This is a genomic window from Serratia sp. ME47 (assembly GCF_903970925.1).
GTDB lineage: Bacteria > Pseudomonadota > Gammaproteobacteria > Enterobacterales > Enterobacteriaceae > Serratia > Serratia ureilytica.
In genome coordinates this window covers 114,798-170,655 of the sequence record NZ_CAJCKE010000006.1, presented here as the reverse complement: position 1 = coordinate 170,655, position 55,858 = coordinate 114,798, and the positions used below count along the sequence as shown (strand labels likewise).

At 60.6% G+C, this 55,858-nt stretch carries 57 protein-coding genes (2 of these 57 only partly in view); 31 read left to right on the top strand and 26 right to left on the bottom strand.

The features are described 5' to 3' along the window. Window positions 1-1,128 carry the 5' portion of a low temperature requirement protein A gene (locus tag H7A77_RS09345; RefSeq protein WP_182074085.1) on the bottom strand. The gene continues 48 nt to the left of window position 1, outside the view, so 1,128 of the gene's 1,176 nt are visible here — the first part of the coding sequence; it begins with the start codon at window positions 1,126-1,128; its stop codon lies beyond the left edge, outside the window. Window positions 1,129-1,438: 310 nt separating this feature from the next. Between H7A77_RS09345 and H7A77_RS09340 the strand changes: the two genes are divergently transcribed. After that, window positions 1,439-1,723, top strand: a complete 285-nt coding sequence (locus H7A77_RS09340; RefSeq protein WP_033634035.1) for a YdgH/BhsA/McbA-like domain containing protein — start codon at window positions 1,439-1,441, stop codon at window positions 1,721-1,723. 240 nt (window positions 1,724-1,963) lie between these two features. Continuing rightward, complete coding sequence (locus H7A77_RS09335; protein ID WP_033642027.1) at window positions 1,964-2,521, top strand: class I SAM-dependent methyltransferase; 558 nt, start codon at window positions 1,964-1,966, stop codon at window positions 2,519-2,521. Here the strand turns inward: H7A77_RS09335 and H7A77_RS09330 are convergent, their stop codons facing one another. Next, entirely contained in the window at window positions 2,522-2,983 is a 462-nt protein-coding gene (locus H7A77_RS09330; protein WP_033651058.1) for a GNAT family N-acetyltransferase, read from the bottom strand. It abuts the gene before it with no gap. Window positions 2,984-3,199: 216 nt separating this feature from the next. On the opposite strand from H7A77_RS09330, the gene H7A77_RS09325 reads away from it, so the two are divergent. From H7A77_RS09325 to aroL, 4 genes are all read left to right on the top strand, one after another. Next, entirely contained in the window at window positions 3,200-4,315 is a 1,116-nt protein-coding gene (locus tag H7A77_RS09325; protein ID WP_182074084.1) for an ABC transporter substrate-binding protein, read from the top strand. Beyond that, window positions 4,308-6,431, top strand: a complete 2,124-nt coding sequence (locus tag H7A77_RS09320) for a TonB-dependent siderophore receptor (protein WP_182074083.1) — start codon at window positions 4,308-4,310, stop codon at window positions 6,429-6,431. Before H7A77_RS09325 ends, H7A77_RS09320 begins: the two co-directional genes overlap by 8 nt. A 53-nt stretch (window positions 6,432-6,484) precedes the next feature. Then, a complete protein-coding gene (locus H7A77_RS09315) occupies window positions 6,485-7,003 on the top strand; it encodes a GNAT family N-acetyltransferase (protein WP_072628300.1) in 519 nt (172 codons plus the stop codon). Between the two features lie 109 nt (window positions 7,004-7,112). Beyond that, a complete protein-coding gene (gene aroL, locus H7A77_RS09310; RefSeq protein ID WP_033642032.1) occupies window positions 7,113-7,637 on the top strand; it encodes a shikimate kinase AroL in 525 nt (174 codons plus the stop codon). Between the two features lie 36 nt (window positions 7,638-7,673). On the opposite strand, the gene H7A77_RS09305 is transcribed toward aroL, so the two are convergent. Next, window positions 7,674-8,417 (bottom strand): AraC family transcriptional regulator, encoded by a 744-nt coding sequence (locus H7A77_RS09305; RefSeq protein ID WP_182074082.1) that lies wholly within the window; start codon window positions 8,415-8,417, stop codon window positions 7,674-7,676. 96 nt (window positions 8,418-8,513) lie between these two features. On the opposite strand from H7A77_RS09305, the gene H7A77_RS09300 reads away from it, so the two are divergent. The 3 genes from H7A77_RS09300 (at window position 8,514) to ppnP (ending at window position 9,730) form a co-directional block, all read left to right on the top strand. Then, the gene (locus tag H7A77_RS09300; protein ID WP_033651063.1) at window positions 8,514-8,918 is read left to right on the top strand and encodes a nuclear transport factor 2 family protein; all 405 of its coding nucleotides are present in this window, start codon (window positions 8,514-8,516) and stop codon (window positions 8,916-8,918) included. A gap of 47 nt (window positions 8,919-8,965) precedes the next feature. Beyond that, window positions 8,966-9,166 carry a YaiA family protein gene (locus H7A77_RS09295; protein ID WP_015376810.1) on the top strand — a complete coding sequence of 67 codons (201 nt, stop codon included), beginning with the start codon at window positions 8,966-8,968 and terminating at the stop codon, window positions 9,164-9,166. Between the two features lie 273 nt (window positions 9,167-9,439). Then, entirely contained in the window at window positions 9,440-9,730 is a 291-nt protein-coding gene (gene ppnP, locus H7A77_RS09290) for a pyrimidine/purine nucleoside phosphorylase (RefSeq protein WP_004940463.1), read from the top strand. A gap of 65 nt (window positions 9,731-9,795) precedes the next feature. Here ppnP and rdgC read toward each other — a convergent pair whose 3' ends face one another. Then, a complete protein-coding gene (gene rdgC, locus H7A77_RS09285) occupies window positions 9,796-10,707 on the bottom strand; it encodes a recombination-associated protein RdgC (RefSeq protein ID WP_004940461.1) in 912 nt (303 codons plus the stop codon). Window positions 10,708-10,923: 216 nt separating this feature from the next. Here rdgC and mak point away from each other — a divergent pair, with 216 nt between their 5' ends. The 3 genes from mak to H7A77_RS09270 all read left to right on the top strand — a co-directional run bounded on the left by mak (window position 10,924) and on the right by H7A77_RS09270 (window position 12,556). Next, a complete protein-coding gene (mak, locus tag H7A77_RS09280; protein ID WP_182074081.1) occupies window positions 10,924-11,838 on the top strand; it encodes a fructokinase in 915 nt (304 codons plus the stop codon). Between the two features lie 101 nt (window positions 11,839-11,939). Continuing rightward, window positions 11,940-12,173 carry a type II toxin-antitoxin system Phd/YefM family antitoxin gene (locus tag H7A77_RS09275; RefSeq protein ID WP_004940455.1) on the top strand — a complete coding sequence of 78 codons (234 nt, stop codon included), beginning with the start codon at window positions 11,940-11,942 and terminating at the stop codon, window positions 12,171-12,173. Then, window positions 12,170-12,556 (top strand): type II toxin-antitoxin system VapC family toxin, encoded by a 387-nt coding sequence (locus tag H7A77_RS09270; protein ID WP_033651066.1) that lies wholly within the window; start codon window positions 12,170-12,172, stop codon window positions 12,554-12,556. Before H7A77_RS09275 ends, H7A77_RS09270 begins: the two co-directional genes overlap by 4 nt. Here H7A77_RS09270 and licT read toward each other — a convergent pair. From licT to sbcD, 3 genes are all read right to left on the bottom strand, one after another. Next, window positions 12,553-13,401, bottom strand: a complete 849-nt coding sequence (gene licT, locus H7A77_RS09265; protein WP_042783774.1) for a BglG family transcription antiterminator LicT — start codon at window positions 13,399-13,401, stop codon at window positions 12,553-12,555. The genes H7A77_RS09270 and licT overlap by 4 nt on opposite strands. Window positions 13,402-13,632: 231 nt before the next feature. Beyond that, window positions 13,633-16,884 (bottom strand): exonuclease subunit SbcC, encoded by a 3,252-nt coding sequence (gene sbcC, locus H7A77_RS09260; protein ID WP_182074080.1) that lies wholly within the window; start codon window positions 16,882-16,884, stop codon window positions 13,633-13,635. Then, complete coding sequence (gene sbcD, locus H7A77_RS09255) at window positions 16,881-18,113, bottom strand: exonuclease subunit SbcD (RefSeq protein WP_072628295.1); 1,233 nt, start codon at window positions 18,111-18,113, stop codon at window positions 16,881-16,883. The genes sbcC and sbcD overlap by 4 nt, the downstream gene beginning before the upstream one ends. A gap of 215 nt (window positions 18,114-18,328) precedes the next feature. Here sbcD and phoB point away from each other — a divergent pair, with 215 nt between their 5' ends. The 5 genes from phoB (at window position 18,329) to proY (ending at window position 24,617) form a co-directional block, all read left to right on the top strand. Beyond that, window positions 18,329-19,018, top strand: a complete 690-nt coding sequence (gene phoB, locus H7A77_RS09250) for a phosphate response regulator transcription factor PhoB (RefSeq protein WP_004940438.1) — start codon at window positions 18,329-18,331, stop codon at window positions 19,016-19,018. Between the two features lie 24 nt (window positions 19,019-19,042). After that, window positions 19,043-20,359, top strand: coding sequence for a phosphate regulon sensor histidine kinase PhoR (phoR, locus tag H7A77_RS09245; RefSeq protein ID WP_004940434.1), 1,317 nt, complete (start codon window positions 19,043-19,045; stop codon window positions 20,357-20,359). 14 nt (window positions 20,360-20,373) lie between these two features. After that, window positions 20,374-21,336, top strand: coding sequence for a PstS family phosphate ABC transporter substrate-binding protein (locus H7A77_RS09240; RefSeq protein ID WP_047025771.1), 963 nt, complete (start codon window positions 20,374-20,376; stop codon window positions 21,334-21,336). A gap of 484 nt (window positions 21,337-21,820) precedes the next feature. After that, complete coding sequence (gene brnQ / locus H7A77_RS09235) at window positions 21,821-23,137, top strand: branched-chain amino acid transport system II carrier protein (protein WP_182074079.1); 1,317 nt, start codon at window positions 21,821-21,823, stop codon at window positions 23,135-23,137. A 73-nt stretch (window positions 23,138-23,210) separates the two neighbouring features. Further along, entirely contained in the window at window positions 23,211-24,617 is a 1,407-nt protein-coding gene (proY, locus tag H7A77_RS09230) for a proline-specific permease ProY (protein WP_033651183.1), read from the top strand. Window positions 24,618-24,662: 45 nt separating this feature from the next. Here the strand turns inward: proY and H7A77_RS09225 are convergent, their stop codons facing one another. The 4 genes from H7A77_RS09225 to H7A77_RS09210 all read right to left on the bottom strand — a co-directional run bounded on the left by H7A77_RS09225 (window position 24,663) and on the right by H7A77_RS09210 (window position 26,972). After that, window positions 24,663-24,950 (bottom strand): HigA family addiction module antitoxin, encoded by a 288-nt coding sequence (locus H7A77_RS09225; RefSeq protein ID WP_025160069.1) that lies wholly within the window; start codon window positions 24,948-24,950, stop codon window positions 24,663-24,665. Beyond that, window positions 24,950-25,228 (bottom strand): type II toxin-antitoxin system RelE/ParE family toxin, encoded by a 279-nt coding sequence (locus H7A77_RS09220; RefSeq protein ID WP_033651073.1) that lies wholly within the window; start codon window positions 25,226-25,228, stop codon window positions 24,950-24,952. Before H7A77_RS09220 ends, H7A77_RS09225 begins: the two co-directional genes overlap by 1 nt. A gap of 85 nt (window positions 25,229-25,313) precedes the next feature. Further along, window positions 25,314-25,583 carry a hypothetical protein gene (locus H7A77_RS09215; protein WP_033651074.1) on the bottom strand — a complete coding sequence of 90 codons (270 nt, stop codon included), beginning with the start codon at window positions 25,581-25,583 and terminating at the stop codon, window positions 25,314-25,316. Window positions 25,584-25,715: 132 nt separating this feature from the next. Continuing rightward, window positions 25,716-26,972: a mechanosensitive ion channel family protein gene (locus tag H7A77_RS09210; protein ID WP_033651075.1), complete on the bottom strand. Its 1,257-nt coding sequence runs from the start codon at window positions 26,970-26,972 to the stop codon at window positions 25,716-25,718. Window positions 26,973-27,218: 246 nt separating this feature from the next. Between H7A77_RS09210 and malZ the strand changes: the two genes are divergently transcribed. Further along, window positions 27,219-29,042, top strand: coding sequence for a maltodextrin glucosidase (gene malZ, locus H7A77_RS09205; RefSeq protein WP_046688351.1), 1,824 nt, complete (start codon window positions 27,219-27,221; stop codon window positions 29,040-29,042). Window positions 29,043-29,095: 53 nt separating this feature from the next. On the opposite strand, the gene ggt is transcribed toward malZ, so the two are convergent. From ggt to H7A77_RS09190, 3 genes are all read right to left on the bottom strand, one after another. Then, on the bottom strand, window positions 29,096-30,859 hold the full coding sequence (ggt, locus tag H7A77_RS09200; RefSeq protein WP_072628292.1) for a gamma-glutamyltransferase: 1,764 nt from the start codon (window positions 30,857-30,859) through the stop codon (window positions 29,096-29,098). 235 nt (window positions 30,860-31,094) lie between these two features. Then, entirely contained in the window at window positions 31,095-31,697 is a 603-nt protein-coding gene (locus H7A77_RS09195; protein ID WP_004940403.1) for a peroxiredoxin C, read from the bottom strand. Between the two features lie 229 nt (window positions 31,698-31,926). Continuing rightward, window positions 31,927-32,508, bottom strand: a complete 582-nt coding sequence (locus H7A77_RS09190) for an ACP phosphodiesterase (protein ID WP_033651078.1) — start codon at window positions 32,506-32,508, stop codon at window positions 31,927-31,929. A 120-nt stretch (window positions 32,509-32,628) separates the two neighbouring features. Here H7A77_RS09190 and queA point away from each other — a divergent pair, with 120 nt between their 5' ends. The 5 genes from queA (at window position 32,629) to secF (ending at window position 38,113) form a co-directional block, all read left to right on the top strand. Further along, the gene (gene queA / locus H7A77_RS09185) at window positions 32,629-33,699 is read left to right on the top strand and encodes a tRNA preQ1(34) S-adenosylmethionine ribosyltransferase-isomerase QueA (protein ID WP_033651079.1); all 1,071 of its coding nucleotides are present in this window, start codon (window positions 32,629-32,631) and stop codon (window positions 33,697-33,699) included. A gap of 72 nt (window positions 33,700-33,771) precedes the next feature. Continuing rightward, a complete protein-coding gene (gene tgt / locus H7A77_RS09180; RefSeq protein WP_016928877.1) occupies window positions 33,772-34,896 on the top strand; it encodes a tRNA guanosine(34) transglycosylase Tgt in 1,125 nt (374 codons plus the stop codon). Between the two features lie 33 nt (window positions 34,897-34,929). Further along, a complete protein-coding gene (gene yajC, locus H7A77_RS09175; RefSeq protein ID WP_004940391.1) occupies window positions 34,930-35,262 on the top strand; it encodes a preprotein translocase subunit YajC in 333 nt (110 codons plus the stop codon). Window positions 35,263-35,286: 24 nt separating this feature from the next. Beyond that, window positions 35,287-37,134 carry a protein translocase subunit SecD gene (gene secD / locus H7A77_RS09170; protein WP_071845087.1) on the top strand — a complete coding sequence of 616 codons (1,848 nt, stop codon included), beginning with the start codon at window positions 35,287-35,289 and terminating at the stop codon, window positions 37,132-37,134. A gap of 10 nt (window positions 37,135-37,144) precedes the next feature. Then, on the top strand, window positions 37,145-38,113 hold the full coding sequence (gene secF / locus H7A77_RS09165) for a protein translocase subunit SecF (protein WP_019454209.1): 969 nt from the start codon (window positions 37,145-37,147) through the stop codon (window positions 38,111-38,113). 65 nt (window positions 38,114-38,178) lie between these two features. Here the strand turns inward: secF and H7A77_RS09160 are convergent, their stop codons facing one another. Then, on the bottom strand, window positions 38,179-38,739 hold the full coding sequence (locus tag H7A77_RS09160; RefSeq protein WP_182074078.1) for a DUF3251 domain-containing protein: 561 nt from the start codon (window positions 38,737-38,739) through the stop codon (window positions 38,179-38,181). A gap of 176 nt (window positions 38,740-38,915) precedes the next feature. Between H7A77_RS09160 and nrdR the strand changes: the two genes are divergently transcribed. The 6 genes from nrdR (at window position 38,916) to pgpA (ending at window position 43,032) form a co-directional block, all read left to right on the top strand. Further along, on the top strand, window positions 38,916-39,365 hold the full coding sequence (gene nrdR / locus H7A77_RS09155) for a transcriptional regulator NrdR (RefSeq protein WP_004940387.1): 450 nt from the start codon (window positions 38,916-38,918) through the stop codon (window positions 39,363-39,365). A 10-nt stretch (window positions 39,366-39,375) separates the two neighbouring features. Further along, window positions 39,376-40,485, top strand: a complete 1,110-nt coding sequence (ribD, locus tag H7A77_RS09150; RefSeq protein ID WP_164057383.1) for a bifunctional diaminohydroxyphosphoribosylaminopyrimidine deaminase/5-amino-6-(5-phosphoribosylamino)uracil reductase RibD — start codon at window positions 39,376-39,378, stop codon at window positions 40,483-40,485. A gap of 107 nt (window positions 40,486-40,592) precedes the next feature. Continuing rightward, window positions 40,593-41,063 (top strand): 6,7-dimethyl-8-ribityllumazine synthase, encoded by a 471-nt coding sequence (gene ribE / locus H7A77_RS09145; RefSeq protein ID WP_004940385.1) that lies wholly within the window; start codon window positions 40,593-40,595, stop codon window positions 41,061-41,063. Between the two features lie 20 nt (window positions 41,064-41,083). After that, on the top strand, window positions 41,084-41,500 hold the full coding sequence (nusB, locus tag H7A77_RS09140; protein ID WP_004940384.1) for a transcription antitermination factor NusB: 417 nt from the start codon (window positions 41,084-41,086) through the stop codon (window positions 41,498-41,500). 52 nt (window positions 41,501-41,552) lie between these two features. Next, window positions 41,553-42,545, top strand: a complete 993-nt coding sequence (gene thiL, locus H7A77_RS09135) for a thiamine-phosphate kinase (protein ID WP_033642058.1) — start codon at window positions 41,553-41,555, stop codon at window positions 42,543-42,545. Further along, a complete protein-coding gene (gene pgpA, locus H7A77_RS09130) occupies window positions 42,538-43,032 on the top strand; it encodes a phosphatidylglycerophosphatase A (RefSeq protein ID WP_033634010.1) in 495 nt (164 codons plus the stop codon). The genes thiL and pgpA overlap by 8 nt, the downstream gene beginning before the upstream one ends. Before the next feature lie 32 nt (window positions 43,033-43,064). Here the strand turns inward: pgpA and H7A77_RS09125 are convergent, their stop codons facing one another. The 4 genes from H7A77_RS09125 to xseB form a co-directional block, all read right to left on the bottom strand. Further along, window positions 43,065-44,039, bottom strand: a complete 975-nt coding sequence (locus H7A77_RS09125) for an aldo/keto reductase (RefSeq protein WP_164057382.1) — start codon at window positions 44,037-44,039, stop codon at window positions 43,065-43,067. A 108-nt stretch (window positions 44,040-44,147) separates the two neighbouring features. Then, complete coding sequence (dxs, locus tag H7A77_RS09120) at window positions 44,148-46,013, bottom strand: 1-deoxy-D-xylulose-5-phosphate synthase (protein WP_033642060.1); 1,866 nt, start codon at window positions 46,011-46,013, stop codon at window positions 44,148-44,150. 34 nt (window positions 46,014-46,047) lie between these two features. Continuing rightward, window positions 46,048-46,968 (bottom strand): (2E,6E)-farnesyl diphosphate synthase, encoded by a 921-nt coding sequence (gene ispA / locus H7A77_RS09115; RefSeq protein ID WP_033651083.1) that lies wholly within the window; start codon window positions 46,966-46,968, stop codon window positions 46,048-46,050. A gap of 5 nt (window positions 46,969-46,973) precedes the next feature. Beyond that, window positions 46,974-47,237, bottom strand: coding sequence for an exodeoxyribonuclease VII small subunit (gene xseB, locus H7A77_RS09110; protein WP_033642062.1), 264 nt, complete (start codon window positions 47,235-47,237; stop codon window positions 46,974-46,976). A gap of 160 nt (window positions 47,238-47,397) precedes the next feature. On the opposite strand from xseB, the gene thiI reads away from it, so the two are divergent. Then, window positions 47,398-48,846: a tRNA uracil 4-sulfurtransferase ThiI gene (gene thiI, locus H7A77_RS09105; protein ID WP_033642063.1), complete on the top strand. Its 1,449-nt coding sequence runs from the start codon at window positions 47,398-47,400 to the stop codon at window positions 48,844-48,846. A 66-nt stretch (window positions 48,847-48,912) separates the two neighbouring features. Here the strand turns inward: thiI and yajL are convergent, their stop codons facing one another. Further along, entirely contained in the window at window positions 48,913-49,503 is a 591-nt protein-coding gene (gene yajL / locus H7A77_RS09100; RefSeq protein ID WP_033642064.1) for a protein deglycase YajL, read from the bottom strand. Next, the gene (panE, locus tag H7A77_RS09095; RefSeq protein WP_182074077.1) at window positions 49,466-50,377 is read right to left on the bottom strand and encodes a 2-dehydropantoate 2-reductase; all 912 of its coding nucleotides are present in this window, start codon (window positions 50,375-50,377) and stop codon (window positions 49,466-49,468) included. Before panE ends, yajL begins: the two co-directional genes overlap by 38 nt. Window positions 50,378-50,559: 182 nt before the next feature. Here panE and H7A77_RS09090 point away from each other — a divergent pair, with 182 nt between their 5' ends. After that, window positions 50,560-51,051 carry a YajQ family cyclic di-GMP-binding protein gene (locus H7A77_RS09090; protein WP_164057380.1) on the top strand — a complete coding sequence of 164 codons (492 nt, stop codon included), beginning with the start codon at window positions 50,560-50,562 and terminating at the stop codon, window positions 51,049-51,051. Window positions 51,052-51,085: 34 nt separating this feature from the next. Here the strand turns inward: H7A77_RS09090 and H7A77_RS09085 are convergent, their stop codons facing one another. The 5 genes from H7A77_RS09085 to cyoB all read right to left on the bottom strand — a co-directional run. Further along, window positions 51,086-52,450, bottom strand: a complete 1,365-nt coding sequence (locus tag H7A77_RS09085; protein WP_025301760.1) for an MFS transporter — start codon at window positions 52,448-52,450, stop codon at window positions 51,086-51,088. Window positions 52,451-52,648: 198 nt separating this feature from the next. After that, window positions 52,649-53,539: a heme o synthase gene (gene cyoE, locus H7A77_RS09080; protein WP_025301761.1), complete on the bottom strand. Its 891-nt coding sequence runs from the start codon at window positions 53,537-53,539 to the stop codon at window positions 52,649-52,651. A gap of 17 nt (window positions 53,540-53,556) precedes the next feature. Continuing rightward, window positions 53,557-53,895, bottom strand: a complete 339-nt coding sequence (locus tag H7A77_RS09075; RefSeq protein ID WP_004940369.1) for a cytochrome o ubiquinol oxidase subunit IV — start codon at window positions 53,893-53,895, stop codon at window positions 53,557-53,559. Further along, window positions 53,895-54,509, bottom strand: a complete 615-nt coding sequence (locus H7A77_RS09070; RefSeq protein ID WP_004940367.1) for a cytochrome o ubiquinol oxidase subunit III — start codon at window positions 54,507-54,509, stop codon at window positions 53,895-53,897. The genes H7A77_RS09075 and H7A77_RS09070 overlap by 1 nt, the downstream gene beginning before the upstream one ends. Next, window positions 54,499-55,858, bottom strand: partial view of a cytochrome o ubiquinol oxidase subunit I gene (gene cyoB, locus H7A77_RS09065; RefSeq protein WP_033642067.1) — the 3' portion only. The gene runs 632 nt beyond the window's last position; only the last 1,360 of its 1,992 coding nucleotides appear in the window; its start codon lies beyond the right edge, outside the window; its stop codon occupies window positions 54,499-54,501. The genes H7A77_RS09070 and cyoB overlap by 11 nt, the downstream gene beginning before the upstream one ends.

Below are 55,858 nucleotides of genomic sequence, written 5' to 3'. Positions count from 1 at the left end.
CCACGCCGCCACCACCACCATGAACAGCGTCGTCAGGCCATTGACCATCAGCAGGTCGGTTAAATAGGCGATCGGGGCCAATGCCGCCAGCGCCAGCAGCCCGACCAGATGCGACAGCGGGAAGCGGCGATACACCAGCCGTTTGTACAGCGCGTTGGCGAACAGGTAAATCGCCGGGCCGAGCAGCAGCACCGCCGCCGTGGCGTGTTGGATGCGGCCGTCGGGATGGGCGATCACCAGCTCGTTGGCCACGGCGCAGACGATGATCGCCCCCACCAGCGCGACGTGCACATAATGGAAATAAGCGCCCAGCTGGCCGGGATTTTCCGCCTGGCTGATGGCGTGGCTGCCGGCTTTGCTGCTGGTGGCGAAGTAAACCCACCACATCGCCAGGCTGCCGAGAAAGGCCACCAGCGAAGCGATGAGCACCGGCAGGCTCCAGCTTTCCATTTCGCTCAGGGTGGCGCCGGTGATCAGAATGGTTTCCCCCAGCGCCACGATCACGAACAGCTGGCAGCGCTCCGCCAGATGGTGGCCTTCGATGGTCCATTCGCTGCTGCTGTCCGAGCGCCCCAGCACCGGCAGGTGAAAACCGAACATCGGCGAGACGTACTCGCACAAGACGGCGATCGCCCACAGCGCCAGGCGAACATGGCCTTCCGCCAGCCCGCCGGCGATCCAGAAGACGGCGGAGATGCACAGCCAGCCGAGAATGCGGCGAAAGTTTTGTTTTAACGGATGATCGGGCGCCAGCAGGCGCAATACCGTGGCGGAGCGCCCGACCTGAATGGCGACGTAGAACAGGGCGAAGATCAGACCGCGTTCGCCAAACGCCTGCGGCAACGCGGCGGCGGCGAACAGCCCCAGCAGCATGATCGCGAACAGCAACAGGCGGATCTGGCGGGTATCCGGATTGAACCAGTTGGTGACCCAGGCGGTGTATTGCCAGGCCAGCCAGACGGCGAACCACAGCAGCAGGGTTTCCAGCGCGCCGGTCAGCGTCAGGTGATGCAACAGATAGTGGGAAAGTTGGGTCACGGCGAAAACGTAGATCAGATCGAACAGCAGCTCGGAAAATGAGACCGACGCGCCCTGACCGTCACGCACGCGCAGCAGGTTTTGCGACATAAGCGTTCTTCCTTAAAAGGGTAAGCCACAAAATTCAGCGTAGCTCAGCGCGCTCCGGCGGGTAAAAAATCTTAAATAGACGCGGCGCGCATTCTTTATCACGCGCCGTCTTTAATTGTTCATCAAATAGGGGTAAGGTGAAGCCTATAAAGTCATTCTCGCCTGAAAATACACACCCGCTCTCACTTCCTCCTTATTCTCCTCACAATGATTGATGTTCTTTACGTTGCATGACGTCCGTTTTCATTGGCTAGCGGATAATTAACATCACTGACAACGAGCTAATAAACAAGAACACCTGGAGTCAATCATGAAACTTATCCCAAGCATCGCAGCCGTATTGATCGCCGCCGCTTCATTTTCCACTTTCGCCGCGCCGCTGTCGTCGGTAAAACAGGTCAACAGCGAGCAGGCTGCCAATCTGCAAAGCCTCGGCGTCGTGTCGGTTTCCGGCGTTAGCGGCTCACCGCATGACGCCATCACCGCCCTGAAAGAAAAAGCCGCGGCGGACGGCGCCAGTCATTATCGCATTATCGGTCTGGACACCCCCGGGGACTCCAGCAACTGGCGCGGCAATGCGGAAATTTATCGCTAAGCGTTAGCTTTTTACCCTCTGGCCGCGGCAACGCGGCCAAAAAAATAAACGGTCGCAATAATTATCTGAACGGTCGGCGCATAAACCGCTTATTCTCAGATCATTATTTCGACCGTTTTTCTTTGCGCGCCGCTGATAAGGTTGCATTTTATTACAACTGTGTCCGCCGCTTTCGGAATCATGTTAATGATTACTTAAGAAATTCGGCTCACATTGAGGGCTTAACCCAAGGAGGCCTCAATGTTAAATGCGACCCGACTGCAACTGATGAATCACTTCGCTTACCTGCAGCAATTTATGGCTTCACCGCGCACCGTCGGTACGCTGGCGCCTTCTTCCCCGTGGCTGTGTCAGGCGATGCTGAATCAGGTTGAATGGACCCGGGCGCTGTCGATCGCGGAACTGGGCGCGGCGGACGGCGTGCTGACCAAACGCATTCTGGGGCGGATGCGCGCCGATGCGGCGCTGGAGGCCTTCGAGATCCAACCCCATTTCGTGCATCGGCTGCGCGGGATTGACGATCGGCGGCTGCAGGTGATGGGCCATTCGGCGACCCGGATGGCCACGGATTACGACGTGGTGTTTTCCTGCCTGCCGCTGCTGTCGATCCCGGTCAGGATCAGCGTGCGCATTCTTCAGCAGGCCCGGCAGCGGCTGCTGGCGCGCAACGGCACGCTGGTGCTGTTCCAATACAGCCACCTGTCGGAAAAATTGCTGTCGCGCTATTTTCACTGGAAGCGCCTGCGGGTAGTGCGCAACTTCCCGCCGGCGCTGGTGTATGTCTGTACGCCGCGTTAGCTACAGTTTTTTCTCCATCACCACCACCTCTTCGTCATGCTGCCGCCGGCGCTCCAGAGGTTGCCAACCCCAGCCGGCGTACAGCGCTTCCGATTTGTCGGTGATGAGATGCAGAACCGAGTGATGGCGCTGCCGCGCCGCCTCGACGATGGCCATTTCAAGACGGTGGGCGATGCCCTTGCGGCGGTGATCGGGATGCACGAAGACGCCGGCCAGCCACGGGGTGAGATCCTGGCGCTGATGGTCGTCGCTGGGCCACAGGCTGGCCATGCCCACCGGACGATCGCCGTCGATCATCATCAGCGTCAGGTGGTCGTCGCCCGGTCGGCTGCATTGGGCGAAACGCAGCTGGGTGCGCTCCAGCGAGCCGCCGCGCTGTGAACCCCACTGGCCGAATGCCCAGGCGGCGCACACATCGGCAAACTGCGGGCAATCCGACAGCGGAATGATGCGTTGAGTCATGGAGGTCTCCCGGTTTTTAGCTGTTTCCTCGTTCTATTTAACCGATTTCCCCGCCATTTTTTTAACTTTTTAAAGCCGTTATTTTAGCGGTTTCGCCGTGTTTGCCGCGCGCCCGGCGCCGTTTCCCGGATTTCTTTTGGCAATGGCGACGCGGGATTGCAAGCGCTAATGAGAGTGATTATCATGCGCACACTATTTCCTCCTTTCGGCTCAATCATGCGCAATTTCCTCATTTTACTGCTGCTTTCTCTGTGGTTCGGCGTGTTCTCCGCCCAGGCGAAGACGGTGACCGATATCACCGGCCGTCAGGTCGTGGTGCCGGACAATCCGCAGCGCATCGTGGTGGGGGAGAGCCGCATGTTGTATACGCTGGCGCTGCTGGAGCCGGGCAACCCGGCGCAGCGCATCGTCGGCTGGCCGGCGGATCTGGCGCGTTTCGATGCGCAAAGCTGGCAGCTTTATACGCAGCAGTTTCCGCAGATAGCCCAGATCCCCGTCATCAGCGGCAATAACTTTCGCCAGGTCAATGTCGAAAGCCTGCTGCAGCTGAAACCGGATCTGGTGATCCTGGCGCGCTATGCGCGTGAAGACGGCGACAACGATCGGTTGGTTTCTGCGTTGAACAAGGCCGGCGTGGCGGTGATCTACGTCGATCTGCGCATCGATCTGCTGAACAACACCGTGCCGAGCGTGCGGCTGCTGGGCGACGTGCTCAATCGCCGGCAGCGCGCCGAGCAGTTCATCCAGTTTTATCAGCAGCATATGGCGGTGATTCAGCAACATCTGGCGGGCTATCAGGGGCCGAAGCCCAAAGTGATGCTGCACCTGCATCTGGGGCGGCGCGACACCTGTTGCACCACCGCCGCGCACGGCAACCTTGGCGATCTGCTGACCTTCGCCGGCGGTGACAACATCGCCAACGCCAGCGTCAAAGGGGTGTATGGCGAGCTGAACCCGGAAACCATTCTGAGCGCCAATCCCGACGTGTACCTCGCCACCGGCATGGCCGGGCCGCAGGGCAAACGGCTGTCCGATCTGCGCCTCGGGCCGCAGGTCAGCCGCCAAGAGGCCGCTGACAGCTTCCGCCGGCTGATCGCCAAACAGCCGATGCTGACCAACCTGCAGGCGGTGAAAAACCACCGCGCCTGGAGCGTCTGGCACAACTTTTACCTCAGCCCGTACCACGTGGTGCTGGTCGAGGTGTTCGCCAAAGCGTTTTACCCGGATCTGTTCGCCGACATCAACCCGCAGCAGACCTTCCAACAGCTTTATCAGCAGTTTTTGCCGTTACCTTTTTCAGGGACCTATTGGAGTCAGTTAGATAATGAATAACAACAAACGCGGTTGGTGGTGCGCATTGCCGTTGGCGGCCTGCGCGACATCGCCGACGTGGGCGGCGGAAAAAACCGCGTCGCAGGAAGAAAACCTGGTGGTGATCGGCCGCAAAGACGCCGACGGCGTGCAGAGCTATCAGCCGTTGACCAGCGTCACCGGCACCCGCAGCGAAACCAACCTGCTGAACGTGCCGCAGGCGATCGACGTGGTGCCGCAGCAGGTGATTGCCGATCAGGCGGTCAGCAGCCTGGATGAAGCGCTGTACAACGTCAGCGGCATTACCCAGGCCAACACACTGGGCGGCACCCAGGACGCGGTAATGAAACGCGGTTTCGGCGACAACCGCGACGGCTCCATTCTGCGCGACGGCGTGCGCTCGGTGCAGGCGCGCAACTTTACGCCGACCACCGAGCGGGTAGAGGTGCTCAAGGGGCCGGCTTCGATGCTGTACGGCATGGGGGAACCGGGCGGCATGATCAACATGATCACCAAAAAACCCCAGCTGCAGCAGCGCACTCATGTGGAAGGCTGGGGCAGCAGCTTCAACGGCGGCGGCGGCCAGCTCGACGTCACCGGGCCGCTCGGCACGTCGGGCTTCGCCTATCGCATGATCGTCGATCACGATGAAACCGACTACTGGCGCAATTTCGGCCGCAACCGCCAGACGGTGATCGCGCCCTCGTTGATGTGGTACGGCGAGAACACCACCGTGCGGCTGGCCTACGAGCATATGGAATATCTGGTGCCGTTCGATCGCGGCACCATTATCGATTCGCGCACCGGCAAACCGGTGAATACGCCGCGCGATCGCCGTTTCGACGAAGCCTATAACGCCACCCGCGGCGATCAGGACAGCATCACTCTGCAGATCGATCAAACGCTCAACGAACGCTGGAAAAGCTCGCTGACCTACGCCTACAGCCGCAACAGCTACAGCGACAACCAGGCGCGCGCCACGGCGCTGAATCCGGTGACCGGCGTGTTGACTCGCCAGGCCGACTCGACCGCCCATGCCGTCAGCCACGCCAACGCGGTGCAGTTGACGCTCAATGGCGACGTGGACTGGGGGCGCATCAACCACCAGATGCTGTTCGGCTTCGATTTTGAAGATAACCGCACCTACCGCGGCGACATGATCCGCGGCAAAAAGAACAGCGATTTCAATATCTATCATCCGGTATATGGCCTGATGCCGCCGTCGACCGCGGTCAGCGCCAAAGACAGCGATCAGCGGGAAAATCTCACCAGCTACGGCTGGTTTATGCAGGATTCCATCCAACTGACCGATAAATGGCTGGTGATGGGCGGGCTGCGCTACGACGCTTTCGACGTCTATGCCGGCAAGGGGCGGCCGTTCCAGACCAACACCGACAGCTCGGACGGCAAGCTGGTGCCGCGCGCCGGGGTGGTGTACAAGCTGACGCCTTACGTGTCGCTGTACAGCAGCTATACCGAGTCGTTCAAGCCGAACTCTTCCATCGCCACCCAGATTGATTCGCTGCCGCCGGAGCAGGGCAAGTCGTGGGAAGTCGGCGGCAAGCTGGCGCTGCCGAACGGTGTTACCGGCACGTTGGCGCTGTTCGACATCACCAAGCGCAACGTGATGGTCAGTGAGCTGGTGGAGGGCGAAACCGTGACGCGCACCGCCGGGCGCGTGCGTTCGCAGGGCGTGGAGCTGGACGTGGCCGGTAATCTCACCGACTCGCTGAGCCTGATCGGTTCCTATGCGTATACCGACGCGCGCGTGGTGGACGATCCGGACAACAAGGGCAAAGAGATGACCAACGTGGCGCGCCATACCGCCTCGCTGTTCCTGACCCAGAACCTGGGCAGCCTGGGCCTGTACAGCGGCGATGAGGTGCGTATCGGCGCCGGCGCGCGCTACGTGGGCCGCCGCCCGGGCGATGCCGCCAACAGCTTCAATATGGATAATTACACCGTTGCCGATGCGTTCGCCGCTTACACTATGCCGATCAACGGCTATCGGGTGAAATGGCAGCTGAACGTGAAGAACCTGTTCGATAAAACCTATTACCCGTCCAGCGGCGGCAATTTGCGCGTGGCGGTGGGGGAACCGCGTGAGGTAGTGCTGCGCGGCAGTATCGATTTCTGAGCCGCGGGCGGTGAAATTTGCTTAAATAACCGCCCCAACGTTAAGGAGAACCCATGAGCCTGCAAATTCGTTTGGCGCAGCAGCGGGATATCGCGCATCTGATGGCGGTTGAACGCTCGGCGGCGCAGCTGTTTCGCCAGCAGCCGGCGTGGCGCTTTATCGCCGAAGGCGAGGTGATGAGCCCGCAACAGCACGCCGCGTTTATCGCCGAGCGCCGTGAATGGCTGGCCGAAAGCGACAACGGCGAGTGCGCCGGTTTTATCGCCGTGCAGGCTCAGGGGGAAGACTGGCATATCGCCGAATTGTCGGTCGCCGGTGACTGGCAACGGCAGGGCGTCGGCCGCCGCCTGATCGGGGCGGTGGCGGAAGAAGCCAAACGCCAGGGCGCCGCTCGCCTGACGCTCACCACCTTCATTGACGTGCCGTGGAATGCGCCTTATTACCGGCGGCTGGGGTTCCGGCCGCTCGACGACGCGCGGCTCACGGCCGCCTTGCGGCGGCATCTGGATGAGGATCTGGCGCACGGCTTTACCGCTGGCAGTCGCTGTGCCATGGAATTTACACTATCGTAAATATTGAAATACAGAGCGGGCAGGGTATGATGCTGCCACCACGCCATCGCACCCGCTCGGTATTTTGGTATGCAATGCACTCAAGTCACCGCATAAGGGACAACCCGTAATGACACAAACCCTGTTCATGATAGGCGCTCGCGGAGCCGGCAAGACCACGGTAGGCAGCGCATTGGCGCTGGCGTTGGGCTATCAGTTCGTCGATACCGATCTGTTTATGCAGCAGGCGGCGCAGATGAGCGTGGCGGAAATGGTCGAGCGCGAGGGCTGGCTGGGGTTTCGTCGCCGCGAGACCATCGCGTTGCAAACCGTGACTAAGCCGTCAACTATAGTTGCCACCGGCGGCGGGGCGATCCTGGCGGAGGAAAACCGCCAGTTTATGCGCCAGCATGGCACCGTTATCTACCTGCGCGCGCCGGCCAGCGTGTTGGCGCAGCGGTTGGAAGAGTACCCGGAAGATGCGCAGCGCCCGACGCTCACCGGCAGGCCGATCGCCGAAGAGATGCTCGAGGTGCTGGCCGCGCGTGAAGCGCTGTATCAGGATGCCGCGCATTACGTGATGGACGGCGCCGCCGATCCTCAGCGGGTGGTGGAACAAATCCTCGCGGTGCTGCCGCGCGAGACGGTGAAATAACCTTTTCTTCTCTTCGGGCGCTGGGCGCCCGTTTTCCTATTCCCTTTGCCGAGCGGCAGCAAAGTACGCGCCGGGCGTGACGCCGAAGCGGCGGCGAAAGGCGGCGATGTAGGCGCTGACGTTGTCGTAGCCGCAGGCGTCGGCCACCTCGTTGACCGCTTCGCCGCGTGATAATCCCTCCAGTGAACGCAATACCCGCGCCTGTTGGCGCCACAGCGCGAAGCTGATGCCGGTTTCCTGCAGAAAGCGGCGGCTCAGGGTGCGTGGGCTGAGCCCGGCCCAGGCGGCCCAGTCGCGCTGGCTGTGCTGGCTGGCGGGATCGTTCAGCAGCGCCCGGGCGATGTTCAGCAACCGGGCGTCCTGCGGCAGCGGCAATTGCAACGGCGCGCGGCTTGCCGTGTGCATTTCATCCAGCAGCACCTGCAGCAGCCGTCGTTGCGGCGCGCTCATCGGGCCGGCGGAGAACTGCGCGATGCGTTCCACCAGAGCCTGCAACAGCGCTGAGGCGGTGAACAGCTGCGGCTGCGGCGGCATCTCCGGCGCGCTTTCCACCGGCAGATACAGACTCCAGCCCGCCACATCGCCACAGGCCAGCGCCTGATGGGGGCACCCCGGCGGCAGCCAGCCCAGCGCACCGCCGGTGATCGCCCATTGCCGGCCAGGCAGTTCCAGCGCCAGCATGCCGCGCGTCAAGAGATAGATCTGGGCGCCGTCGTGCCGGTGCCAGGGCGTCAGGTGCTTTCTTTCATGCTGAAGGCGTTGGCTGCGGATCTGCGTCATATTGGCCGTTTAACGTTATTGAAAGTCTTGATGCGGTTATTATGCCATCGCCTGGCCGGGATAGGATCGCCATTCCCCCCATTTCGGAGAAACGTGATGACTCAACTTACCCCGCTGAACCTGGTGCTCGATACGCTGCAGCAGGTGGTCGCCAGCCCGGAGCATCGGCCGACGCAGCTCGCCGCCCGTTTCAGCGCAGGCTACCGCCAGCAGGTGGATGGCAAGGTGCTGAACTTCGAGCAGTTTGAGCAACATATGGCGCTGCTGAAACGGCAAACCCGCCGCATGACGCTGAAGGTGCTCGCGGCGGCGGCGCAGGATGAGTCGGTGCTGACCCACCATCTGGTCGAGGTGGAAAAGCGTGACGGCACCTGCAGCCGCGTGCGGGTGCTGGCGCACTTCACCGTGCGTGAAGGCCGCATTTGCGCCTGCGATGAACTGACCGAGCTGTTGACGGGCGCCCCCGGCGATCGCGATCTCGGCTCGCGCGTGCCGGAATGAGGGCGGCTGCTATACTTGCTACTGTGTGAAACACACGGGAGAACGGCATGCGCGAAAATGATCAACCTGCTTATCCACGGAGCGCCCGCGTCGTAGAGGTTTTTCGAGGCGACCCGAACCTGCATCTGCGCCGTTTTGAGGTGCGCACCGACGACATTGAGCCGAATACGTTGCTCAGTGAACATGAAACCGAGCAGGAAGCGCTCGACGCCAAGCACCGCTATGAGGACGAGGCGTTAGAGCATTGACCTGCAGCCCAGCGGAAACCGGCGTCAGGCCGGTTTCCTGTTTATGGTTTGGAAATCGACGCCCTTGCTCTCTTTCCCGCGCGGATCGCACCGCTTGTCCCGCCAGACGCTGCGCACCGACTCTATTATGCTGTCCGCCCATTTGCCGGTAAGCGTCCCGGCAGCAGTTTGCTCTGCGCCGCGATCGCATTTCGCGTGAAAAACCAGTGACAGATCAACCGCAATCCCCCAATATGGATTTTCCATACAAGATGATGACGCGGGTGCCAGTCTATGCTGAAAGTGAATGAGTATTTTGCCGGAAAAGTGAAGTCTATCGGTTTTGACAGTAGCAGCATCGGTCTTACCAGCGTGGGTGTGATGGAAGAGGGCGAATACACCTTCTCCACCGCGCAGCCGGAAGAAATGACGGTGATCACCGGGGCGCTGAAAGTGCTGCTGCCGGGCGCGCCGGACTGGCAGGTGTTTACGCCGGGCGAGAAATTCTTCGTGCCGGGGCACAGCGAGTTCAACCTGCAGGTGGCCGACGCAACCGCCTATCTGTGCCGCTACCTGAGCAAATAAAGGTTGCTCGTTAGGGGAACGCAGGGCTCAGCGAACGCTGGGCCCTGGTCGTTTCTGAGGCGGGATTAACGCTGGGCTTCGCCGCCGAGCGCTTCGATGGTGTTTTTGATCAACGCCGCCAGCTCGCTGGTCATCAGGATAAAGTCGGCGTCAAAGCGCTGGGCGAAGTCGTCGCGATCGATGTCGTCGTTCTGCTCGCGCAGCGTGTCGGCAAACTTCAGACGTTTTAATGAACCGTCGTCCGACAGCATCAGCTGAATGCGCTCCTGCCAATCCACCGCCAGCTTGGTCACCAGTTTGCCGGCTTCGATGTGCACCGCGATTTCGTCGCTGATCAGATTCTGTTTTTTGCAGCGGATCACGCCGCCTTCTTCCAGAATCGCTTTCAATTCCGCTTCATCCTGAATGGCGAAGCCAGCCGGCATCTCGCCGGAACGCACCCATTCGGTCAGCGTCAGTTCGATCGGGCTTTCCATCGTCAGCGGCACCACCGGCAGCGAACCGAGGCTTTTGCGCAGCAGCGCCAGCGTATCTTCGGCGCGTTTGGCGCTGGCGGCATCGACCATGATCAGATCGTTGACGGTGTCGATCCACATGAAAGTCTGGTTGAAGCGGCTGAATGCGCGCGGCAGCAGGCTGTGCAGCACTTCATCCTTCAGCGCGTCCTTCTCGGTTTTCTTCAGTTTGCGGTGTTGTTCCGCCTCCAGGCGCTCAATCTTGGCCTGCAGCTCTTGCTTGATGACCGGCGACGGCAGGATTTTCTCTTCCTTGCGCGCGCAGATGACGATTTGGCCGTTGACCGCGTGCGTCAATGCATCGCTGTGCGAACCCATCGGGGAGACCCAGCCGGTCTTCGCCATGTCCTGGCTGCCGCACGGCGTGAAGGCGAACGCGCTGAGTTGTTTTTCCATTTCATCCGCGTTTAGCGCCACTTCGCGGCTCAAACGGTAAACCATCAAATTCTTAAACCACAGCATAATGTTATCCCAGGCTGGGCGTGCGTTCGGCACGCTGATTCGTCAAAAGCAGGGCGGCATGATAACGAATTGACGCTGAAAAATCGCCCCATTCTCTCTGAATTGCGTCGCTTTACGCAGCGAGAAAGGACGGGACGGAGGGTGGGAAACAGGTGATTCATTCGCGCGCTTACATTAGGCTGTGGCAACGCTGCGCGGCATCGAGGAGAAAAATACGTGCGCATTGGCATCGATTTGGGTGGAACGAAAATTGAAGTGATTGCGTTGGCGGACGACGGGCGGGAGCGGTTTCGCCATCGTATCGCCACGCCGCGCCATGACTACCGGCAAACTCTGGCGGCGATCGCCGGGCTGGTGAAACTGGCCGAGGATCATACCGGCGAACGGGGATCGGTCGGGATCGGCATTCCCGGCACGCTGTCGCCGTTTACCGGGCGGGTGAAAAACGCCAACTCGGTGTGGCTCAACGGCCAACCGCTGGACGAGGATCTGTCTGCGCTGCTGACGCGAGAGGTGCGCATCGCCAACGATGCCAACTGTCTGGCGGTGTCGGAAGCCACCGACGGCGCCGGCGCCGGCGCGAAAACCGTGTTTGCGGTCATCATCGGCACCGGCTGCGGCGCCGGCGTGGCGCTGAACGGCCAGGCGCATGCCGGCGGCAACGGCATCGCCGGTGAATGGGGGCACAATCCGCTGCCGTGGCAGGATGACGATGAGCTGCGTTACGCCCGCGAAGTGCCGTGTTACTGCGGCAAGCCGGGTTGCATCGAAACCTTTGTTTCCGGCACCGGTTTCGCCACCGACTATGTGCGCCTGAGCGGCAATGCGCTGCAAGGGCATGAGATCATGGCGCTGAGCGAGCGGGGCGATGCGTTGGCGGAGCAGGCGATTGGCCGCTACGAAATGCGGCTGGCGAAATCGCTGGCGCACGTGATCAACATGCTGGATCCGGATGTGGTGGTGCTCGGCGGCGGCATGAGCAACGTGGATCGTCTGTATCGCACGGTGCCGCAACTGGTGAAAGGCTGGGTGTTCGGCGGCGAGTGTGAAACGCCGATCCGCAAGGCCGTTCACGGCGACTCCAGCGGCGTGCGCGGTGCGGCCTGGCTGTGGCCGCAACAGCAGCGCTAAGCGTGCAATAAAGCGCGAGGCTGCTCGCGCTTTAAACCCTTCACTGTACAAAAACTGGACGGCGCTTTATGCTTTAGCTAACTTAGCTAAGGAGGACGCGTATGCCGATTCAGGCCAATATGCACGAAGCCAAATCCAATCTGAGCCAGTTGGCGGACAGAGCCGCGGAGGGAGAAACCGTGATTATTGCAAAAGCAGGGAAGCCGTACGTACAGCTGGTCGCCATCAAGGGGGAAGCGCGCCGCCCTGGCGCCGCCAAGGGCAGGTTCACCGTGCCGGCGGATTTCAACGCCGGGGATGCGGCCATTGCGGCGTTGTTTGAGGGCGATGAATGAAGCGCCTGTTGCTGGATACCCACGCGCTGCTGTGGTGGCTGATCGACGACGCCTGCCTGGGCGTGAACGCCAAAAGGCAGATCGCCGATCCGGGCAATGCGGTGTACGTCAGCGCGGCCAGCATTTGGGAGATCTCGATCAAGCAGGCGCTGGGCAAACTGGCGCTGCCGGAAGACATCTTTGCGATCATCGAGGCCGAGGATTTTCTGTCGTTGCCGATGGACGCCTTTCACTGCCAACAGGCCGGGCAGCTGCCGCCCCATCATCAAGATCCTTTTGATCGCATGCTGATCGCCCAGGCGCAGGCCGAGGGGCTGACGCTGATCTCCGCCGACGCGGTGTTTCCGCAGTACGGCGTGCGGGTGGCGGACGCCCGCCGTTAAGCCGGCTTTTCCTCGCTTTCGCTGCGCACCCGTTCGATATGAATGGTCAGAAACATCATCTCTTCCGTGGTGAGCTGATGCTGATAGTGTTTTTCGATGTGGCGGTTGATCTTACCGGCGCAGGCGAATGACTCGCGGTACTTCTCTTTCACCACCTGATACAGCGAATCATCGTCGCTGTCGACGTAGTTTTTCCCCAGCAGCCGTTGGGCGAAAAATTTCAAGTGGGTCACGAACCGGTGGTAGCTCAGGGATTCCTCGTTGTAATCAAAGCGGAAATGGTACTTGACCAGGTTGAGGATCTCTTGCATCACGCGGGTAATGTGCAGCGTGTTGTGCATCTCGTCGTTAAGCTGGGCGTTGACCAGGTGCAGGGCGATAAATCCGGCTTCATCCTCCGGCAACGCGGTATCCAGCCGCTGTGCGATCAGGGCCAGCGCCTCCAGCCCGACGGCGAATTCGGCCGGATAGAGTTTTTTAATCTCCCACAGCAGCGCATTTTTGATATCCAGCCCTTGCGCATGGCGCTGCAGGGCGAAGTGGATGTGATCGGTCAGCGTGATGTAGACGATGTTATGCAGCTTGCCCGGCAGGCGTTCGCGGGCGAGGGTGATGATTCTGTCGGCGGTGGTGACGCAGGCCAATGGGATCTCGGCGAGCAGCTCTTTATAGCGCTCGGCGATTTCTCCGCCGTTATGGGTGAAGACCTTTTCGATCAGGCTTTCGTCCAGCGTATCGCCGGGCTTCTTTTTAAAGCCGATTCCTTTTCCCATCACCACCGTCTCTGCCTGACGGTCGTCCAGCGTAATCACCACGTTATTATTGAGTATTTTAGCGATTTTCATGGTTTTTCCCGGTGTTTCAGCATCCTGAAAACGAAAAAACCTGACGCCCGGAAGCGATCCCGGGCGTCAGGTTTTGCCTGTATTTTTTCTTTCTGCCCTGCGGCCTGAGCGGCGGAGGGGATACAGTAACAATCCTGTTATGCTGGCATAATAACCCGTGCCCGCCGCGGCTCAACGCTTTTCACCGCGGAGTGCCGCCGCGGTCACACTTCTGCGCCGCGAGCCGCAGGATCATTCCAGCCTGAAGTGCGCTTCCAGCCGGCTGACGCCGAGCCCGTTGACCTTTTTCACCTTGATCTGCACCGGAATGCGTTCTTTCATCGCCTCGATGTGGCTGATCACGCCGATGGTTTTGCCGGAGGCGTTCAGGCTGTCCAGCGCATCCAGCGCGGTGTCGAGGGTTTCGGCGTCCAGCGTGCCGAAGCCTTCATCGAGGAACAGCGAGTCGATGCTGGTTTTATGGCTGACCAGATCGGACAACGCCAGCGCCAACGCCAGGCTGACCAGGAAGCTCTCGCCGCCGGACAGGGTGCGGGTATCGCGCAGCGCGTCCGCCTGCCAGGTGTCCACCACCTGCAGCTCCAGCGCATCGCTGGTCTTGCGCTGCAGCAGGTAGCGCCCGTGCAGCCGGCCGAGCTGCCGGTTGGCCAGATAGACCAGATGATCGAGCGTCAGCCCCTGAGCGAAGCGGCGGAACTTGTCGCCTTCTTTCGAGCCGATCAGCTGGTTGAGGTAGCTCCAGTCGTCGTAGTCTTGCTGGCTGCGGGCGATTTGCTCGAACAGCGCCTGCTGATTGAGGCGACGAGCGGCATCGCTTTCCAGCTGATTGCGCAGTTCGCCCTGACGCAGCTGCAACGTTTTCAACTGCTGTGCCAGCTCGGCCAGCGATTGGGTGAGCGCATCGATATCCGCATTGGCTTCATCCAGCCCTTCAGGGCGGCACTGCCGATGCTGCTCCAGCGTTTGCGTCGCCTGTGTCAGCAGGGCGGCGGCCTCCACCTGTCGCTGTTGCAACCGCTCTTTGCGCTGCTGCAATTCGCGACGCAGGGCGTCGTCCAGCAGCGCGGCGGCGAAGGCGGTTTCATCGGCGAACTCGCTGTCGGCCAGCGCCTGCTGCCACTGCTGCTGCGCCTGCTGCAGCCGCTCCTGCATCTGGGTGAGCTGTTGTTGCAGCCCGGCCTGCTGGCCGGCCAGGCGTTCGCGCAGTTCCTGCGCCTTTTGCCACTGCTCGGCGGCCTGAACGCTGGCCTGTTCGCAGGCGATTTGTTTGGCGCGCAGCTGTTCGCGCACCAGGGCCACCTGCTGTTCGCCGAACAGCGCCAGCCGCTGCGCACGTCGTTCAGCGAGGGTTTTCTCGCCTTCTTGCCAGCGTTGTTGCAGCTCTTGCTGCTGTTGCAGGCTGTCGGCGTGGGCTTTCTGCAGCAGCGTAAAGCGTTCTTCGAGCAACGCCAGCTGTTGCTGCGTCTGCTGCTGCTGCGTTTGCAGAGCGATGAGCGCGTCTTTCGCCTGCTGTACCGCCTGCGCCGCCTGTTCATGCTGCTGCAGCGCCTGTTGCCCGCGCCGTTCTTCGTCGTCGCAGCCGTTCAGCCAGGCGCTGAGTTGCTCGCCATCCGCCAGCGTAAAGTCGAACGCCAGCGGTGCGCTGAGCTGCCGCCACTGCTGCTGTTGGGCAGCCAGCTGCTGTTCATCCTGAGCGATGGTTTGCTGTTGGCGCTGTTGTTGTTCCTGCAGGCCTTCGCAGCGGGTACGCAGCTCGGTGCCCTGGGTTTGCAGTTTCTCGGCGAGGGTACGCATCTCGACCAAACGCTGTTCCGTGGCCGAAGGCTGCACCGCCTGATACTGCTCTACCGCCGGATGGCTGGTGGAACCGCACAGCGGGCAGGGGGCACCGTTCTGCAGCAGGGCGCGCTCCGCTTCCAGACTGACGATGCGTTTCTCCAGTTCGTGGATCCGCTCCACTTCCTGCAGCTGCGCCTTGTGCTGTTTGAATTGCTGACGTGCGCTCTCCAGCTGTTGTTGCAACCCGGCGAGCTGCGTTTGCCGCTCGGCATGCTCCGCCTGTTGCCGGGCCAGACGCTCGCGAGTCTGACGGTGAAGGGACGTCAGAGTAAATAGCTGCTGACGCGTTGGGCGCAGATCCGCCAGGGCGCTCAGGCGCTGGCGCAGCGGGGCCAGCGGCGTTTTCGCCTCCAGCGCCTGCTGCTGTTGCTGTTGAGCGGCCAGCGTTTCACTCAGCGCATTCAACTGCTGCTGAAACTGTGCGGCCTGCGTCGTCAGCTGGCTGCGCTGAGCGGTGAGCTGCTCCAGCGTAGTTTGCTGCTGGGCGCACTGCTGCGCGGCGGCATCGCCGGCCTGTCGCCGCTCGGCCTGGGTCGATAGCAGTTGGGCTATCTGGTGATCGAGCGGGGCGACCTGCTCGTCGATCAGCTGTTGCTGTTGCCGCATATGCTCGGCATGGGTTTGCTGCGCCTGGCGGGTTTTCTCCACCGCCTGCTGCAGCGGGGCCAACTGCGCTGACTGCTGTTCCTGCTGTTGCGCCAACAGAGCCGCTTGCTGCTGTATCGTCTGCAGCTCGGCGCGGCAGCGATCGCGTTCACCGCGCAGCGGCCGCAATTTCTCGGCCGGCTCGCTGAGCGCCAGCCGCTGCAGCTGTGGGGCGGCCTCTGTCTGCTCGCGCTGGGCGGTGTCCAGCCGCAATTGCCCCTCGTTTTGCTGTTGCCGGAGGCGTTGCCATTGTTGCAGCCAGCTCAGCGCCTGTTGCTGCCGCTGGGTTTGCTCGCCGAGGGCGCTTTCCTGCGTGCTCAGCGCCGCCAGCTGTTCGGTCAGAGACTGGCGCTGCTCGTCGTTCAGCAGTTCGATGCCGCTGGCGCGTTGGTGCAACGCATCCAGGTCAGTTTTGGCCTGCTTGTGCGACTCGAACACCTGCTCGGACAGCCGCCCATAGATTTCGGTGCCGGTCAGCTCTTCCAACAGCTCGGCGCGATCGTTGGCGTCGGCGTTGAGGAAGGCGGCGAACTGCCCCTGAGACAGCATCATCGATTTGGTGAAGCGGCCGAAGTCCAGTCCGGTGATGGCGGCGGTGAGCTCCAGCTTGTCGCGCACTTTGTCCGCCAGGATCTTGCCGTCCTCGCGGCGCGCCAGTTCGACCTTCGGCGCCTGCAGGTTGCCGTCCGGCGCATTTTTGGCGCGGCGCTGGCTCCAGAAGGCGCGATAGCCGACGCCCTTGACCTCAAACTCGACCTCCGCCAGCGACTCGGCGGTGTGGCGGGTCATCAGCTCATTCTGGCTCGGCGTGACGTTGAGGCGCGGCGTTTGGTGATACAGCGCCAGGCAAATGGCGTCCAGCAGGGTGGTTTTGCCCGCGCCGGTCGGGCCGGTAATGGCGAACAGGCCGTTGCTGGCGAACGGCTCAGCGGTGAAGTCAATTTTCCATTCGCCCTGCAGCGAGTTGAGGTTTTTTAACCGCAGGCTGAGGATCTTCATGAATTCGTCTCCTCGGCGTTATGCTGCACCGCCTCGACCACCTGGCGGAACATCTGGCGCATCCGCTGTTGACGCGTTTCGGGCATCTCAGCCTCCTGCGCCAGGCGCCGTTCGAACACTTCGTTGACGCTCAGCTCGTTCAGCGTTTCCTTATCCTGCTGCGCAATCGCCTGGTGGCGCTGCTCTTTGCTGCGCCGTAGCAGCACCACTTCCACTGGCAGCTCATCCGCCAGCAGCTGGATGCGGCGCTGGATGTCGCTGAGGTAGTCCTGCGTCGCCACTTCGATATCCAGCCACACCGGCCGCTCGCCGGCATAGTCGGCAAATTGCCGCAGCTGCCGTTCGATCTCGGCCAGATCGCCTTTGATCAGCTGCATGGGCTGGAACTGCGGGATCGTTAACGCGTCAACCCGCTGCAGGGTGCCGTCGGCGAAATCCACCAGGAAGACGCTTTTGGCTTTGCCCAGCTCATCGAAGCTGAGCGGGATCGGCGAGCCGCTATAGCGAATATGCTCCGATTTGGCGACGTTCTGCGCGCGGTGAATGTGGCCCAGCGCGATATAGTCGGCGGGCGGGAAGGCCTGCGCCGGGAAGGCGTCGAGGGTGCCGATATAGATGTCGCGCACCGAGTCGGAGGTGGTGACGCCGACGGTGGTCAGGTGGCCGGTGGCGACGATCGGCAGCGGCAAGCCCAGCTGGTCGCGGCGCTCGCAGGCCGCCTGATACAGCGTCTGATAATGTTCGGCGATGGCTTCCTGCAGCGCCTGCTGTTTCTGTGCGCCGGATTCGCCGGCGCGGCTGGTGAGCAGATCGCGCGGCCGCAGGAACGGAATGGCGCACAGCACCGCGCCCGGTTGGCCGTCGCGCCGGTTCAGCACCACGATTTGCTGTTCAGGGGCGCCTTGCGCGCTGGCGATCACCGTGGTGTTCAGGCAGGAGAGCAGCTCCCGCGATTCGTTCAGCGTCGCCACCGAGTCGTGGTTGCCGCCCAGCACCACCAACTGGCAGCCGGTGCGCTGCAGTTCCACCACGAAGCGGTTGTACAGTTCGCGGGCATAGCTGGGCGGTGAGCCGGTATCGAACAGATCCCCGGCGACGATCAGCGCATCCACCTGCTGCTGTTCGATCTGTTCGATCAGCCAGTTCAGAAAAGCCTGGTGCTCGGCGGCGCGGCTTTTGGTGAAAAAGTACTGGCCAAGGTGCCAGTCAGAGGTGTGGATCAGGCGCATGACACTCCCGGATGCAAAGATAATGGCGATGATTATAAAGGCCGCGGCGGCGGCTGTCCCGGCGCAATGATGATGACAACCGGATGATTTTTCTTTACTGCAGGAAATAATCGCTATGCTTACTGCCTATAACAGCCGGTTTTTTTCATAAAAGTGTCACAAAACTGACGCATAATGGCGCCCGAAAAGTCGCTAACACATTGGCAGGATTGACGATGGCAAGACGCATACTGGTGGTGGAAGACGAAGCGCCGATCCGTGAGATGGTGTGCTTTGTGTTGGAACAAAATGGTTACCAACCGTTGGAAGCCGAGGATTATGACAGCGCCGTGACGCGTCTGTCTGAGCCGTTCCCTGATTTGGTGTTGCTTGACTGGATGTTGCCCGGCGGTTCCGGCATTCAGTTTATCAAACATATGAAGCGCGAAGCGCTGACCCGCGATATCCCGGTGATGATGTTGACCGCGCGCGGCGAAGAAGAAGACCGGGTGCGCGGCCTGGAAGTGGGGGCGGATGATTACATCACCAAGCCGTTCTCGCCCAAGGAGCTGGTGGCGCGCATCAAGGCGGTCATGCGCCGCATTTCACCGATGGCGGTGGAAGAGGTGATTGAAATGCAAGGGCTGAGCCTGGACCCGTCCTCCCATCGCGTGATGGCGAACGATCAGGCGCTGGACATGGGGCCGACCGAGTTCAAGCTGCTGCACTTCTTTATGACCCACCCGGAGCGGGTTTATAGCCGTGAGCAGTTGCTTAATCACGTCTGGGGCACTAACGTTTATGTGGAAGACCGTACCGTTGACGTGCATATCCGTCGGCTCCGTAAGGCGTTAGAAACCAGTGGGCATGATAAAATGGTTCAAACCGTTCGGGGCACCGGCTACCGGTTCTCAACGCGCTACTGATCGCGCCGCGCTGGAGAATATGCCGTGTTAGAACGTCTGTCGTGGAAGAGGCTGGCTCTGGAGCTGGCTCTTTTTTGTTTGCCCGCCTTACTGCTGGGGCTGATTTTCGGTTATCTGCCCTGGTTCCTGCTGGCCTCCGCGCTGGCTGCGCTGGTGTGGAATTTCTACAACCAGCTCAAACTCTCCCATTGGCTGTGGATCGACCGCAGCATGACGCCGCCGCCCGGCCGCTGGAGCTGGGAGCCGCTGTTTTATGGCCTGTATCAGATGCAGCAGCGCAACCGCCGCCGCCGGCGCGAGCTGGCGCTGCTTATCAAGCGTTTTCGCAGCGGAGCCGAATCGCTGCCTGACGCGGTGGTGATGACCACCGTCGAGGGCAACATCTTCTGGTGCAACGGGCTGGCGCAGCATCTGCTCGGCTTCCGCTGGCCGGAAGACAACGGCCAGCACATCCTTAACCTGCTGCGTTATCCGGAATTCAGCCACTATCTGCAACAGCAGGAGTTTTCGCGTCCGCTGACGCTGCAGTTGAACAACGAACACTACGTCGAATTCCGCGTGATGCCGTATTCCGAAGGGCAGTTGCTGATGGTGGCGCGCGACGTCACCCAGATGCGCCAGCTGGAGGGCGCGCGGCGCAACTTCTTCGCCAACGTCAGCCATGAGCTGCGCACGCCGCTGACGGTGCTGCAGGGCTACCTGGAGATGATGGGCGACGAAGAGCAGGACGGTTCGCTGCGCAGCAAGGCGCTCAGCACCATGCAAGAGCAGACCCGCCGGATGGACGGGCTGGTCAAGCAACTGCTGACGCTGTCGCGCATCGAGGCGGCGCCCAATGTCGACATGAACGAGCGGGTGGATATCCCGCTGATGCTGCGGGTGTTGCAGCGCGAGGCGCAATCGCTGAGCGGCGGCAATCATGAGATCACCTTCCGGGTTAACGAGCAGCTCAACGTGTTCGGCAATGAAGACCAGTTGCGCAGCGCGGTGTCTAACCTGGTGTACAACGCGGTCAACCACACGCCGAAGGGCACCCATATCGAAGTGAGCTGGCAACAGACGGCGCACGGCGCGCAGTTCCAGGTCAGCGACAACGGGCCGGGCATCGCCGCCGAACACCTGCCGCGCCTGACCGAGCGTTTTTACCGCGTCGACAAGGCCCGCTCGCGCCAGACCGGCGGCAGCGGGCTGGGGCTGGCGATCGTCAAGCACGCGCTCAGCCATCACGACGCGCGGCTGGAGATCCTCAGCGAACCGGGGATCGGCACCCGCTTTATCTTTACCTTGCCCAATCGGTTGATTGTTCCCGCCGCTTTATCAGAGAATGCGGTGAAAAATTAACGCGAGACACCGGTATGACCCGAATAACCCGAGGGCTGTTGCTTTGCCTGGCGCTGCTGGCCGGACGCGGCGCGCTGGCGCAGCCTGACGGCATGTTGGCGGGCAACCTGTCCAGCGTCGGTTCCGACACGCTGGCGAATCTGATGGCGCTGTGGGCGCAGGATTTCAGCCAGCATTATCCCAACGTCAACCTGCAGATCCAGGCCGCCGGCTCCTCGACCGCGCCGACCGCCTTGGCCGCGGGCGCCGCGCAGCTCGGCCCGATGAGCCGGCCGATGAAGGCGGCCGAGATCTCGGCATTCGAACACCGTTACGGCTATGCGCCGCTGGCGGTGCCGGTAGCGGTGGATGCGCTGGTGGTATTGGTGCATCAGGATAATCCGCTGCGCGGCCTCAACCTGCAGCAGCTCGACCGCATTTTCTCCGCCACCCGGCGCTGCGGCGAAAGCCAGCCGCTGACGCGCTGGGGCGAGCTGGGTCTGCGCGGCGACTGGGCGTCGCGTTCGCTGCAGCGCTTTGGCCGCAACTCGGCGTCCGGCACCTATGGCTACTTCAAACTGCGCGCGCTGTGCGGCGGCGATTTCATGCCGCGCGTCAATGAGCTGCCCGGCTCGGCCTCGGTGGTGCAGGCGGTGGCCGGTTCGCTCAACGGCATCGGCTACGCCAGCATTGGCTTTCGCGCCAGCGGCGTGCGGCTGCTGCCATTGGCGGAGTCGGGAGAGGACTATGTCGCGCCTACCGCCGCCAACGTGCGCAACGATCGCTACCCGCTGTCGCGCTATCTGTATATCTACATCAACAAAGCCCCCCATCAACCGCTGGAGCCGCGGACCGCCGCGTTTCTCGATCGCGTGCTGTCGACACCAGGCCAAAGCCTGGTCAACCACGACGGCTATCTGCCGCTGCCGCCGGCCACCCTGCAGAAGACCCGTCAGGCGCTGGGGTTGCCACCGCTCGCGCCGGCCATGGCGCAATAAACGACAAAAAACGGCGTAATTTTCACCTTTTTTTATGGCGAAACGAAGCTCATACCACGCGAAAATCGGCTTTTTATTGGCGATTTCGAGCGGTAAAGCGATATATGCTTCACGTTTTGTGAACTCATTGTTCAAAAATGATACAAATCATGTAGTGTATATTTATTGATAGCCAATATGATCGACTGGTGGCTAAAGTTTATATGGTCGATAGCTCTGCTTTTCGCCGTGCGTCTTGCCTTGAAGCGCTATAAACGTTTACCTTAGCCTTCGTTGTCGGATTAAACCTCCATTTTTATAACTCCTAAAATTTTGCCCATCTTTATGAGCGGCCACTTTCGAATAGGGACATAAACGCCGGATCGACTGCGTTTAGGGTGCTTATTTGGCGCGGCGACGATCGGGCATGCCGGCAACCGGGTGGGGCGTCACGCCACCACGCTATCGGACCCTTTTTTTATTTGAACAGGCAACACGACATCGTATGAGTCATCGTTTAACGTCAAAAGATATCCTGGCACTGGGCTTTATGACCTTTGCCTTATTCGTCGGGGCCGGGAACATCATCTTCCCGCCGATGGTCGGTTTGCAGTCCGGTGAACACGTCTGGACTGCGGCGCTGGGCTTCCTGATCACCGCCGTGGGCCTGCCGGTCATCACCGTCATCGCGCTGGCGCGCGTCGGCGGCGGCATCGACGCCCTCAGTTCGCCAATCGGCCGCGGCGCCGGCTTGCTGCTGGCGACAGTCTGCTACCTGGCCGTCGGCCCGCTGTTCGCGACGCCGCGTACCGCCACCGTGTCCTTCGAAGTGGGCATCGCCCCGCTGACCGGCGACGGCGCCATGCCGCTGTTCATCTACAGCCTGGTGTACTTCGCGCTGGTGATCGGCATCTCTCTGTATCCGGGCCGCCTGCTCGATACCGTCGGCCATGTGCTGGCGCCGCTGAAGATTGTCGCGCTGGCCGTACTGGGCATCGCCGCGCTGCTGTGGCCTGCCGGTGCGCCGATTCCGGCGACGACGGCTTATCAGAGCGTGCCTTTCTCCTCCGGCTTCGTTAACGGCTATCTGACCATGGATACGCTGGGCGCGCTGGTGTTCGGCATCGTTATCGTCAACGCGGCGCGTTCGCGCGGCGTGAAAGACGCCGGTTTGTTGACCCGCTACACCATTCTGGCCGGTTTGATCGCCGGCGTGGGCCTGACGCTGGTGTACCTGAGCCTGTTCAAACTGGGTTCCGGCAGCGGCGCGCTGGTGCCGAACGCCACCAACGGCGCGGTGATCCTGCACGCTTACGTTCAGAACACCTTTGGCGGCCTCGGCAGCTTCTTCCTGGCGGCGCTGATCTTCATCGCATGTATGGTGACCGCAGTGGGCCTGACCTGCGCCTGCGCCGAGTTCTTCGCGCAATACCTGCCGTTCTCTTACAAGACGCTGGTGTTTATTCTGGGCCTGTTCTCGATGGTGGTGTCCAACCTCGGCCTGAGCCACCTGATCCAGATCTCCATTCCGGTGCTGACCGCGATTTACCCGCCGTGCATCGTGCTGGTGGTGCTGAGCTTCACCCTGCGTTGGTGGCACAGCGCGCCGCGCATCATCGCGCCGGTGATGCTTGTCAGCCTGTTGTTTGGTATCCTTGACGCGGTGAAAGCGTCCAGCTTCCAGCAGCTGCTGCCGGCCTGGACCACTCACCTGCCGCTGGCGGAGCAGGGGTTGGCATGGTTGCCGCCTTCGCTGCTGATGCTGGCGCTGGTCGCGATTTATGATCGGGTGTGCACGCGTTCCCAAGTGACCGCGCACTGATAATCCCCCGGCTTAATCTAGGGCCACGGACATGTCCGTGGCTTTTTTACGTTTAAAACTATGGGTCATTTTCATGCAACAACAGTCACCCACCACTGTCCCCGACAATAAGCTGAAACGCGGCCTCAGCACGCGTCATATCCGCTTTATGGCGTTGGGGTCGGCCATCGGCACCGGCTTGTTCTACGGCTCGGCGGACGCCATCAAAATGGCCGGCCCGAGCGTGCTGCTGGCTTACCTGATCGGCGGCATCGTGGCCTTCATCATCATGCGCGCGCTGGGGGAGATGTCGGTCAACAACCCGCAGGCCAGCTCGTTTTCCCGCTACGCGCAGGACTACCTCGGCCCGATGGCGGGTTACATCACCGGCTGGACCTACTGCTTTGAGATCCTGATCGTCGCCATCGCCGATGTGACCGCCTTCGGCATTTATATGGGGGTCTGGTTCCCGGAAGTGCCGCACTGGATCTGGGTGCTGAGCGTGGTGTTGATCATCGGCGCCATCAACCTGATGAGCGTCAAGGTGTTCGGCGAGCTCGAGTTCTGGTTCTCGTTCTTCAAGGTCGCCACCATCATCATCATGATCGCGGCCGGCATCGGCATCATCATCTGGGGCATCGGCAACGGCGGGCAACCGACCGGCATTCATAACCTGTGGTCGAACGGCGGCTTCTTCAGCAACGGCTTTATCGGCATGATCCTGTCGCTGCAGCTGGTGATGTTCGCTTACGGCGGCATTGAAATCATCGGCATCACCGCCGGCGAAGCCAAGGATCCGAAAAAATCGATTCCGAAAGCCATCAACTCGGTGCCGTGGCGCATTCTGGTGTTCTACGTCGGCACGCTGTTCGTCATCATGTCTATCTACCCGTGGAACCAGGTGGGCACCAACGGTAGCCCGTTCGTGCTGACTTTCCAGCATATGGGCATCACCGTGGCGGCGGGTATCCTCAACTTCGTGGTGATCACCGCTTCGCTGTCGGCGATCAACAGCGACGTGTTCGGCGTCGGCCGCATGCTGCACGGCATGGCCGAGCAGGGCCATGCGCCGAAGATGTTCAGTAAGGTGTCGAAACGCGGCATTCCCTGGGTGACGGTGGTCGTGATGATGCTGGCGCTGCTGCTGGCGGTATACCTCAACTACATCATGCCGGAGAGCGTGTTCCTGGTGATCGCCTCCCTGGCGACCTTCGCCACCGTGTGGGTGTGGATCATGATCCTGTTCTCGCAAATCGCCTTCCGCCGCAGCCTGAGCAAAGAGCAGGTGAAGCAGTTGGCGTTCCCGCTGCGCGGCGGGGTGTTCACCTCGGTGGTGGCGATCGTGTTCCTGGTATTCATCATCGGTCTTATCGGCTACTTCCCGACCACGCGCGTCTCGCTGTACGCCGGCCTGGTCTGGGTGGTGTTGCTGCTGGCGGGTTACTGGTTCAAGGTCAACCGCCAGAAAAAACGCGCGCTGCTGGCGACGCAGCAAGACTAAATGGAAAAACACCGGCTGAGGCCGGTGTTTTTTTAGGGGCAGGCGTCAAGCGAAGTCCAGCTTGCGCAGTTTGGAAACGTCGATGGACTGCCTGGCCTGCCACAGATCGTAAGCATCTTGCATTCCCATCCAGACCTGTTCGGAACTGCCTATTACGATGGACAGGCGGATGGCCATTTCCGGCGAGATATCGGATTTACCGCTGATCAGGCGTTGAACCGTAGACGGCGCGACGTCCAATGCTTTGGCCAGCGCGCGCGCGCTGAGATTCAGCGTTTCCATGGTTTCTTTGATCAACTCACCAGGATGAGGAGGATTATGCATGCGGTTCATTAGTGATAGTCCTCATAATTCACGATATAAACATCACCCTCGACCAGTTCAAACGTGATGCGCCAGTTACCGGTCACGGTGACGGACCATTGCCCATTGCGAGCGCCCGTTAGCGGATGCAAGAAGAAGCCGGGTAAATCCACGTCATCAATCACTTTCGCTAAATCCAGCACGCTCAGCCGCAGCGCGATTTTTTTCGCCTGTTTGGCGTCGATACCTGCTGTTGAACCGGTTTCGAAAAACTTTTTGAGTCCCTTATGCTTGAAGCTTCTTATCATCCTGATGGCTCCATGAGTGTTGCGCTATACGCATCATAGTAGGGCGTTGCGTATCACGCAACAAATTGGGGCGTTTTTTAATCCACTATGTCTGGCGTTTGTCCTCCGCTTCCTCATCCCCGGCGGCGCGGGCTTCGATGCGTATGCCGCCGTCGTTCAGGCGTTCCTCCTCTTCCTCGCCGGCGCAGCGCGCCAGCACTTCGCGAATGTCCTGCAGGTTGCTGCTGAGGGCGCTCAGCGAAGGTTGCAGATTGCGGGGCATGCGGCTTTCATCCAGCAAAGCGTTGTGCAGGCAGCCGATAAACAGCAGGGTGGCCATCAGGGTAAACAGCCGATGACGTATCCGTTTCAGCAAGGGCTTTCCCTCTCGGTGGTGAAGGTGAGGGCGCATTAACGCCGTTTTCGCCGGGGAAAAGAAGGGGATGGAGATATCTGCTGGCAATTGAAAGCGAATAATTACCAGCAGACACAGTTACGTCAGCCGACGTCAGGAAGCGTTCGCGCTTTGTCGCAGCATGCCGCGCATGTCGTTGCCGGTCGGCGTCTGATGCACGCGCAGACCGAACTCGTCGATCACCGCCAGGATATGGTCGAAAATATCCGCCTGAATGCTTTCGTACTCCGCCCAGACCGTGGTGTTGGTGAAGGCGTAGATTTCCAGCGGCAGGCCTTCCGGCGTCGGCGCCAGCTGGCGCACCATCAGCGTCATGTTTTGGTGAATGCGCGGGTGAGCGCGCAGGTAGGCTTCCAGATAGGCGCGCAGCGTGCCGAGGTTGGTCAGGCGGCGGCCGTTGAGCGGCGAGGCCAGATCGACGGCGATCTCCTGGTTGTGCTGGCTCAGCTCCTGGGTCTTAACGTTCAGGTAGCTGTGCAGCAGCGGGTTGCGCTGCAGGCGGCGCTGTTCCTCTTCCGACAGGAAGTGCACGCTGCCGGTGTCGATATTCAAACTGCGCTTGATGCGGCGCCCGCCGGATTCCGACATCGAACGCCAGTTTTTGAACGAGTCGGAGATCAGCGCGTAGGTCGGTATGGTGGTGACGGTGTTGTCCCAGTTACGCACTTTGACCGTGGTCAGGCCGATGTCGGTGACCGCGCCGTCGGCGCCGTATTTCGGCATTTCCAGCCAGTCGCCGATCTTCAGCATGTCGTTGGCGGAGAGCTGAATGCCGGCCACCAGCCCGAGGATCGGATCCTTGAACACCAACATCAGGACCGCCGTCATGGCGCCCAGGCCGCTGAGCAGCAACAGCGGCGATTTGCCCATCAGCAGCGAGACGATCATGATGCCGATCAGGATCGCCGCCACCAGTTTCAGGCCCTGGAAAATGCCGCGCAGCGGCAGCTGATTGGAAATCGGGCTTTGGCGCAGCAGCGCCAGCAGCGTATCCAGCAGCGAGAACAGCGACAGCAGGGTGAAGGCGAGTATCCACACCTGCGCGGCGGTAACGATCACCGCCTGAGTCTGGCTGCCGCTCTGCAGCCACAGCGTCGCCTGGATGCTGATGATCACCCCTTGCAGCAGCAGCGCCACGCGCTGGAACAGTTTGTATTGGGTGATGGCCTGTTGCCAGACGCGTTGCGACTGCTGGCCGCGGCGCTGAAGGGCGGCCAACACCACCCGGTGCAGCACCAGGTGGATCACCACCGAGATCAGGACGATCAACCCCAAGACCATCAACAGCGACATCACTCCGCCGAATTCCAACCCAAATTGCTCCAGCCAGCGCGTTATCTGTTGTTGCATTACCGCTCCTTAAAAAATGCGCAAAAAATATCCTGTATGCTCAAAACGCGTTAGCCTAAGGGGTAACGTGCAGGATTTGTGCCTGTTTACCTTTTTTTACATCGAGTTAGCGTTATTTTTCGGTCTCCGCCCCCCGGCTCATCCCTGGGTTTTGCGGTCAGAGAGGAGGGGGAGTTGCACTTAACGTGGCATTGTTCGCTTCTTGAAGAATGCCGTCGATTTCGTTTGGTACAGCAGGAGAACAGTATGCTTAACGCCTGGCATCAACCGGTTCCGCCTTTTGTGGTGAAGCAAGGGCAACGTTTGGATATCACGCTGTGGTTACAAGGGGATGAACTGCCGGAACGGGTGTTTTTGCGCGCCGAGCCGGACAACGAAGAGTGGCTGCTGGTGATGAAAGCGCAGCGTCACGAGGGGATGCGGCGCTACCAGGCCAGCCTGACGCTGAATGAGGGCGAGCCGACGCGGCGATACTGCTTCAAGCTGCTGTGGGCCGATCGCCAGCAGTGGTTCGGGCCGCAGGGCTGGTCGCCAACGCCGCCGGGCCAGCTGGCGCAATTCGCCGTCGACGAGCCTGACAACGGCCCCGAGTGGGTGGCGGATCAGCTGTTCTACCAGATTTTCCCCGATCGCTTCGCCAGCAGCGGCGGCGAGCACGGCATCCAAAGCGGCAGCTACCGCCATCACGCGGCCGGCGCCGAGGTGATCCGGCGCGACTGGCAGCATCCGCTGGAGGACAGCCACGCCGCTTCGACCTTTTACGGCGGCGATCTGGACGGCATCTGCGCCAAACTGCCGTACCTGCAGCAGCTGGGCGTGACGGCGTTGTACCTGAACCCGATTTTTACCGCGCCGAGCGTGCATAAGTACGATACCGAGGATTATTACCAGGTCGATCCGCACTTCGGCGGCAACGCGGCGCTGCAGCGTTTGCGAGTGAGCACTCACAAGGTAGGCATGAAACTGGTGCTGGACGGGGTGTTCAACCACACCGGCGACTCGCATCCGTGGTTCGACCGCCATCGCCAAGGGCAAAACGGCGCCTGCCACCACCCCGATTCGCCGTATCGCGGCTGGTTCAACTTCTACCCGGACGGCCGCGCGCTCGACTGGAAGGGCAACGCCAGCCTGCCGAAGCTCAACTTCGCCGAGCCGCAGGTGGCGGAAGCGATCTATCGCGGGGAAGGCAGCGTGGTGCGCCACTGGCTGCGCCCGCCGTACAGCATCGACGGTTGGCGGCTGGATGTGGTGCATATGCTGGGGGAGAACGGCGGCGCTGCCGGCAACCTGCGTCACCTGGCGGGCATCTATCAGGCGGTGAAGCAGGAGAATCCTCAGGCCTACGTAGTGGGCGAGCACTTTGGCGACGCGCGTCGCTGGCTGCACGCCGGCGTGGAGGATGCGGCGATGAACTACATGGGGTTCGCGCTGCCGGTGCGGGCGTTTTTGGCGGGGCTGGACGTGGCTTATCACCCGGTGCGGCTGGACGCCGCCGGATGCGCGCAGTGGATGGACGGCTACCGCGCCGGGTTGCCGCACGGCCGCCAGCTGATCCAGTTCAACCAGCTGGACAGCCACGATACCGCGCGTTTCCTCACGCTGTTGCAGGGGAACGCGGCGCGCATGCAGATGGCGGCGGTGTGGTTGCTGAGCTGGATCGGCGTGCCTTGCCTCTACTACGGCGATGAGATTGGTCTGGACGGCGGCAACGATCCGTTCTGCCGCAAGCCGTTCCCGTGGGACGTCGGCGACTGGGATCGGCCGCTGCTGGCGCTGTTCCAGCGCATGGCGGCGCTGCGTAAACAGAGCCTGGCGCTGCGTCGCGGCGGCTGTCAGGTGCTGTACGCCAGCGGAGAAACGCTGGTGTTCGTGCGCCTGTATCAGCAGGAGCAGGTGCTGGTGGCGCTGCAGCGTGACGGCAGCGGCCAGGCGCAGCTGCCGCACAACCCGCTGTTGGCCCGCGGCCCGTGGCGGCGCGTGGAAGGGCGGGGAGAGTTGAGCGAAACGGCCGGCGGGCTGCGCCTGCAGCTGGCGGAAGAATCGGCCACCGTGTGGCGCTGTGAAGGCTAAGGGAACTGCGGGGGCCGAAGGGCCCCCGCGATTAAGGTGAGTGGGCGTTTACATCAGTAACCGACCGCGGAGCCTGCCGGGCGACGCACGTCGTTGGCGCCGTACAGGTAACCTTCGCGCACTTTGCCGGAAACCGCCGAATCGTTGCCGGAGTTGGCCGGGCTGACGCCCGCCGCGCCCGGCAAACCGACCAGAATCAGTTCGGCGGCGCCCCACGGCGTTTGTTCGACCATCTTATAGCCCATGCCGCTCAGCAGTTTCAGCGTATCGGCGGAAACGCCGCGCTGTTCGTAGTACACCTCATCTGGCAGCCATTGGTGATGGATGCGCGGCGCGTCCACCGCTTCCTGTGGCGCCATGCCGTGGTCGATCACGTTCAACGCGGTCTGCAGGGTGATGGTGATGATGCGCGAACCACCCGGCGAGCCCAGCACCATAAAGATCTTGTTGTCCTTGGTTACCAGCGTCGGGCTCATTGACGATAGTGGGCGCTTACCGGGGGCAATGCTGTTGGCGGTGCCTTGCACCAGCCCGTACAGGTTTTTCTCGCCCACTTTGACCGTAAAATCGTCCATCTCATCGTTGAGGAAGAAGCCGGTGCCCGGTGCGATCACCACGGCGCCGAAGCGGCCGTTGACGGTATAGGTGGTGGAGACCGCGTTGCCGTCATGGTCGACGATCGAATAGTGGGTGGTTTCCGGCTTCTCATGCGGTTCCATGCCGGGCTGCACATTTTCCGACGGCGTGGCCTTGTCCGCGACGATTTTCTTGCGGATCTGCTCGGCGTAGCTCTTGCTCACCAGCCGGTCGATCGGGTTCTTGATGAATTCCGGGTCGCCGAGGTAGGTGTTGCGGTCCATGTAGGCATGGCGCATCGCCTCGGTCATGGTGTGAATGGCCGCTGCCGAGTTGAAGCCCATGCTTTTCAGGTCATAGCCTTCCACCACGTTGAGGATTTCGCACAGCGTCACGCCGCCGGAGCTGGGAGGCGGCGCCGACACGAACTTGTAGCCGCGATAGCTGCAGGTGATCGGTGGGGTTTCGGTGACTTTATAGTTGGCGAAGTCGGCCGCCGTCAAAATGCCGCCGCCCTGTTTGGCCGCCGCCTCTACCGCCTGCGGGATCTTGCCTTTGTAGAAGGCGTCGGTTCCCCCTTTGGCGATGGCTTCCAGCGTATTGGCCAGATCGGTTTGCACCAGTTTGTCCCCCGGCTGCAGCGGGCTGCCGTCCGGGCGCAGGAAGATTTTGGCCGACTCGGGATCCTGTTTGAAACGTGCAACGGTGGTGTCGAGAATATCGGTATCAGCGCGGGTCAGCACAAAGCCTTCGCGCGCCAGCTTGATCGCCGGCGCCAGCACCTGTTCGCGGCTCAGTTTGCCGTACTTCTCACGCGCGGTTTCCATTCCCAGCACGGTGCCCGGCACGCCCGCCGCCAGATAGCCGTACAGGCTGGCGTCTTTCTTCACCTTGCCGTCGGCATCCAGATACATGTTGGCGCTGGCCGCGGCCGGCGCGGTTTCGCGGAAGTTGATGAAGGTATCGGTGCCGTCCGCCAGGTGGACGGTCATAAAGCCACCGCCGCCGATGTTGCCGCAGCAGGGATTCACCACCGCCTGCGCGTAGCCGACCGCCACGGCGGCGTCGATGGCGTTGCCGCCCATTTTCAGGATATCCACCCCGACCTGCGAGGCCAGATGCTGCGAGGTGACCACCATGCCGTTTTTGGCCTCCACCGCCGGATTGGACGCCGCATGCAGGCTGCCGCTGACCAGCAGCGCCGCCATGGTCAGGGGTTTGCTCCATTTCTGTAAAAACATAGTTATTCCTACCCTGTCAGTTTTTTATTGTGTTGTGTTTGCTTGGCTGTTGTTCACTTGCAAAGCGCGAGCCAGCGTTATTGATAGTAGCCGCAGATGGGCGCACGCGCGGCGAGCAGGGTGGGAAATGTGAGCGGAAACAGGGAAATAAAGCACTGAAGGCGGGCGTGTTGCCCCAAAAAGGGGCATAAAAAAACCGGCCGCGGAGGCCGGTTGATTCACTATCAGGCTGAAATTACAGCTTGGCAGCGTTTTCAGACAGGTATTTTGCCACGCCGTCTGGGGAAGCGCCCATACCTGCTTTGCCTTTTTCCCACTGAGCCGGGCACACTTCACCGTGCTCTTCGTGGAATTGCAGCGCGTCAACGGTACGGATCATTTCGTCGATGTTACGGCCGATTGGCAGGTCGTTAACCACCTGAGCACGCACGATGCCGTCTTTGTCGATCAGGAAGGAGCCGCGCAGCGCAACGCCGGCTTCCGGGTGTTCGATGCCGTAAGCTTTCTGGATTTCACGCTTAACGTCAGCAACCATTGCGTATTTCACTTCACCGATGCCGCCTTTGTCGACAGGGGTTTTACGCCATGCGTTGTGGACGAACTCTGAGTCGAAGGAAACGCCAACCACTTCAACGCCACGCTTCTGGAACTCTTCATAGCGGTGATCGAAAGCGATCAGCTCGGAAGGGCATACGAAGGTGAAGTCCATTGGCCAGAAGAACAGGACGGCCGGTTTGCCGTTCAGGTGCTTCTTCAGGTTGAAGTTTTCAACGATTTCGCCGCTACCCAGTACGGCAGCTGCAGTGAAGTCAGGGGCTTGACGAGTTACCAGGACCATAATTACTCCTGTAATAGGTGTTAAAGGGTGGATGTAAAAACAAGGGCCAGTATAGGGGCCGCGACGTGGTGAATAAAGGGCAAAAGACCAATCGCTGAGATAGCTTTTACCTATTAAATTCACTAATTAAATTTGACAGGCTTTAAAAATAACCTTTTCCCACAAAAGGGCAAGCGGCAAAACGTAAATTCTCGCAAGGCGCTGCAATTTCAAACGCTTGGGCTTGACCTCACAGCGTTTTTTCCTTCGCCTGCTGCATCATTTGCGGATAAAACTGCCAGAATTGTGTTTCAAGCTGATGATAATGCCGCTCGACGTCGGCGAACGAGCCGGCCAGGGCATCGAGGCGCGGACGGCGGCTGGCCATGCCCTGCAATACCCGGGCGATGAACGGCAATTCGGCGTAGCGTTCCAGCCAGCGTTCCGGCCACAGATAGCCGTTCAGGTTCTGAAAACGCGGCGGCGTGAGCGGCAGGTAAGGTTCGATCTGGCTGCGGGCTTCCTGGGTAAACTGGTGCAGGTCGCGTGAAGGCTCCAACTGCTGCCAGTGGCGCGCCAGAAAATGGTCCCACACCACGTCGAGGGTAATTGGCGCCACGCGGCGGTAGGGGGCGCTGAAATAGTCGCGACAGGCTTTCACCTGCGGCAGGCTGTCGGTCAGCACGTCGACGCGGCGGTGCATCATGATGCCGGCTACGACCTCGGGCTGATAGTCGGCGGCGGGGTTGCCGCGCACGAAATCGGCCAGCAGGTTGCCCAGCAGCGAGCTGTCCGCCAGCATGGCCAGGTGAAGATGAGCGAGAAAATTCATCCCTCAACTATACCCGAAGTCAGGCAAATCCTCCTTATTTCTTGCCGCTGACCGCCCCCGGCTTTAGACTAGGCCGCCTGTTTTTTACCAACCAGCCTTAAATTGAAGAAGTGAATACCCATGCGCGTCGCTGATTTTTCGTTTGAACTTCCCGAATCCCTGATTGCCCACTATCCCCAGGCCGAACGCAGCGCATGCCGCCTGCTGCAGCTGGACGGGCCGAGCGGGGCATTGACGCACGGCGTATTCACCGATCTGCTGGATAAGCTGGAAGCCGGCGACCTGCTGGTGTTCAACAATACCCGCGTGATCCCGGCGCGCATGTTCGGCCGCAAGGTCAGCGGCGGCAAGATTGAAGTGCTGGTGGAGCGCGTGCTGGACGACCATCGCGTGCTGGCGCACGTGCGCGCGTCGAAAGCGCCCAAGCCGGGCGCCGAGCTGCTGCTGGGGGATGACGAGAGCATCGCCGCCACCATGGTGGCGCGCCACGAGACGCTGTTCGAGCTGCGCTTCAACGACGAACGCGATGTCTTCACCCTTCTCAACGCGGCCGGCCACATGCCGCTGCCGCCTTATATCGCTCGCCCGGATGAGGACGCCGACCGCGAACTGTATCAGACGGTCTACAGCGAGAAGCCGGGCGCGGTCGCCGCGCCGACCGCCGGTCTGCACTTCGACGAACCGCTGCTGGCGGCGCTGCGCGCCAAGGGCGTTGAAATGGCGTTCGTAACGCTGCACGTCGGCGCCGGCACCTTCCAGCCGGTGCGCGTGGAAACCATCGAAGATCACGTGATGCACGCCGAATACGCCGAAGTGCCGCAGGAGGTCGTGGATGCGGTGCTGGCCTGTAAAGCGCGCGGCAAGCGCGTGGTGGCGGTGGGCACCACCTCGGTGCGTTCGCTGGAAAGCGCCGCGGCGGCCAGCAAAGAGGCGCTGATTGCGCCGTTCTTCGGCGACACCAGCATCTTTATCTATCCGGGTTACCACTATCAGGTGATCGACGCGTTGGTGACCAACTTCCACCTGCCGGAGTCCACCCTGATCATGCTGGTGTCGGCTTTCGCCGGCTACAAAAATACCATGAACGCCTATCAGCAGGCGGTGGCCGAGCAGTATCGCTTTTTCAGCTACGGCGATGCGATGTTCATCAGCCGTAATCCGCAGGCGGAAAACGAGTCCGTCGGCGGTTAATTTCCCGGGCTGCGCCCACGGCGCGGCCCCGTTTCAACGACATCAGACTGTTTCTCTGATGCTGGAGGCTTTGTGAAGTACGAACTACAAACTACCGATGGCCGCGCACGCCGCGGCCGCCTGATTTTCGACCGCGGCGTAGTGGAAACCCCGGCCTTTATGCCGGTCGGTACCTACGGCACGGTCAAGGGCATGACGCCGGAAGAAGTGAAAGAGACCGGCGCGCAGATCCTGCTGGGCAACACCTTCCACCTGTGGCTGCGCCCTGGCCAGGAGATCATGAAGCTGCACGGCGATCTGCACGATTTCATGCAGTGGCCGGGCCCGATCCTCACCGACTCCGGCGGTTTCCAGGTGTTCAGCCTGGGGGCGATGCGCAAGATCAAAGAGGAAGGCGTGTACTTCCGCAATCCGATCAACGGCGACAAGGTGTTCCTGAGCCCGGAAAAATCGATGGAAATCCAGTATGACCTGGGTTCCGACATCGTGATGATCTTCGATGAATGTACGCCGTACCCGGCCGACTGGGACTACGCCAAGCGTTCGATGGAAATGTCGCTGCGTTGGGCGCAGCGCAGCCGCCAGCGTTTCGACGAGCTGGAAAATAAAAATGCGCTGTTCGGCATCATTCAGGGCGGTGTTTACGAAGATTTACGTGATGTTTCAGTAAAAGGGCTGGTGGATATCGGCTTTGATGGGTACGCTGTGGGCGGCTTGGCTGTAGGCGAGCCGAAAGAGGATATGCATCGCATTCTTGAACACGTTTGCCCGCAAATTCCGGAAGATAAGCCACGCTATTTGATGGGCGTCGGCAAGCCGGAAGATTTGGTGGAAGGCGTGCGCCGCGGCATCGACATGTTCGACTGCGTCATGCCGACCCGCAACGCCCGCAACGGCCATTTGTTCGTGACTGACGGTGTGGTAAAAATCCGTAATGCCAAGCACAAGGATGATACTTCTCCGCTGGATAAAGACTGTGATTGCTACACGTGTCGCCATTACAGCCGCGCCTACTTGCACCATCTCGACCGTTGCAACGAAATATTGGGTGCTCGACTGAACACAATTCATAACCTGCGTCACTACCAGCGCCTGATGGCGGGTTTACGCCAGGCTATCGAAGAGGGTAAATTAGAGCAGTTTGTTGCGGATTTCTATGGTCGGATCGGCAAGCCGATTCCGCCTTTAAACGCTTGATCTAATAATTGATAACTTAATGAGGGAATTTCAATGAGCTTTTTCATTTCTGACGCCGTCGCATCCGCAGGGGCTCCGGCTCAGGGAAGCCCGTACTCTCTGATCATTATGCTGGTGGTGTTCGGCCTGATCTTCTACTTCATGATCCTGCGCCCACAGCAGAAGCGCGCGAAAGATCACAAGAAGCTGATGGACTCCATCGGTAAAGGCGACGAAGTGCTGACCACCGGCGGCCTGATCGGTCGCGTGACCAAAGTGGCCGACACCGGCATCATCGCCATCGCGCTGAACGACACCACGGAAGTGATGATCAAGCGTGACTTCGTGGCGGCCGTTCTGCCGAAAGGTACCATGAAGGCCCTGTAATCTTTTTTCCCGAAGGGAATTGCCGTGCTAAACCGTTATCCTTTGTGGAAGTATCTGATGTTGATCGTCGTGATCCTCGTCGGTTTGCTTTATGCGCTTCCCAACATCTACGGTGAGGATCCGGCCGTACAAATCACTGGCGCGCGCGGCGTCGCCGCCAGTGAAACTACGCTGGACCAGGTCCGTACCGTATTAGAAAAAGACAACATCGCGAGCAAGTCGATTGCGCTGGAAAATGGCGCCATCCTGGCTCGCTTTAAAGATCCTGACGTTCAGCTGCGCGCCCGCGAAGCGCTGGTGACCGAGTTGGGTGACAAATTCGTCGTGGCGCTGAACCTGGCGCCGGCCACGCCGACCTGGCTGGCCATGCTGGGCGCAGAGCCGATGAAACTCGGTCTGGACCTGCGCGGCGGCGTGCACTTCCTGATGGAAGTGGACATGGACACCGCGTTGAGCAAGCTGCAGGAACAGACCATGGATACCCTGCGCAGCGAGCTGCGCGAGAAGGGCATTCCTTACGCGTCTATCCGCAAGCTGGACAACAACGGCGTGGAAGTTCGCTTCCGCGACGATGCAGCCCGTGACCAGGCCATCAGCTACATCGGCCCGCGTCAGCGCGATCTGGTGCTGTCCGCCAATGGCGCCAACACCATGAAAGCCAGCCTGACGGACGCCCGTCTGAGCGAAGCGCGCGAATACGCCGTACAGCAGAACATCACTATCCTGCGTAACCGCGTCAACCAGCTCGGCGTCGCCGAACCGCTGGTGCAGCGCCAGGGATCCGATCGCATCGTGGTTGAGCTGCCGGGCATTCAGGACACCGCGCGCGCCAAAGAAATTCTGGGCGCCACCGCGACGCTGGAATTCCGTCTGGTGAACACCAATGCGGACGCCACCGCGGCGGCCAACGGCCGCGTGCCGGGCGATTCCGAGGTGAAATACACCCGCGACGGCCAGCCGATCGTGCTGTACAAGCGCGTGATCCTGACCGGTGACCACATCACCGACTCCACCTCGAGCACCGACGAATACAACCAGCCGCAGGTTAACATCTCGCTGGACAGCGCCGGCGGCACGTCCATGTCCAACTTCACCAAGGACAACATCGGCAAACCGATGGCGACCCTGTTCGTGGAGTACAAGGACAGCGGCAAGAAAGACGCCAACGGCCGTGCGGTGCTGGTGAAACAGGAAGAAGTGATCAACGTGGCGAATATTCAGTCGCGTCTGGGCAACAGCTTCCGCATCACCGGCATCGGCAACCCGAACGAAGCGCGTCAGCTTTCGCTGCTGCTGCGTGCGGGGGCGCTGATTGCGCCGATTCAGATCGTTGAAGAGCGCACCATCGGTCCAACTCTGGGTCAGCAGAACATCACCCAAGGTCTGGAAGCCTGTCTGTGGGGCCTGGTGGCGTCCATCGTCTTCATGGTGGTCTGGTACCGTAAGTTCGGCGTGATCGCCACCACGGCGCTGGTCGCCAACCTGGTGTTGATCGTCGGCGTGATGTCCCTGTTGCCGGGGGCGACGCTGACCATGCCGGGCATTGCCGGGATCGTGTTGACGCTGGCGGTGGCGGTCGACGCCAACGTACTGATTAACGAACGTATCAAGGAGGAACTGAAGAACGGCCGGTCCGTTCAGCAGGCGATCCATGAGGGCTATAAAGGCGCGTTCTCCAGTATCGTCGACGCCAACATTACCACCCTGATCACCGCGGTCATCCTGTACGCAGTCGGCACCGGTTCGATCAAGGGCTTTGCGATCACCACCGCTATCGGTGTGGCGACGTCCATGTTCACCGCGATTGTCGGTACCCGTGCCATCGTCAACCTGCTTTACGGCGGCAAACGCATTAACAAGCTGTCTATCTGAGGAGTGCGTTGTGGCACAGGATTATACTGTTGAGCAACTCAACTACGGCCGTAAAGTCTACGACTTTATGCGCTGGGACTACGTGGCTTTCGGCATCTCGTTGGTGCTGTTGGTCGCGTCGATCGCCACCATGTCGGTGCGCGGCTTTAACTGGGGTCTGGATTTCACCGGCGGTACGGTGATTGAAATCAACCTGGAGAAGCCGGCTAACCTCGACCTGATGCGCGATACGCTGGAGAAGGCCGGGTTCCAGGATCCGATTATCCAGAACTTCGGCAGCAGCCGTGACGTGATGGTGCGCATGCCACCGGCGACCGGCACCGCAGGCCAGGAACTGGGCAATAAGGTGATCGGCGTGATCAACGACTCGGTGGATAAAAACGCCACCGTGAAGCGCATCGAGTTCGTCGGCCCGAGCGTGGGCAGCGAGCTGGCGCAAACCGGCGGCATGGCGCTGCTGGTGGCGTTGATCTGTATCCTGATCTACGTCGGCTTCCGCTTCGAATGGCGCCTGGCGCTGGGGGCGGTTATCGCGCTGGCGCACGACGTGATCATCACGCTGGGCGTGCTGTCGCTGTTCCACATCGAGATTGACCTGACCATCGTCGCGTCCCTGATGTCGGTTATCGGTTACTCGCTGAACGACAGCATCGTGGTCTCCGACCGTATTCGTGAGAACTTCCGCAAGATCCGCCGCGGTACGCCTTACGAGATCATGAACGTGTCGTTGACCCAGACGCTGAGCCGTACGCTGATGACTTCCGGGACCACCCTGATGGTGGTGCTGATGCTGTACATCTTCGGTGGCGCGATGCTGCAAGGCTTCTCTCTGGCGATGCTGATCGGCGTGTCGATCGGTACCGTTTCCTCTATCTACGTCGCGTCCGCGCTGGCGTTGAAGCTGGGGATGAAACGCGAACACATGCTGCAGCAAAAAGTGGAAAAAGAGGGCGCGGATCAGCCTTCGATTCTGCCTTAACCGCCGCAGTATTCAGCGAAATGAGAAGGAGCGCCTATCGGCGCTCCTTTTTTTTGCTTTGAGTTTCAGTGTTGCTGCACCACCGCCGGCTGGGCGGTGGCTACCAGGCTGTGCAGACGGATATAGCCCAGCTGTTCCGGCGTCAGGCCGCTGAAGCGCAGCTCGAAGTCCTGCCCGGGTTTCGGCAGCAGCGAGTCGGCGCTGGCGATCGGTTGCGACAGTGCCCCGGCGGTCAGCGGCCGGCCGGTGGCCGCGTCCAGTTGGCCCCATTCCACCACCGCTTTAAACGGCGGCAGCGTGGCCTGTGAGAGGATGCGCACATGCAGCTGCGCCTGAGCACCGTTGGCTTCGCTCTTGATGTGGCTCAGCGAAACGCTCAGTTCGCCGATGCCGCTTTGCAAACGGGCGGCGCTCCGCGCCGCCGGCAGCAGATAGACGCCGTTGTCGGAGTGCTGGTTGAGCTGGTTTTGCCGCTCCAGCGCGGTGGCCTGATCGGTCAATACGCTCACTTTTTGGTTCAGTGCGGCGACCTGATGGCGCAGCTGAGGCACGGCGGCGTTGTGCGCGCAGCCAGTGAGCAACACGGCGGCGGCGAGCAGGGTGATTTTGGGGTAACGGGTTGTCATGACGGCGATTTCCTATGCTGAATCTCCTGCTATCAAGCTTAGCCCGCATGGCGGTGAAAGTCATATCGGCGCCGCCTGCCCGCCGCTTATCGCAACAAATGGCTGACGCCCTTTGTTGTGGCTTCACTTCGGGTTAAACTGCATTTATCTATAAAAAACGTTTATCAGGACGTGTTATGCATTGCCCTTTCTGCGCCGCCGTTGATACCAAAGTCATTGATTCCCGCCTGGTGGGGGACGGTTCGCAAGTACGCCGTCGTCGCCAGTGTCTGGTATGCAATGAACGCTTCACCACCTTCGAGGTGGCCGAGCTGGTGATGCCGCGAGTGATTAAAAGCGATGAGGTGCGCGAGCCGTTCAACGAAGACAAACTGCGTCGCGGTATGCTGAAAGCGCTGGAGAAGCGCCCGGTCAGCTCGGACGACGTGGAAAACGCCCTTAACCATATCAAATCCCAACTGCGCGCCACCGGCGAACGCGAAGTGCCGACCAAGTTAGTCGGCAATCTGGTGATGGACGCGCTGAAAAAGCTGGATAAGGTCGCCTACATTCGCTTCGCGTCGGTGTACCGCAGCTTCGAAGACGTGCGCGAGTTCGGCGAAGAGATTGCCCGCCTGCAAGACTAAAGGATCTTTCATGCATCACGACGAATTTTACATGGCGCGCGCCTTCGAGCTGGCGCGGCTGGGGCGTTTCACCACCGCGCCCAATCCGAACGTCGGCTGCGTTATCGTGCGCGACGGCGAAATTGTCGGTGAAGGCTATCATCTGCGCGCCGGCGAGCCGCACGCGGAAGTGCATGCGCTGCGCATGGCGGGCGACAAGGCGCGCGGCGCCACCGCCTATGTGACGCTCGAGCCGTGCAGCCATCACGGCCGCACGCCGCCCTGCGCCGATGCGCTGGTGGCCGCCGGCGTGACGCGGGTGGTCGCGGCGATGCAAGATCCCAATCCTCAGGTGGCGGGGCGCGGCTTGTACAAGCTGCAGCAAGCCGGCGTTGAGGTACGTCATGGCCTGATGCTGGCCGAGGCCGAAGCGGTCAACCTGGGCTTCCTCAAACGCATGCGCACCGGTTTTCCCTATGTGCAACTGAAGCTGGGCGCGTCGCTGGACGGCCGCACGGCGATGGCCTCCGGCGAAAGCCAATGGATCACCTCACCCGAAGCGCGTCAGGACGTGCAGCGGCTGCGTGCGCAGAGCGCCGCCATTCTCAGCACCAGCGCCACCGTGCTGGCGGACGATCCGTCGCTGACGGTGCGTTGGGATGAGCTGGATGCCGAGACCCAGCGCCTCTATCCGCGCGAAAATCTGCGTCAGCCGCTGCGCATCCTGCTCGACAGCCAAAATCGCATTACCCCGCAGCACCGCGTGGTGCAGCAGCCGGGCGCCACCTGGCTGGCGCGGCTGCAGGCGGATGAACAGGTCTGGCCGCAAGACGTTGAGCAGTTTATCTGCCCGGCGCACGGCGGCGGCGTCGATCTGGTGGTGATGATGATGCTGTTGGCCAAGCGCCAGGTGAATTCAATCTGGGTAGAGGCGGGCGCAACGCTGGCTGGCGCGCTGCTGCAGGCCGGCCTGGTGGATGAGCTCATTTTGTACATCGCGCCAAAACTGTTGGGCGATAATGGCCGCGGCCTGTGTCATTTGCCGGGCCTTGAGCGTCTGGCCGACGCACCGGAATTCGTCTTTAGCGACGTGCGCCAGGTTGGCCCCGATCTGCGTTTGCGCCTGCGGGCGAAACACTGAATCTCGCGCCCGCGCGCCGGTTTTACAAAAGCGCCGCGCAGGCGATGAAAGAATATGATAGAATCCGCCCCCCTGCGGGGTATTGAACCCATTTTTAAGGAAAGCCCATGAAAGTTATCGAAGGTGTTGTTGCTACTCCAAATGCCCGTGTGGCGATCGCAATTGCACGTTTTAACAATTTCATCAACGACAGCCTGCTGGAAGGCGCCATCGACGCGCTGAAACGCATTGGTCAGGTTGCTGACGACAACATCACCGTTGTCTGGGTCCCGGGCGCTTACGAGCTGCCGCTGACGGCGAGCGTATTGGCCAAAACCGGCAAATACGACGCGGTTATCGCGCTGGGCACCGTTATCCGTGGGGGCACCGCGCACTTCGAATATGTGGCGGGCGAAGCCAGCTCCGGCATCGGCAACGTTGCGATGAATGCCGAAATCCCGGTTGCCTTTGGCGTGCTGACTACCGAAAGCATCGAACAAGCGATCGAACGCGCCGGCACCAAAGCGGGCAACAAGGGCGCTGAAGCCGCGTTGACCGCACTTGAAATGATTAATGTTATCAAAGCTATTAAAGCCTGAATTTAGTTAAGGGGAATTCCGTGAAACCTGCTGCTCGTCGCCGCGCTCGTGAGTGCGCTGTTCAAGCGCTTTACTCTTGGCAGTTGTCTAAAAACGACCTTGCCGATGTTGAACACCAGTTCCTGACGGAGCAGGATGTCAAAGATGTTGACGTCGCCTATTTTCGCGAGTTGCTGTCCGGCGCGGCAGTGAATGCAGGTATGCTGGACGAACTGATGGCGCCTTACCTGTCGCGTCAGCTCGAAGAGCTGGGCCAGGTGGAACGCGCGGTGCTGCGCGTCGCGCTGTTTGAACTGAAAATGCGCGAGGATGTCCCTTACAAGGTGGCGATCAACGAAGCGATCGAGCTGGCGAAAACCTTCGGCGCGGAAGACAGCCACAAGTTTGTGAACGGGGTGCTGGATAAAGTGGCGCCAACCCTTCGCAAGAAAAAGTAAAAACATTAAGGCCGGCATTCCCGGCCTTAATTTCTTCTAGTGGAATATCGATATGGCATGCGGCGAATTTGACCTCATTGCCCGCTATTTTGACCGGTTTAAGCGCGTGCGCCGGGATGTACAGTTGGGCATTGGAGATGACTGCGCACTGCTGGCAGTGCCGGAAAAACAGCTGGTGGCCGTCAGTACCGATACGTTGGTCGCGGGCATTCACTTCCTGCCGGACATCGATCCGGCCGATCTCGGGTATAAAGCGCTGGCGGTCAATCTGAGCGATCTGGCGGCGATGGGCGCCGATCCGGCGTGGCTCTCGCTGGCCCTGACGCTGCCGGAGGTGAACGAACCCTGGCTGAAGGCGTTCAGCGACAGCCTGTTCGATCAACTCAATTATTACGGCATGCAGCTGATCGGCGGCGATACCACGCGCGGCCCGCTGAGCATGACCTTGACCATTCAGGGGCTGATCCCGGCCGGCCGGGCGTTGAGCCGCAGCGGCGCGCGCATCGGCGACTGGATCTATGTGACCGGCACGTTGGGCGACAGCGCCGCCGGTTTGGCGATCCTGCAGGATCGCCTGGCGGTGACGGATAGCGCGGCGCGTGATTATCTGGTCGCTCGCCATCTGCGTCCGCAGCCGCGGGTGCTGCAGGGGCAGGCGCTGCGCGATCTGGCCAGCTCGGCAATCGATCTTTCCGACGGCCTGATTTCCGATCTGAAGCACATCCTGAAGGCCAGCGACTGCGGCGCGCGCATCGTGCTGGACGAGCTGCCGATGTCGCAGGCGCTGAGCAGCCATGCTGATGCCGAACAGGCGCTGCGTTGGGCGCTGGCGGGCGGCGAAGACTACGAGCTGTGCTTCACCGTGCCGGAGATCAACCGCGGCGCGCTGGACGTGGCGCTGAGCCACCTCGGGGCCGATTACACCTGTATCGGCCAGATTGGCCCGCTGTCTGAAGGCATTCGCTATTACCGCAACGACGAGGCGGTGGTGCTGGACTGGGCCGGGTTCGATCATTTCAACGCGGAGCCGGGCACCCATGGATGAAGCCAAGCGTCGGCTGCGGATGAGCAATCCGTGGCACCTGCTGGCCACCGGTTTCGGCAGCGGTTTGTCACCGGTGATGCCGGGCACCATGGGATCGCTGGCGGCGATCCCGTTCTGGCTGCTGCTGATCCAACTGCCGTGGCAGCTCTACTCGCTGACGGTGATGTTCAGCATTTGCATCGGCGTCTATATTTGCCACCGTACGGCAAAAGACATGAAGGTGCACGATCACGGCAGCATCGTCTGGGATGAGTTCGTCGGCATGTGGATCACGCTGATGGCGCTGCCGGTCAACGATTGGCGCTGGGTCGCCGCCGGTTTCGTCATCTTCCGCATTCTGGATATGTGGAAGCCGTGGCCGATCCGCTGGTTCGACCGCAATGTGCATGGCGGCATGGGCATCATGGTCGACGATATCATCGCCGGCGTGCTGTCTGCGGGCATCATCTACCTGATTGGGCACCACTGGCCGATCGGGCTGTTCTGACAGCCGGGCGCGGTTCTTCGCGCCCGCTTCTCTCATTCAAACCCCGTCACCCGATGCGGCACGTAAGCCGTTTCCAACTCCGCCACCTCTTGCGGCGACAAACTCAAATCAACCGCGGCAATGGCATCGTCCAACTGCTCGCTGCGTGACGCGCCAACGATCGGCGCGCTGACCGCCGGCTTGTTCAGCAGCCAGGCCAGCGCGATCTGCGCGCGTGGCACGCCGCGTTCCTCCGCCAGGCTGGCGACGCGCTCGGCGATAATGGCGTCGATGCCTTCGGTTTCATCGTACAGACTCTTGCCGAACTGGTCCGAGACCAGGCGGGCGGTGGTTTCGCCCCAGGGGCGGGTCAGGCGGCCGCGCGCCAGCGGGCTCCACGGCAGTACGGCGATGCCTTCGGCGACGCACAGCGGGTGCATCTCGCGCTCTTCTTCGCGCTGGATCAGGTTGTATTGATCCTGCATGCTGACGAAGCGCGTCCAGCCGTGCAGATCGGCGGTATACAGCGCCTTGGCGAACTGCCAGGCGTACATGGAAGAGGCGCCGATATAACGCGCCTTACCGGCTTTCACCACGTCGTGCAGCGCTTCCAGCGTCTCTTCCAGCGGCGTTTCGTAATCCCAGCGATGGATTTGCAGCAAATCGACATAGTCGGTGCCGAGACGGCGCAGGCTGTCGTCGATGGACTGCATGATCTTGGCGCGCGACAAACCGCGCTCCAGGTTGCTCAGCGGGAAATAGACCTTGGTGGCGATCACCACCTCCTCGCGGCGTGCATAGTCGCGCAGCGCCCGGCCGAGGATCTCCTCGCTGCTGCCGTCGGAATAGCTGTTGGCGGTGTCGAAAAAGTTGATGCCGGCTTCCAGCGCCTGTTTCAACAGTGGGCGGCTGCTTTCTTCCGGCAGCGTCCAGGCGTGATTGCCGCGGCTCGGTTCGCCGTAGGTCATGCAACCCAGGCAGATGCGCGAGACGTTCAGATCGGTGTTGCCCAGTTTGAGATATTTCATGCTTGCCTCCCATTCACAGCTCAGACAGTAACTGTAGCGCGGATCCCGGAGGGCGGAAATGAAAACGCCCCCGAAGGCGGAGGCGTTTTATCAGGCGCGAGTGGCGAATTACTGCGCCAGCCAGGTTTCGATTTGACGCTGAATGCCGGCGGCGTCCAGTCCCAGATCGGCGCGCAGTTCTTCCTGGGTGCCCTGTGAGACGAAGCTGTCCGGCAGGCCGAGGTTCAGCACCGGCACCGGACGGCGTTTGGCCATCAGCAGTTCGTTGACGCCGCTGCCGGCGCCGCCCATGATGGCGTTCTCTTCCAGCGTGACCAGCGTTTCATGGCTGGCGGCCAGTTCGAGCACCAGCTGCTCGTCCAGCGGTTTGACGAAGCGCATGTCGACCAGCGTGGCGTTGAGCGCTTCCGCCGCCGCAGCGGCCTCCGGCAGCAGGGTGCCGAAGTTGAGAATGGCGATCTTTTCCCCCTGGCGGCGCACCACGCCTTTGCCGATCGGCAGCAGGCTGAGCGGCTCCAGCGCAGCGCCGGTGCCGGTGCCGCGCGGATAGCGCACGGCGCTCGGGCCGTCGTTGTAGTGATAGCCGGTATACAGCATCTGGCGGCATTCGTTTTCGTCGCTCGGCGTCATGATCACCATGGTCGGGATGCAGCGCATGAACGACAGATCGAACGCCCCCTGGTGGGTCTGGCCGTCGGCGCCGACGATGCCGCCGCGATCGATGGCGAACATCACCGGCAGGTTTTGGATCGCCACGTCATGGATCAGCTGATCGTAGGCGCGTTGCAGGAAGGTGGAATAGATCGCCACCACCGGCTTGTAGCCGCCGATCGCCAGCCCGGCGGCGAAGGTGACCGCGTGTTGCTCGGCGATCGCCACATCGAAATATTGCTGCGGATAGTCGCGCGAGAACTGCACCATGCCGGAACCTTCGCGCATCGCCGGCGTGATCGCCATCAGTGAGCTGTCTTTGGCGGCGGTTTCACACAGCCAGTCGCCGAAGATTTTCGAATAGGTCGGCAGACCGCCGGCGCTTTTCGGCAGCGTGCCGCTGGCGGGATCGAACTTCGGCACCGCGTGGAAGCTGATCGGATCCTTCTCCGCCGGCGCGTAACCGCGGCCTTTCTTGGTCATGATGTGCAACAGCTGCGGGCCTTTCAGATCGCGCATGTTTTTCAACGTGGCGACCAGGCCCTGTACGTCGTGCCCGTCTACCGGGCCGATGTAGTTGAAGCCCAGCTCTTCGAACAGCGTACCCGGCACCACCATGCCTTTCAGGTGCTCTTCGGTGCGTTTCACCAGCTCCTTGATCGGCGGCACGCCGGCCAGCACTTTTTTGCCGCCTTCGCGCAGGGTGGAGTAAAGCTTGCCGGACAGCAGCTGCGCCAGATGGTTGTTCAGCGCGCCGACGTTTTCCGAGATCGACATCTCGTTGTCGTTCAGCACCACCAGCATGTCCGGATTGATGTCGCCGGCGTGGTTCATCGCTTCGAACGCCATGCCGGCGGTGATGGCGCCATCGCCGATCACGCACACCGTGCGGCGGCCTTTGCCTTCACGCTCTGCCGCCACCGCCATGCCGAGGCCGGCGCTGATCGAGGTTGACGAATGGCCGACCGACAGCACGTCGTATTCGCTTTCGGCGCGCCACGGGAAGGGGTGCAACCCGTTCTTTTGCCGGATAGTGGCGATCCGGTCGCGGCGGCCGGTCAGGATTTTGTGCGGGTAGGCCTGGTGACCGACGTCCCACACCAGATGATCGAACGGCGTGTTGTAGACGAAATGCAACGCCACCGTCAGTTCGACGGTACCCAGCCCGGAGGCAAAGTGGCCGCTGGAGCGACTGACGCTGTTCAGCAGATATTGCCGCAGCTCATCGCACAGCTTCGGCAAGCTCTCTTTGGGCAGTGAGCGGAGTTCCTCGGGGTTTTCCGCTAGCGCCAGGGTTGGGTATTTGGCTATATCAAGACTCATTCGATACTCATATCAGAGGAGTTAACGTCACACGTTAATTGTCGCGTTCAATAATGAAGCTGGCTAACGCTCGCAATGGCGCTGTGTTATAAGATTGCGCTGCCAAAGTGTCTAATGCAGCTAATGCTTCCTGATAGAGATCCCACGCTTTTGCTTTCGCGCTGTCAAGCCCGAGTAACGCCGGGTAGGTACTCTTTCCGTGTTGTTGGTCCGCTCCCTGGCGCTTGCCGATCTTTTCAGTCTCGCCGACAACGTCCAAAATGTCATCCTGCACCTGGAACGCCAGGCCGACCGCAGCGGCGTAACGATCCAGCTGCGGCAGCGCCGCTCGTCCTGCTTCGCCGGCGCTCAGCGCGCCCAGACGCACCGCGGCGCGGATCAACGCACCGGTTTTGTGGCGGTGGATCTGCTCCAGCGCCTGCAGATCGACGCGCTTGCCTTCGGCTTCCAGATCCAGCGATTGGCCGCCGCACATGCCGGCGACGCCGCTGGCTGCCGCCAGTTCGGAGACCATCGCCAGCCGATCGCGCAGCGCCACGTCGGGCATTTCGGCATCGGCCAGGATCGAAAACGCCAGCGTTTGCAGCGCATCGCCGGCCAGGATCGCGTTGGCTTCGCCGAATTTAATGTGGCAGGTCGGCTGGCCGCGGCGCAGATCGTCGTCGTCCATCGCCGGCAGATCGTCGTGGATCAGCGAGTAGGCGTGAATGCATTCCACCGCCGCCGCCGGCGCGTCCAGGTTGGTCAGCGATACGCCGAACATCTGGCCGGTGGTGTACACCAGGAACGGGCGCAGGCGCTTGCCGCCCAGTAAGGCGCCATGACGCATCGCCGCCACCATGTTGCCGTCGTTGAACGGCAGCGGGGCGATGAAATCCAGCAGCGCGCGATCGGCGCGCCGGCGGAAAATCTGCAGTTGATCGGCAAAAGCGGCCGATGGGACGATCTCAGACATGTCGGTTACTCGGTATCCGGTGTGAAAGGCGCCAACGCCGCGTCGTCGGCGCTGTCGTTAAGGAGGATCTGCACACGCTGTTCCGCCTGTTGCAGTTTCTGCTGGCCTTGACGCGCCAGCTGCACGCCGCGTTCGAATTCGTTCAGCGCGTCTTCCAGCGGCAGTTCGCCCGACTCCAGACGCGTCACGATGCTTTCCAGCTCGCCGAGGGCGCTTTCAAAGCTGGCTGTTTGCTCTGTACTGGCTGATTGTGCTGGTTTTTTCGGCATAATTTTCTTTTTACGTCATCATGTGAACCGTGGCGCCAGAGCCTATCCTAGCGGATCTTGATTAGCAAATCATGGCGCTCATGTGTGGTTTTGTGCGCAGAGCACGGCGATATGGTGATATACTCCGCGCCGTAATTCTTATCTGACAACAAAGACCGCCATGAAGTTTATCATTAAATTGTTCCCGGAAATCACCATCAAGAGCCAATCTGTGCGCTTGCGCTTTATCAAGATTCTCTCGACCAATATTCGCAACGTCCTGAAGCAGTATGATGAAACGCTGGCGGTCGTCCGTCACTGGGATCATATCGAAGTTCGCGCCAAAGATGAAAACCAGCGGCCGGTCATCGCCGACGCGCTGACGCGGATTCCCGGCATCCACCATATTCTGGAAGTGGAAGATCGCGCTTATACCGATATCCACCACATCTTCGAGCAGACGCTGGAAGCCTACCGCGCTCAGCTGGAAGGCAAAACCTTCTGCGTGCGCGTCAAGCGCCGCGGCAAGCAGGCGTTCAACTCGCAGGACGTGGAGCGCTACGTCGGCGGCGGTCTGAACCAGCATATCGACAGCGCGCGCGTTAACCTGACCCGCCCGCAGGTCACGGTAAACCTTGAGATCGAAGACGACAAGCTGATGCTGGTTAAACGCCGCCTCGAAGGCATCGGCGGTTACCCGGTCGGCACTCAGGAAGATGTGATGTCGCTGATTTCCGGCGGTTTCGACTCGGGCGTGTCCAGCTATATGCTGATGCGTCGCGGCTGCCGCGTGCATTTCTGCTTCTTTAACCTGGGCGGCGCCGCGCATGAGATTGGCGTGAAGCAGGTGGCGCACTATCTGTGGAACCGTTTCGCCAGTTCGCACAAAGTGCGCTTCGTCGCCATCGACTTCGAACCGGTGGTGGGCGAAATCCTGGAGAAAGTCGACGACGGCCAGATGGGCGTGGTGCTCAAGCGCATGATGGTGCGCGCCGCTTCGCAAGTGGCCGAACGCTACGGCGTGCAGGCGCTGGTAACCGGTGAAGCGCTGGGGCAGGTGTCCAGCCAGACGCTGACCAACCTGCGCTTGATCGACAATGCGTCCGATACGCTGATCCTGCGTCCGCTGATCTCGCACGATAAAGAGCACATCATCAAACTGGCGCGTGAAATCGGCACCGAGGACTTCGCCAAAACCATGCCGGAATACTGCGGCGTGATTTCGAAGAGCCCGACGGTAAAAGCCGTCAAGGCCAAGATTGAAGAGGAAGAAAGCCACTTCGATTTCAGCATTCTCGATCGGGTGGTGAGCGAGGCGAAGAACGTCGATATTCGCTCCATCGCCGAGCAGGCGCAGGAGCAGGTGACCGAAGTGGAAACCGTCGCGGCCTTCGGCGCCGACGAGGTGATCCTGGATATCCGTTCCAACGACGAGCAGGAAGAGAAACCGTTGCAGCTGGAACAGGTTGAAGTGAAAGCGCTGCCGTTCTACAAGCTGAGCACCCAGTTCGGCGATCTGGATCAGAGCAAAACCTATCTGCTGTACTGCGAGCGCGGCGTAATGAGCCGCCTGCAGGCGCTGTACCTGCTGGAGCAGGGCTTCAGCAACGTGAAGGTTTATCGCCCGTAACGCGGGCAGCGGCGTAAACGAGAGGGGCTGAACCGGTGTTCAGCCCTTTTTTTATCGGCAAGCCGCTCAGTCGCGGAAATCGTACATCCCAGGGATCAGCACCAGCTGCGCGGCGATCTCCGCCGCTTTGGCCTTGCCGAGCAGCAGGTCTATCAGCTTCAGCGCAAACTCCATCGCGGTGCCCGGCCCCTGGCTGGTGAGCAGGTTGACGCGCGCGTCGTACACCACGCGGCGCTCCATCCATTTATCCGCCGGTATCCGATCTTTCAAACCCGGAAAACCGGTCATGTTGCCGATCGGGAACAGATCGTGGTGCTGCAGCACCAGCGCCGGGGCCGCGCAGATGGCGGCGACGATGTGGCCCTGCAGATGCATCTGCCGCACTTTTTCCACCAGCAGCGGACTGTCGCGGAAGCATTCCGCCCCCTGCAGGCCGCCGGGCAGCACGATGGCGTCGAAAGGCTCATCGACGATCGCCACCAGCGGCGCGTCGGCCAGCAGCTTGACGCCGCGCGAACAAACGATAGTCAGCTCGCCGTCGCCGGCGACGCTGGCGGTAGTGACTTTAACGCCCGCCCGCACCAGCAGATCGATGGTGGTGACGGCTTCGGTTTCTTCGCTACCAGGTGCCAGGCAGACCAGCGCCGATACGCTCATATTCATTTTCCTTTCGTTTAATCAATTCAAACAGCCGCGCATTCTCCGGCAGCGTGAGGCCGTGGCTGCGCGCGCGGCGCAGCAGGTAGCCGGTGATGTAGTCGATCTCGGTATGCCGCTGGCTGCGGATATCCTGCAGCATCGACGAAACGTTGTCGGCGGTGCTGTGGATCACGTCCATCACGTATTGCATCAGGCCTTCGCAGGAGGTGTGGTAACCCTCCATGGCCATCACGCTGGCGACTTCACGACACAGCGCTTCGATCTGCTCCGGGTAGCGCTGCAGATCGCCGTTGCGGCAGCCGTACAGCGCCGTCAGCGGGTTGATCACGCAGTTGACCGCCAGCTTGCGCCAGTTGGCCGAGGCGATGTTGTTGTGCCAGGCGACGTCGGGCAGCGCCTGATGCAGCACTTTCGCCAGGTGGCTGAGGTGCTGGGCGGCCGGTGAGGTGGGGCCGATGTGGGTGATGCCGGTGGCGACGTGGATAATGGTGCTGCCTTCGTGGCGCGCGGCGTGGGTGGTGGTGCCCTGCAAGATGGGCTGGCCGTTCGGCGGCAGCTCTTCCTGAGTGCCCATGCCGTTGTGCAGCAGCAAGATGGCGCAGCGGGGGCTCAGCTTCGGCAACAGCGCGCTGACCGCGCTGGATACCTGCCAGGCTTTCAGCGTCACCAGCAGCAGCTCGCTTTGCGCGAGGTGCTCCGGATCGTTGGTGGGCAAATTGCGATTAAACGAGACGCCTTCCGGCTCTATCACGTTCACGGCGCAAAAAGGCTGCGGCACTCTTAGCCATCCCTGTACATCGTGGCCCTGCTGATACAGCCGGGAGAGCCACAGTTGTCCGAGCGCGCCGCAACCAAGAATGGTTATTTTCATTCAGTCTCCTTGGAAACACGGGAATACCGCTCAATTACCGTGATCTAACTATAGGCTTTATGGCAGCCTGAAGCGCTATCCCTGCGTGCGTTCAGCAGATTTTGTCTGAGGCGGCAAAGCGGTTATCATGCTCGGCATCAAAATCGCCTAAGCTATTAGGCACTCATTCAGGAGGAAGAAGTATGCCATCTTTCGACATCGTTTCCGAAATTGATATGCAGGAAGTGCGTAACGCCGTTGAGAACGCCACCCGCGATCTCGGCACCCGCTGGGATTTTCGCAACGTGCCGGCCAGCTTTGAGCTAAACGAGAAGAATCAAAGCATCAAGGTTGCCACCGAGTCTGATTTCCAGGTGCAGCAGCTGCTCGACATTCTGCGCGAAAAGCTGAGCAAGCGCAGCATCGACGGCGCCGCGCTGGAGATCCCGGACGAGTTTACCCACAGCGGTAAAACCTACAGCGTGGAAGCCAAGCTGAAGCAGGGGATTGAAACCAGCGTGGCGAAGAAAATCGTCAAGCTGATCAAAGACAGCAAGCTGAAGGTGCAGGCGCAGATCCAGGGCGAAGAAGTGCGGGTGACCGGCAAGTCACGCGACGACTTGCAGAGCGTGATGGCGCTGGTGCGCGGCGGCGATCTGGGCCAGCCGTTCCAGTTCAAGAACTTCCGCGATTAATCTCGACGGGGCCGGCATAGCCGGCCCTGATTTTTTACAGCGAATTGACCAGCGCTTCCAACTGACCGCGATTGGTCTGCTTGGTATCCACCTTGACGTAGGCGCTGCGCTCTTCCGGCACGACGATCGCCTCGGCCACGCCGGGCTGCGCCTTCAGGCGGCTTTCCAGCGCTGAATCCTTCACCGCCAGTTCCGACAGCGTAATGCGCAGGCTGCTGACATACGGCGGCTCTTTCATGGTGCTGCTGACCAGGAACCAGACGGCGGCCAATACCGCGCCGGCGATAAACACCAAGCCAGCCCCTTGCAAACCGTACAGCCAGCCGCCGAGGCTGCCGCCGATCGCCACGCCGATAAACTGGCTGGTGGAGTACACCCCCATCGCGGTGCCCTTGTAGCCGGCCGGCGATTCTTTGCTGATCAGCGAAGGCAGGATGGCTTCCATCACGTTGAAGGCCATAAAGAACAGCTGCACGCCGGCGATGATGCCCCATAGATGAGCGCCGGAGAGCCACAGCAGCACTTCGGCGCAGAACAGCACCGCCACGCAGCCCATAAACACCTGCTTCATGCGGCGATATTTCTCGGCATAGATAATGAACGGCACCACGGCGGCGAACGACACCAGCATGGTCACCAGGTAGACGATCCAGTGTTCGCTGGCCGCCAGCCCGGCTTTTTCCATCGCCAGCGGCAGCGCCACGAAGCTCGACATCAGCAGAATGTGCAGACACATGATGCCGAAGTTGAGTTTCAACAGGCGCGAGTTGCTCAGCACTTTGCGGAAGCTGCCGCGCACGATGCTGGACTCGCGGTTCAGCAGATGGGTGTCGGCGGAAGGCACCACCGCCAGGGTGATGACGATGCCGGCCAGCGCCAGCACGGCGATCATCCAGAACAGCGCGTGCAAGCCCAAGGCGTGAGTGATGATAGGGCCCAGAACCATGGCGATGGCGAAGGTGATGCCGAAGCTGACGCCGATAAACGCCATCGCTTTGGTGCGGTTCTGCTCGCGGGTCAGATCGGAGAGCAGGGCCATTACCGCGGCGGCGATGGCGCCGGAGCCTTGCAACGCGCGGCCGAGGATCACGCCCCAGATAGAGTCAGTGACGGCTGCGATCACGCTGCCGAGGGCAAAGATCAGCAGGCCGCCGACGATCAGCGGCTTGCGGCCGATGCGATCGGACACCAGGCCGAACGGGATCTGAAACACCGCCTGCGCCAGGCCGTAAATGCCGATGGCGATGCCGATCAGCGCTTCGCTGGCGCCGTTGAGCGCCATGCCGTAGGTGGTCAACACCGGCAATACCATAAACATGCCGAGCATGCGCAGGGAGAACACGGTGCCCAATCCCCAGGTGGCGCGGCGCTCCTGCGGGGTCATTGAATTATCGTTCACGTCAAACCTCGGTAAAAACCATGCCATCAGACGTTGAGACAGCGCCTGATGGCATGATTTCTGTAAAGCTGCGTCATTTTAGTGTGCAGGGCAGGGGGGGTAAATCGAATGTTGTTTAACAGATATTACAGTTTGGCCGCTTTTCGGCGTGACAAATAAAATGGGCCGCATACGCGGCCCATTGACAGATGATTTGGCTTACCAAACGTAGGTCACCAGCGCTTCAGGCGCCGCCGTGGCGCTGAAGTCGATCGACATCATCACGCTCAGCGAGGTGATGGCGACGATGGAGAATACGAACAGTTTACGCGCCCAGACGCTGTCGTTTTCGGTTTTGTAACCGCGCAGCGCCATGCCCAGCCACCATACGCTCACCGCCGCAGCGACGATCAGGTATTTGTAGCCGGCGTAGCCCACCAGGGTCAGCATCAGCGTGGCGATCATAAACGCCAGGATGTAGACCGTGATGTGGTTCTTGGCGACGGAAATGCCTTTCACCACCGGCAGCACCGGAATGTTGGCCGCCTGGTAATCTTTAAAGCGGAAGATAGCGATCGCATAAGAATGCGGCATCTGCCACAGGCTAAAGATAGCCAGCAGGATCAACGCGCCGGCGTCGAACTCGTTGGTGACCGCGCAGTAACCGATAACCGGCGGCGCGGCACCCGACAAGCTGCCGATCAGCGTGCCGTAGACCGAGTGGCGCTTCATGTACAGGCTGTAAACGCCGACATAAACCACGAAGCCCATCACCGCCAGCCACATGGCCAGCGGGTTGGCCGCGATATACAGCAACGCGAAGCCCACAATACCCAACGCGGTCGCATAAACCAGGGTGACACTCGGCGCGATCAGGCCTTTTACCAGCACCCGATTCTTCGTTCTCTCCATCTTCTTGTCGATGTCGCGGTCGATGTAGTTGTTAAACACACAGCCCGACGCGACCACCAACGAGACACCCACCAGGGTGGCGAGAAACAGGGGATAGTCGATGCTCCCTTTGGAAGCGAGCAGGAATCCCCCAACGACAGAAATTAAATTGCCGAAAATAATTCCTGGTTTAGTGACTTGCAGGTATTGCTTAATCATCACGTGCAGCTCAGCTCTTAATCGACCATCATATTGATGTTGAGGTTGTACATAATCCAGAGTGAACCTACAACAACGATACCGATGATCATAGCGGTGAACAGCAATGCCACCAGGTTCCAGCGCTCTTCCGATGAGGTGTTCATGTGCAGGAAGTAAACCAGGTGAACAATCACCTGGATAACCGCCATACCGACAACAACCGCCAGGATGGTGGAATGAGAGGCAGTGCCGTTCATTACCATCGCAAATGGAATTACCGTCAGGATGATCGACAGGATAAAGCCGATCAGGTATGACTTCACGCTGCCGTGGCTTGCGCCGCCGTGAGAGGTTTCATGGGATGAATGGCTCATTACATAACCCCCAGCAGGTAGACAACGGTAAATACGCAGATCCAGACCACGTCCAGGAAGTGCCAGAACAGGCTCAGGCACATCAGGCGGGTTTTGTTGGTCGCGGTCAGGCCGAACTTGCTCACCTGAATCATCAGCACGATGATCCAAATCAGGCCGGAAGTCACGTGCAGACCGTGGGTGCCGACCAGCGCGAAGAAGCTGGACAGGAACGCGCTGCGATCCGGACCGAAGCCTTCGGCGATCAGGTGATGGAATTCATAGATTTCCATCGCCACGAAGCCCAGACCGAACAGGAAGGTCAGGAACAGCCAGGTGTTTACACCGCCAACTTTACCCTTGTTCATGGCGATCATCGCCATGCCGTAGGTGATGGAGCTGAATAACAGCAGGAAAGTTTCGACCAAGACAAACTTCAGGTCGAAGATGTCTTTGCCAGAGGGACCGCCGGCGGTCCCGTTCACCAGGACTGCATAAGTCGCGAACAAGCTCGCAAACAAAATACAGTCGCTCATCAGGTAGATCCAGAATCCGAAGACCTTGGTCTCACCCGCATCGTGGTGCCCATGCTCTGCATGGGCTGCGTTATGATTGGTCAGAGTTTCAGTTGACATGGTTCACGCCTGCTTTACGGATTTGTTCGTAGTGTTGGTTCTCAATGCGCTCGATTTCATCAACCTGCACATAGTAGTCAACATCGTGATCGAAGCTCTTGCCGATCCAGACGACGATCATACCGATGAAACCGGCCAGAGCCATCCACCAGATTTCCCAAATCATTGCGAAACCGAATACCAGGCTGAAGAAGGCGATGATAACGCCGGCGCCGGTGTTCTTAGGCATATGAATCGGTTCGTACTTAGCCGGTTTCTTATAGGCTTCGCCTTTTTCTTTCATGTCCCAGAACTCATCACGGTCATGAATCTGCGGCACTACGGCAAAGTTATAGAACGGCGGTGGAGAAGACGTTGACCACTCCAGAGTACGAGCGCCCCATGGGTCACCGGTCAGATCGCGGTTCTGTTCGCGGTCACGGATACTGACGAAGATCTGGGTCAGCTGGCACAGGATGCCGCAGGCGATCAGCGCCGCACCGCCGGCTGCAACCAGCAGCAGAGGGTGGAACTCAGGGTTGATGTTCTGGCTGATACGACGGGTCATGCCCATAAAGCCCAATGCGTACAGCGGCATGAAGGCGGTGAAGAAGCCGATGATCCAGAACCAGAACGCGCGGATGCCCCATTTTTCGTTCAGCGTGAAGCCGAAGGATTTCGGGAACCAGTAGGTCAGGCCCGCGAAGCAACCGAACACCACGCCGCCGATGATGACGTTGTGGAAGTGCGCGATCAGGAACAGGCTGTTGTGCAGCACGAAGTTCGCGCCCGGCACAGCCAGCAGAACGCCGGTCATACCACCCACGGAGAAGGTGATGATGAAGCCAACGGTCCACAGCATTGCGGAGTTGAGCTTGATGCGGCCCTGATACATGGTGAACAGCCAGTTGAAGATTTTCACCCCGGTCGGGATGGAAATGATCATGGTGGCGATACCGAAGAAGGCGTTAACGTTCGCGCCGGACCCCATGGTGAAGAAGTGGTGCAGCCATACGATGAACGACAGAACGGTGATCGCGATGGTTGCCCATACCAGTGAGGTATAGCCGAACAGGCGTTTTCTGGAGAAGGTCGCGGTGACTTCGGAGAACACGCCGAACACCGGCAGAACCAGAATGTACACCTCTGGGTGACCCCAGGCCCAAATCAGGTTGATGTACATCATCATGTTGCCGCCCATATCATTGGTGAAGAAATGGGTGCCCAGATAGCGATCCAGGGTCAGCAGCGCGATGGTGACGGTCAGAATTGGGAAAGAAACGATGATCAGGACGTTGGTACACAGCGCCGCCCAGGTGAACACCGGCATCTTCATCATAGGCATGCCAGGGGCACGCATCTTCAGAATG

Coding starts and splice junctions, on each gene's coding strand:
- H7A77_RS09340 (WP_033634035.1), top strand. CDS start 1,439: ATGAAACTTATCCCAAGCATCGCAGCCGTATTGATCGCCGCCGCTTCA.
- H7A77_RS09335 (WP_033642027.1), top strand. CDS start 1,964: ATGTTAAATGCGACCCGACTGCAACTGATGAATCACTTCGCTTACCTG.
- H7A77_RS09330 (WP_033651058.1), bottom strand. CDS start 2,983: ATGACTCAACGCATCATTCCGCTGTCGGATTGCCCGCAGTTTGCCGAT.
- H7A77_RS09325 (WP_182074084.1), top strand. CDS start 3,200: ATGCGCAATTTCCTCATTTTACTGCTGCTTTCTCTGTGGTTCGGCGTG.
- H7A77_RS09320 (WP_182074083.1), top strand. CDS start 4,308: ATGAATAACAACAAACGCGGTTGGTGGTGCGCATTGCCGTTGGCGGCC.
- H7A77_RS09315 (WP_072628300.1), top strand. CDS start 6,485: ATGAGCCTGCAAATTCGTTTGGCGCAGCAGCGGGATATCGCGCATCTG.
- aroL (WP_033642032.1), top strand. CDS start 7,113: ATGACACAAACCCTGTTCATGATAGGCGCTCGCGGAGCCGGCAAGACC.
- H7A77_RS09305 (WP_182074082.1), bottom strand. CDS start 8,417: ATGACGCAGATCCGCAGCCAACGCCTTCAGCATGAAAGAAAGCACCTG.
- H7A77_RS09300 (WP_033651063.1), top strand. CDS start 8,514: ATGACTCAACTTACCCCGCTGAACCTGGTGCTCGATACGCTGCAGCAG.
- H7A77_RS09295 (WP_015376810.1), top strand. CDS start 8,966: ATGCGCGAAAATGATCAACCTGCTTATCCACGGAGCGCCCGCGTCGTA.
- ppnP (WP_004940463.1), top strand. CDS start 9,440: ATGCTGAAAGTGAATGAGTATTTTGCCGGAAAAGTGAAGTCTATCGGT.
- rdgC (WP_004940461.1), bottom strand. CDS start 10,707: ATGCTGTGGTTTAAGAATTTGATGGTTTACCGTTTGAGCCGCGAAGTG.
- H7A77_RS09275 (WP_004940455.1), top strand. CDS start 11,940: ATGCCGATTCAGGCCAATATGCACGAAGCCAAATCCAATCTGAGCCAG.
- H7A77_RS09270 (WP_033651066.1), top strand. CDS start 12,170: ATGAAGCGCCTGTTGCTGGATACCCACGCGCTGCTGTGGTGGCTGATC.
- licT (WP_042783774.1), bottom strand. CDS start 13,401: ATGAAAATCGCTAAAATACTCAATAATAACGTGGTGATTACGCTGGAC.
- sbcC (WP_182074080.1), bottom strand. CDS start 16,884: ATGAAGATCCTCAGCCTGCGGTTAAAAAACCTCAACTCGCTGCAGGGC.
- sbcD (WP_072628295.1), bottom strand. CDS start 18,113: ATGCGCCTGATCCACACCTCTGACTGGCACCTTGGCCAGTACTTTTTC.
- phoB (WP_004940438.1), top strand. CDS start 18,329: ATGGCAAGACGCATACTGGTGGTGGAAGACGAAGCGCCGATCCGTGAG.
- H7A77_RS09240 (WP_047025771.1), top strand. CDS start 20,374: ATGACCCGAATAACCCGAGGGCTGTTGCTTTGCCTGGCGCTGCTGGCC.
- brnQ (WP_182074079.1), top strand. CDS start 21,821: ATGAGTCATCGTTTAACGTCAAAAGATATCCTGGCACTGGGCTTTATG.
- proY (WP_033651183.1), top strand. CDS start 23,211: ATGCAACAACAGTCACCCACCACTGTCCCCGACAATAAGCTGAAACGC.
- H7A77_RS09225 (WP_025160069.1), bottom strand. CDS start 24,950: ATGAACCGCATGCATAATCCTCCTCATCCTGGTGAGTTGATCAAAGAA.
- H7A77_RS09220 (WP_033651073.1), bottom strand. CDS start 25,228: ATGATAAGAAGCTTCAAGCATAAGGGACTCAAAAAGTTTTTCGAAACC.
- H7A77_RS09210 (WP_033651075.1), bottom strand. CDS start 26,972: ATGCAACAACAGATAACGCGCTGGCTGGAGCAATTTGGGTTGGAATTC.
- malZ (WP_046688351.1), top strand. CDS start 27,219: ATGCTTAACGCCTGGCATCAACCGGTTCCGCCTTTTGTGGTGAAGCAA.
- ggt (WP_072628292.1), bottom strand. CDS start 30,859: ATGTTTTTACAGAAATGGAGCAAACCCCTGACCATGGCGGCGCTGCTG.
- H7A77_RS09195 (WP_004940403.1), bottom strand. CDS start 31,697: ATGGTCCTGGTAACTCGTCAAGCCCCTGACTTCACTGCAGCTGCCGTA.
- H7A77_RS09190 (WP_033651078.1), bottom strand. CDS start 32,508: ATGAATTTTCTCGCTCATCTTCACCTGGCCATGCTGGCGGACAGCTCG.
- queA (WP_033651079.1), top strand. CDS start 32,629: ATGCGCGTCGCTGATTTTTCGTTTGAACTTCCCGAATCCCTGATTGCC.
- yajC (WP_004940391.1), top strand. CDS start 34,930: ATGAGCTTTTTCATTTCTGACGCCGTCGCATCCGCAGGGGCTCCGGCT.
- H7A77_RS09160 (WP_182074078.1), bottom strand. CDS start 38,739: ATGACAACCCGTTACCCCAAAATCACCCTGCTCGCCGCCGCCGTGTTG.
- nrdR (WP_004940387.1), top strand. CDS start 38,916: ATGCATTGCCCTTTCTGCGCCGCCGTTGATACCAAAGTCATTGATTCC.
- ribD (WP_164057383.1), top strand. CDS start 39,376: ATGCATCACGACGAATTTTACATGGCGCGCGCCTTCGAGCTGGCGCGG.
- ribE (WP_004940385.1), top strand. CDS start 40,593: ATGAAAGTTATCGAAGGTGTTGTTGCTACTCCAAATGCCCGTGTGGCG.
- thiL (WP_033642058.1), top strand. CDS start 41,553: ATGGCATGCGGCGAATTTGACCTCATTGCCCGCTATTTTGACCGGTTT.
- pgpA (WP_033634010.1), top strand. CDS start 42,538: ATGGATGAAGCCAAGCGTCGGCTGCGGATGAGCAATCCGTGGCACCTG.
- H7A77_RS09125 (WP_164057382.1), bottom strand. CDS start 44,039: ATGAAATATCTCAAACTGGGCAACACCGATCTGAACGTCTCGCGCATC.
- dxs (WP_033642060.1), bottom strand. CDS start 46,013: ATGAGTCTTGATATAGCCAAATACCCAACCCTGGCGCTAGCGGAAAAC.
- ispA (WP_033651083.1), bottom strand. CDS start 46,968: ATGTCTGAGATCGTCCCATCGGCCGCTTTTGCCGATCAACTGCAGATT.
- xseB (WP_033642062.1), bottom strand. CDS start 47,237: ATGCCGAAAAAACCAGCACAATCAGCCAGTACAGAGCAAACAGCCAGC.
- thiI (WP_033642063.1), top strand. CDS start 47,398: ATGAAGTTTATCATTAAATTGTTCCCGGAAATCACCATCAAGAGCCAA.
- yajL (WP_033642064.1), bottom strand. CDS start 49,503: ATGAGCGTATCGGCGCTGGTCTGCCTGGCACCTGGTAGCGAAGAAACC.
- panE (WP_182074077.1), bottom strand. CDS start 50,377: ATGAAAATAACCATTCTTGGTTGCGGCGCGCTCGGACAACTGTGGCTC.
- H7A77_RS09090 (WP_164057380.1), top strand. CDS start 50,560: ATGCCATCTTTCGACATCGTTTCCGAAATTGATATGCAGGAAGTGCGT.
- cyoE (WP_025301761.1), bottom strand. CDS start 53,539: ATGATTAAGCAATACCTGCAAGTCACTAAACCAGGAATTATTTTCGGC.
- H7A77_RS09075 (WP_004940369.1), bottom strand. CDS start 53,895: ATGAGCCATTCATCCCATGAAACCTCTCACGGCGGCGCAAGCCACGGC.
- H7A77_RS09070 (WP_004940367.1), bottom strand. CDS start 54,509: ATGTCAACTGAAACTCTGACCAATCATAACGCAGCCCATGCAGAGCAT.